The following is a 55,968-nucleotide window of genomic DNA, read 5'->3' as shown; positions in this document are numbered from 1 at the left end:
GGCGTCTTCGGTGCCGGTGCGGACAGCGCCGCGGTAGTGACCGACATCACATTGGATGCCGATCCGGAAGCGCGAACGCGCCAGTGGATCGAAAAGACGAGCCGATGGCGTTGAGGCGCGAACCGCATGTGCTTGTCGTCGGCGGCTCGGACTCCAGCGGCGGCGCCGGCATAGTCCGCGACATTGAGACGATCTCCGCCCTCGACTTGCGCACCTGCCTTGCCGTTACCACCGTGACGGTGCAGACGCATGAAGCCGTCGCGCAAATCCACAAGTTGCAACCCGGGCTGGTGGCCGATCAGATGCGTGCCGCGCTGCAAGCCAATGCGGTCGGGGCGATCAAAATCGGCATGCTCGCGACGGAGCAAACCATCGTCGCCGTCGCGGATGTGCTGCGCCAAAACCCACAGATACCGGCAGTCATCGACCCGGTGCTGGTCTCTTCTTCGGGTTGGCCGCTTCTGGACACAGGCGCTATCGGCGTCCTGAAGCATGAACTCATCCCGCTTTGCCGTCTCGTCACACCCAACCTCATCGAACTGGCTGTCCTTGCCGGCTCAGACCCGGCCATCGACGAGGACGGCGCATTGCAACAAGGTCAGAAATTGCTCACCGCCGGATTGCAGGCCCTGCTGATCAAGGGCGGCCACGCCGCGGGGTGTCGATCGACGGACATCCTGCTGCGCGCCGATCAAGAGCCCATCCGCTTCGATGCGCCGCGTCTTGGCGGATCGATGCGCGGGACGGGTTGCGCGCTGGCCAGCGCCATCGCCGCGCACCTGGCAAACGGAAGCCTGCTTGAAGACGGCGTGCGCAAAAGCAAGCTGTTGGTTTTCGAGAAGCTTCGGAAATCGATCTCTCGGGATTGAGGCGGTTGAGCTTGGCGGGGGCTTTTCTGGGCAGCAAGCTGGCGGCCGGTTCTTCGCCTTCCTTCGGAGAGTCTCTCAGACAGCACGCGAAGTAAATCGCCTTGTCGGGTCTTGTCTCAAGCGATGTCGTCGCGAATGCAGGCCTTCAAATGGCCATCGGACGTTGTTGCCCGCAACGGCGGGACGATGCCGGCGCAAGCGTCGAGGGCAACCGGGCAGCGGGTTCGGAAAACACACCCGGTCGGCGGATTTGCCGGGCTTGGAATGTCGCCCTTCAGCACCTGCCGGCCTTGCCTGGCCAGCGGGTCGAGCGACGGAATGGCCGAGAGCAGCGCGCGCGTATAGGGATGCTGCGGCCGGGCATAGAGCGCGGCAGCAGGCGCGACTTCCATGATGCGGCCGAGGTAGAGAACGATCACCGTGTCGCAGATATATTCGACGACGGCCAGGTCATGCGAAATGAACAGCATGGTCAGGCCGAGCCGGACCTGCAGGTCGCGCAAAAGATTGATGATCTGCGCCTGAATGGAGACATCGAGGGCAGAGACCGGCTCGTCGGCGACGATGAATTCGGGTTCGAGCGTAAGCGCCCGGGCGATGCCGATGCGCTGGCGCTGCCCGCCCGAAAATTCGTGGGCGTAGCGATCATAGGCATCGACTGGCAACTCAACAGCAGCAAGCGCCTTCTCAGCCTTCGCCCGCCGCTCGCGCCTGCTGCCGATGCCCTGAATATCGAGGCCTTCGGTCAGGATCTGACCGATGGTCATGCGCGGCGACAGGCTGGCGAACGGATCCTGGAAAATATACTGCATCTTGCGGCGCTGGCGAGCCAGAGGCCCGGCGCTCAGCTTGGTGATATCGACGCCGTCAAAGCTTATTTCGCCGGACGTCGGCTCGATGAGACGCAGCACCGAGCGGCCGATCGTGGTCTTGCCCGACCCGGATTCGCCGACGAGGCCGACCACCTGGCCGCGCGCGATGTCGAAGGAAATATCGTCCAGCGCCCTGACGACAGGACCGCGCGAGAACGCCGTCGGCGCAAAATGCTTGGTCAGGTTCCTGACTGAAAGGAAGGGAGCGTCCACTGTCAGAGTTCCTCCCAGCGCAAACAGCGGCTTTGCTGGGTCGTCGTCGCCGCGAACAATGGCGGTACAGCAGTGCGGCAGGCATCGACAGCCAGGGCGCAACGCGGCGCGAAAGAGCAGCCCTTGGGCAGCAAGGCAAGCGATGGAACATTGCCGGCGATGGTCGGCAGCGGCGTTCCTGCTGCCTTCAGCGTAGTAGCCTGGCCAAGCCGCGGGACCGAACGCATCAGCCCGGCGGTGTAGGGATGACGCGGACGGTTGAACACCTCGCTCACCGGACCCGATTCCACGATGCGCCCGGCATACATCACCGCGACCTGGTCGGCGATCTCGGCAACGACGCCGAGATTGTGCGTGACGAATAGAATGCCCATGCCGCGTTGCGCCTGCAGCGCGGCCAGCAGGTCGAGAATCTGGGCCTGGATGGTGACGTCGAGCGCGGTGGTCGGCTCGTCGGCGATCAGCAAGGTCGGATCGCACGACAAGGCCATGGCGATGGTGGCGCGCTGGCGCATCCCTCCCGACAGCTCATGCGGGTATTGCCGCGCCCGCCGATCAGGGTCGGGAATTCCGACCTGAGCCAGCAGCCGCACGGCCTCAGTGGCCGCATCCCGATGCGACCTTCCGAGATGGATGCGGATCGGCTCGGCGATCTGTTCGCCGATGCTGTAGACCGGATTGAGGCTGGTCATCGGCTCCTGGAACACCATGCCGATGTCGTTGCCGCGCACCTTGCGCAGCGACTCGGGATCAAGGCCGGTCAGTTCGGTGACCGTGCCGTCCCTGCGCCGCAGCGCGATCGAGCCCTCGGCAATGCGTCCGACCTTCTTCGGCAGCAGGCCGATGATCGACAGGCTGGTAACCGACTTGCCCGATCCCGACTCGCCGACCAGCGCAACCGTCTCGCCCGAACCTATCACCAGGTCGACGTCCTGCACGGCGGCGATGTCGCGTCCGGCGATACGGAACACCGCCCGCAGACCGGAAATCGAGAGGATCGGAGCGTCCACGGTCAGCGCAGCAAGCCGACGTCGCGAAGGATGATGTCGACCTTTGCGGCTTCCTCGTCGTTCAGGCTGCGTTGCGGCCGCGCCATGGTGTTGGAGGCGATGATGCCGAGGCTCCTCATCGCGGTCTTGAAGGCACCGACCCCGGCCGAGCCGGCGCTCGTCCTGCCGAGCGAGATCCAGACGATCTCGAACAGCTTCAACAGCCGCTCCTGCTCCAGGCGGGCCTCGGCGTGCTGACCCGCCTGCATCAGGTTCCACAGCCTGACGTAGCCGTGCGGGTCGACATTGGCGAGGCCCGGCACGACCCCATGCGCGCCCATGGCAAGCACGCTGTCGACCAGGATCTCGGACCCGGTCATGCCGAAAAAATTCGGGTCGTTGGCCATGTCCTTGAGCACATAACGCAGATTGCCGTCGTCACCGCTGGAATCCTTGATGCCGGCGATAACGCCCTCGCTGGCCAGGCCGACGGTGGTCTGGCGCTCCAGCTTGACATGGACGCAGACCGGGATGTCGTAGGCGATGATCGGGATGTCGACCGCATCCTTGATGTAGCGGAAGTGATCGCCGATCTCGGGCTGGCTGGTGCGGGCATAGAACGGCGCGGTGACCACGACTGCGTCAGCGCCGGCCGATCTGGCGATCAGGGCGTGGTTGACGACGCGATCGGTTGTCGGGTCGATGACCCCGGCGAAGATCGGAACGCGGCCATCGTTGACCTTGACCGCGTGCTCGATGATGGCCCGGCGGCCGGCCTCGTCATGGAAGACCACCTCGCTGGTCGAGCCGAGCACGAACAGGCCGTGAACGCCGCCGTCGAGCAGGTTTTCGATGGTCCGCGTGAACGATGCAAAATCGACACTGAGATCGGAATGGAGTGGGGTGACGACGGGTGGCACGACACCGGTAAACAGGGGCATTTTTTCAAAAACCTTCAGGTCAGTTGAGATCGGAACGAGGGTCGAATGCATCGCGCAGGCCATCGCCGATGAAGTTGATGGCCAGCACGGTGAGCACGAGTACGGCGCCGGGAAACATCCATTGCCAGGGGTATTGCTCGAGCACCACGGTGGAGCGGGCGAGATTGAGCATGTTGCCCCAACTGGCTTCGGGCGGTGCGATGCCGAGGCCGAGGAAGGAAAGGCCGGCTTCGAGCAGAATGGCATTGGCGATCTGCAGCGTGGCGTAGACGACAAGAATGTCGATGCAGTTCGGCAGGCCGTGGCGGAACAGGAGATGCGGCAGCCCCGCCCCCATGCCACGGGCGGCGACGACGAAGTCACGCTCGCGCAGCTCGAGCAGCCGGGCGCGCACCATGCGCGACAGCACCGGCCAGGAGAGCAGCGAGATCACCAGGATGGTCGGCGCGATGCCGGTGCCGGCGATCGAAGCGAGCACGAGCAGGAAGATCACCGGCGGCAGCGTCATGGCGAGGTCGACGAAGCGCATCACCGTGCCGTCGACAAGGCGCCCGCCGAAGCTGGCGACAGCGCCGACCAAGAAGCCGATGACGATCGAGATGGCGACCGAGCAGACGGCGACCAGCAGCGAGATCCGTCCGCCTTGCAGCAGCCGGGCCATGACGTCGCGGCCGACGCCGTCGCTGCCGAGCCAATGAATGGCGGACGGCCCCTTGTTGATCGCCCTGAGATCGATGGCGTTGGGGCTGAACGGCCACCACAGGGAATAGGTCGAGACCGCCAGCAGAATGGGGACGACGATAAGCAGACCGGCGCGCGCGGCACGATTTTCAAAGAACCGGCCGAGCGCGCGGCGAAGCGGTCCCTTGGTTTGCGGCCCGGCTGTCGGGTCGATTGTCGGATCTGGTGCGGTGATCGTCATCACGACACCTGGATGCGCGGGTCGACGACGGCATAGACGATATCGGTCAGGAGATTGACCAGAATGACGCAGATGCCGATTACCAGAGTGGCGCCCATGATCACCGGGTAGTCCCTTGTGCCGACGGCGTTGACCAGCAGCAGGCCCATGCCCGGCCAGTTGAACACGCTTTCGAGGAAGATGGCGCCGCCGATCGCTATGCCGACCGTCGACCCGATCAGGGTGATGACCGGTAAAAGCGCATTGCGGGTTGCATGCTTGATGATCACCCAGAATTCGCGCACGCCCTTGGCACGTGCGGTCCGCACATAGTCCTGGTTGAGCACTTCCAGCAGCGACGCGCGCATGTAGCGCATGATCAGCGCGGCGTGTCCGATGGACAGCAGGCAGGCGGGCAGGACCAGGTGCGCGAGCACGTCCGCTACAGAAAAAGGCGCGCCGGCGGTCTGCATGCCGCCTGATGGCGCCCAGCGCAGCAGCACCGAGAAAAAGTACAGTCCCAGAAGTGCCGTCAGAAACGCCGGGCTGGAGATGCCGACGAAGGAAACCACCGACAGCGCGATGTCGGGCAGCGTGTTACGCCGGACGGCGCTGAAGATGCCGGCGGAAATGCCGAGCACGATGGCGATGGCCAGGCCGGTGCCCATCAACAGCGCGGTCGGGCCGATGCGCTCCATGACCAGCGGCAGCACGGCAACGCCGCTGCGCTGGATCGAATAGCCGAAGTCGCCGCCGAGCGCAGCGCGAAGCCAGGCGAGGTATTGCACGGGAAGCGGCTGGTCGAGCCCAAGCCGGTCGCGCAGGACTTCGAGGTCGGAAGCCGTCATCGGGCTGGACGGATTGATATAGGCATCGATCGGATCGCCGGGCGCCAGCCGCAGAAGGATGAAGATGAGGACGCTCAGGGCGACCAGCATCAACAGTCCTGTAGCGCTGCGGCGGGCAATGAAACTCAGCATTGGCTGTCCGTGGCGATGGTGAGCGGAGCCGGCATCGTGCCGGCCCGTATCATTGGCGGGCCGGAATGGCCCGCCAGCCGTTTTACTGGATGTCCCAGCGTTCGGGGTGAGCCGCATAAGGACCGCCGCCCGGCGCCGGCGTCCAGACAAAGTCACGTAGCTTGTTGGAGGCTACGCCATAGCGGTTGGCCACCCATAACGTCGCCCAGGGCAGATCCTTGTTCATCACCTTGCAGACTTGCTGCCAGGATTGATCGATCTTGGCCGGATCGGTCTGGGCGAGCGCAGCGTCCAACGCGGCGCTGAGATCATCGAACTCGATGCGCATGGTGTTGAAGCCTGCCGGCGGAATCTGGGACTTGTTGAGACCCGGGCTGATGCCGGCCGGATTGGGACCGTTCTGCAGGCCGGCATAGACCATCGCAAACGCGTTCCAGTCCGGCGTGCCTTCCTTGTAGACGATACCGTTATAAGTCGGCGTATCGACGACGCGCGGCACCACATTGATCCCGACCTCGGCCAGCATCGACTGGATGGCAGACATCACGTTGGCGGCTTGCGGCGAGCCGTAATAGGTCAGCAAGGTGATCGGCTTGTCGCCGTTGATCTTGTCCCAGCCCGCCTCGGCAAGCAGAGCCTTGGCCTTGGCCGGATCATAGGCATATCGTTCGAGACCTTCGGGAAGCAGGTGCGGCGCGACGTAGCCGCAATTGGCCGGTTTGGCCGCGCCGCCATAGAGGCTCTCGATGATGGCATTGCGATCGATCGCGTACATGATCGCCTGGCGCACGCGAACATCCTTAAAGAGCTCAACCTTCTGGTTGAGGCCGATGTAGTTGACCACATAGGAGGCGCCCTCGATTACCTTGAAATTGCTGTCGCTCTTGAAGGTTACCGCATCGTCGGGCTCGACATAGGTGAACTGGATTTCGCCGGCGCGCAGCGCCGCAACGGCCGCCGCCGGGCTCTCGAAATACCTGTTGATGAGCACGTCGACCTTCGGCTTGCCGCCGCGATAGTCGTCATCCGCGGCCAGTTCGACATATTGGTCGCTGACATAGCGCTTGAACTTGAAGGGGCCGGTGCCGACCGGCGTGGTGGACCACCAGGTGCTCGTGGCCAGCGTTTCCGGCGGCATCGCGGCCAGGGCATGCTCCGGCAGGATCATCACCTGCGAGAGAATCGACAGGAAGGAGCCGTTGGGCTTCGACAATTTGACAACCACGGTGCGATCGTCCGGCGCGTCGACCGACGCGATGTCGCCAAGGCGCGCGGCAAACAGGCTGCCGGACGCCTTGTTCCTGGCGAGCTCAAGCGTGAATTTGACGTCCTTGGACGTGAACGGCCTGCCGTCGTGCCAGCTCTCCTGGGCAAGGTTGAACGTGTAGGTCAGCTTGTCGTCGCTGACCTTGTAGTCCTTGGCCAGATCGCCTTCGAGCTCGGTCAGTTCGGCGTTGTAGATGACCAGCGGTTCAAAATAGGTGCTGAGCCAGGTAAAGCCCCCGGTCGCAGCCAGCGGATTGAAGTTCTTGGGAAAGCCGCCGGGGCCGACATCGAAGCCTCCGGTGATGGTCTTGGCGCCCTGTGCCTGGACGCTGGTGGCAAGGCTAATGCCGCCGAGCAGCAGCCCGGTGATGGCCAGATGATGAGCTATGGTCTTGATGCGCATGGTTTTCCTCTTTTGGCATTGTCAGGTAGTCCGGCGTTGGGTCAGGTAATCCGGTTTTTGGCGATCACTTGCTGAATCCCCCTGTAGTGGTCGTCGAGGCGCTGACGCGCCCGGTCGACATCCTTGGCGGCGACGGCCTCGACGATCTCGTGATGGTCGCGCCAGGTCGCGAGCGGCGTCGGATTGTCGAGGCTGGTGAAATTCGAGGCCTTGTTGAACGCCACCCAGAAGATGTCGATCAGCGCGCTCAACATGTGATTGTTCTGGCAGCGGAACAGCAACTGGTGGAATTGCTGGTCCTCTTCGGCAAAGCTTTCCTGGCGCTCGGCGCGCCGCCGCATGCTTTCGGTCAGCTGGCGCAGCGCGGCGATCTCTTCGGCGCTGATCATCTCGATGGTTTTTGCGATCAGGCCGGTCTCAAGGACGCGGCGGATCTCGCGCAGTTCCTCGACGTCGCGCAGCGAATCCTGCAGGCCGTATGCCAGATTATCCAGCAACGGCTTGAACGAGAATTCCTTGACGAACACGCCGACGCCGCGACGCGTCTCCAGAATGCCGATCGACTCCAGCGCCTTGATCGCTTCGCGCACCGAGTTGCGGCCGACGCCGAGCCGCTGCGCCAGGAAGGTCTCCGGAGGCAAGGGGTCCCCCGCCTTGAGCTGGTTGCTCTGGATATATTTCCTCAGGCTCTCCTGCACGCTGACGTGAAGCAGCGGCGGTCGGGCCAGCGGTTCGATCGATTTTTGGTCCCGGTTCAACTTGGGTTCCGAGCTCAACTTGGGTTCCGGCATTTTTCTCCCAGCGCCGCTGCAATTGCGGCCGATGGCGCGTCGCAAAGCGGTCGATGCTTGTAGCATAGCGACTTGTAGGATATCCTGCAAGTAAGAGGATTCGTCACCTGAATGAAGATCGTCCTGGCCGGCTCAAGCCATTGGCACGCCGAAATGCATCTCGACGCTGCACGTTTTTGCGGCGCCGAGATTGCCGGCATCTGGGATGAGGACGCGCAGCATGCGCCCGCCTTCGCGACGCGCCAGCATTTGCCGTTCATCGCCGACTTTGCGAAAATCCTCTCCAGCCCGCCGGACGCGATCCTGCTGATGGGACACCCTTCGGCGGTGCCGGCGCGGGCGCGTGCCGTCATCGAAGCCGGCATACCGCTGATCCTGGAAAAGCCGGCGGCCAGCAGCACCGCAGCGTTGGCCGCGCTCAGCGAGTTGGCGAGGCAGCACCAGGCCTTTGTCAGCGTTCCCCTGCCCAACCGCTTTGGGCCGGCCGCCACTGCCTTTGAACGGCTGCGCAGCCAAGGCCGCGCCGGTGCGGTTGCGCATTGCCAGTTCCGGCTGGTCAATGGCCCGCCGCAGCGCTATGCCGCCGACGGCGTCGCCTGGGTGGTGGATCCGGCGATCGGTGGCGGCGGCGCGCTGAGGAACCTCGGCATACACGGCGTTGACGCCGCGCTCGGCCTGGCAACCGGCGCACTCAGGCTAAAAACCGTTTCGATCGAGAACCGCATTCACCGTGCCCCGGTCGAGGACCATGCGCTGCTTGTACTGGAAGACGCTGCCGGAGCATTGTTCGTCGTCGAGGCCGGATACACTTTTGCTTCGATGCGCCCCGGCGGCGATTTTGAATGGCGTATCGTTAGTGAGAATGCGACCGTCATCGACTATGGCGAGCGCGCCTTCTGTGCGACCCTCGACGATGGCGCTATCATCGAATTGCCGATCGAATTGCCGGCGACGCGCTACCGCCTGTGCATGAGCGACACGCTCGACCGGCTGGTTCGAAAAGCGCCGCCGGCGACTTCGATCGATGACTATGTTGCGGCGATGTCGCTGATCGACGCCGCGTATGAAAAGGCAGGACGATGATTGGAATAGGCATTATCGGAGCGGGCGATTTCGGCGCCGCCCATGCAAGGGCAATCAAGCAGGTGCAGGGCCTGCATCTCGTCGCATCGTGCCGTGGGAATAACGATGCCCTGGCCGCCTTCACCAGCGAACATGGTGGTCGCGGCTACACCGACTGGCGCAAGCTGCTCGACGACAAGGATGTCGACGCTGTCCTGATCGCCAGTCCTCACCATCTGCATGCCGAAATGGCGATCGGCGCGGCGAACGCCGGCAAGCACGTCATGCTGGAAAAACCGATGGCGCCGACGGCGGCGGCCTGCGATGCGATCAACGCCGCCGTGGCCGCCGCTGGCGTCAAGCTGATAGTCGCCCATCTCATGCATTTCGCGCTGCCTTGCATGGCGGCCAGGCAAATGCTTGAGCAAGGAACGCTCGGCCGGCCGCTCGTCGGATCGAGCTGGATCATCAAGCTGTGGATGGAGCACAATCGCCGCGACTGGCATCTGCGCAAGGCCACCGGCGGCGGCATGCTGTTGACGGCCGGCATCCATGCGCTCGACCGCCTCGTCTGGCTCATGGATGACGACGTCGTGTCGGTGAGCGCCATGCTTGGCGCCATGTCCCATGACCAGGAAGCCGACGACACCGCCCTGCTCGGACTGCGCTTCGCCGGCGGCGGGCTCGGCCAGATGCAGAGCGTCGGCTATCGCAATGGGGCGGCCGGCTACGCCATGGACCTGGTCTGCGAGCAGGCAACGCTGCGCATCGACATGGACCGCGGCACGATGCTTGGCCGCGACAAGGCCTGGACCGACCTGCCCGGCTCGTTCGAGCCGAACTGGATGCATGCCGCGCTGGTGCGCGAATGGAGCGCGATGCGCGATGCCATTGCCGACGACAAGCCGGTGCCGGTCCACGGCGCCTATGGCCGCAAGATCATCGCCATCATCGAGGCCGCCTTTGCGTCGAACGAAACGCGCCGCGAGCACGAGATCGCCGGTGCGCGCTGAGCTCGACGACCACCCGAGCCACTTGCCCGCACACGTGCCGCGCGGCGTCTGGGGCGCGGTGATGCTGGCCATTGACGATCGCGGGGCAATCGACTGGGAAACGACGGAGGAAACGATCGCCCGGCTCTGCGCATCAGGCGTCGACGGCATCTATTCCAATGGCACGGCCTGCGAATTCCACTGCCAGACCGAGCCCGAGTTCGACCGGCTTTGCGCCCTGATGGCCGCGATTGCCGGCCGCGCGCGCCTGCCCTTCCAGATCGGCATCAGCCAGTCCAATCCGCGCGTCGCACGCGAGCGGCTGATGCGGGTGTCGGCGCTTCGCCCGGCGGCGGTGCAATTCACCTTGCCCGACTGGTGGCCGCCCAGCGACGGCGAGGTCATGCGCTTCGTCGGCGGCCTGTGCGAGGCCGCGCCCGACATGCCGCTGGTGCTCTACAATCCACCGCATGCCAAGCGCCGCCTGACGCTCGAAGCCATCGCCAGGCTGCGTGCAGCGGTGCCGTCGCTGGTCGGCGCCAAGCTGCCGGGCGGCGACCCCGGCTGGTACGCCGACATGCGCCGCGAACTGCCGGGATTTTCGGTCTTCGTGCCCGGCCATACGCTGGCGGCGGGATTCGCCCAGGGAGCGCACGGCAGCTACTCCAACGTCGCCTGCCTTAACCCCAAGGGCGCGGTAATGTGGTGGCAGACGATCCGCACCGACGCGGCGGCCGCTGCCGAGGTCGAGACGCGCATCCAGGCCTTTCTCGCCACCCACGTACTGCCTTTTCGCGCTCGCTATGACGTCAGCGATGCGGCGCTCGACAAAGCGATGGCGGCGGCCGGCGGCTGGGCGCCGCTTGGCCCGCGACTGCTCTGGCCTTACAGCTCGGTCCCCGACGAGGCGATCGCGACGCTGGCCGAGGCCGCACGCATGACCTTTCCCGAATGGTGGCAGTGACCTCGGCTATCGCATGTGCCTGCCCCCTGATCCAAGGGGAACAACCATGGCCTGTTCCGGATTTGACGCCTGACAGACTCGTGGTCATGCTGGACCGATGACAAGAGGTGTACTGCTGGACCTCGCAGGCGTCATCTATGATGGCGAGACCGCCATACCAGGCGGGATCGACGCCGTCACGCGTTTGCGCCAGGCCGGCTTGGCCATACGCTTCATAAGCAATACCACGCGCTCGTCGAAACAGAGCGTTCTCGAACGTCTGCAGGCGATGGGACTCACCGTTACCAGGGCAGATGTTTTCACCCCGGCGCACGCTGCACGCGATTGGCTGCTTCGCAATGGCCGAGCGCCATATTTGCTGATTCACCCCGGCCTTGCGCCGGACTTTTGCGAACTGCCGGATCGCGACAAGCGCGCCGTCATCGTCGGCGATGTCGGAGACGCCTTCACCTATGCGGCGTTGAATGACGCGTTCCGCGAGCTGAGCGCCGGGGCCGAATTGCTGGCCCTTGCCACCAACCGGACGTTTCGGGATACCGACGGCGAGCTCAGCCTCGATGCCGGGCCATTCGTCGCGGCATTGGAATTTGCCTCGCTGAAACGCGCAACCGTTCTCGGCAAGCCGTCGTCGGAATTCTTTCTGTCGGCGCTGGCAAGCATGGACTGTCCGCCAGACCAGGCGATCATGGTCGGCGACGACGCCGAGGCCGACATAGCTGGCGCGCTGCGCGCCGGACTGTCGCGCGCCTTGCTGGTGCGGACAGGCAAATACCGGCAGGGCGACGAGAAACGGTTTGATCCGCGCCCGACCGCAACCGTCGCAGATCTCGCGGTGGCGACCGACTGGATCCTTGCGCGCCGGGACTGAACCGGCCGTACAGCGTGCGCTTCGCTCGAGATATCCGGGCTAGGTCGTCTGGCGCTCCATTTCCACCTCGGCCCCCAGACTTTCGATGTCGCGAAAGATCGAAGCGACAGCCAGCGTGCGCCCTTCGCGCTTGAAGCGGAGCAGGCAATCCCTGGCAACGATGTCGCCATCGATCGCGATCTCGTCCCATTGCACGGCATGGCCGACATAGTTGATGGGAACATCGTAGTGCTGGCTCCAGAAGAACGGCACGGCGACGAACTTCTGGCGATGGCCGAGCATGTTGAGGGCCGCGGTTTGCCCCTGCCGCTCGGCAACCACCCAATGCTCGACCCGAATATTTTCGCCACTGTGAGGATCCGGCCACCGCGCAATGTCGCCGGCCGCGAAGATGCCTGGTGCGCTCGTCTCCAAAAAGGCGTTTACGACGACACCGCAGTCAAGGGTGAGCCCCGCCGTTTCGGCAAGCCCTATCCGCGGTCGCACGCCGATGCCGGCGACGACGAGATCCGCCGCCAACGTATCGCCACCGCTGAGTTTCACCTCGCTGGCGTCGATGCTGCTCGCAGTGTCCTCGAGATGGAATACGACACCATTCTCCTCATGCAGGGCGCGGATGAAGTCGGCCATTTGCGGGCCCATGATCCGTTCCATGGGCCGTTTTTCCGGCGCCACGACATGAACTTCGATCGAGCGCGACCGCAGCGCCGCGGCAACCTCCAGGCCAATGAAACTGGCGCCAAGCACGACGGCGCGGCGCGCAGTCGTGGCTGGTTCGATGATCGCCTTGCAGTCTGCGAACGAGCGCAGCGTGTGAACATGTGGCTGGTCGGCGCCTTGTATGGTCAGGCGAACCGGTTCGGCTCCGGTCGCCAGGAGTAGCCTGTCGTAGGCAGTCCGGGCCCCGTCCGCGAGCACAACCTCGCCAGAACGCGTATCGATGCTGGCGACATCCGCATTGAGGCGCAGGTCGATGCCGTTCTTCGAATAGAAGCTTTCTCGGCGCAGCGGAATCCAATCCTCCGGTGCTTTGCCGGCGAGGTAGTCCTTGGAAAGATTGGGCCGATCAACCGGCGGCGCTTCGTCGTTGCTGAGCATGACAATGCTGCCTTGATAATGTTCGCGCCGCAGTGTTTCTGCCGCCGCGAAACCTGCGGCGCCGCCACCGACAATGACGATTTTTTCGGGAGCCTGGCTGGAACCGCCAGGGCGCGGCTTGGACACCGTCCGCTTGCGTTTCTCGCCCACGACTATCCGATCATCGCGTTGTTCCACCGACCAGCACGCGAGTGGACTGAAAGCAGGGGCGCGCAAGGCCTCGCCTGTACGCAAATCAAAACACGCGTGATGCCAGGGACACCGGACGGTGTCTTCCGCCACAAGACCGTCGACGAGCGGCCCGCCATAATGTGTGCATGTCGCGCCGATGGCGAAGATCTCGGCCCCGCGGCGCACCAGCAGCACCGGCTCATCGCCGCAATGGCCGAGAAGCTTTCCGCCGTCGGCAAGATCGGATAACGCGATACCCTCGACCAGATCCGGCCCGGTTGGTTTGGCATGATCTTCAGCCATTTTCCTCTCCCTTGGCGCGATCCAGAAGATCGCCTGTACGGCCGAGAAGCGGGAAATCGTCAGGTCACCAGTCTCGGAATACCTTCTGCTTGGCCAGCGCGCCTTCAGGTTCTCGGACACCGCTTGTGCCCAAACGTCCGGCCGCGTCATTTGTTGCCAGTTGCGCAGTACACGCCGTCGATTTCCTGGCGTTTGGATTTGTTGCCGAAGGAATGACGCCGTCGCGTAAACTTTTTCGCCGGACATGCGTTGTTCGTTCTCCAAGCCAAGGAGACAGCCATGCAGATGAAATCGGAAATCGCCGGCGAGGCCGCCAAGCAACGCCACATCCAGCGCGGCATCGACGCCAAGGACAAAACGAAGGGCAACGGCAAGCAACAAGGCGCCATGCAGGCCGGAGCACGCAAATATCCCGAGCCACCCTTTCCCGAGCAGCACCAGCCGAAGCCAGGGCATGAATGGGCGATAGAGCCGGCGCCGCTTTACGACGCGCCATTCTATATCGGATCAAAAAAGCTGGACGGCAAAGTGGCCGTCATCACCGGCGGCGATTCCGGCATCGGCCGAGCCGTGGCCGTGCTCTATGCGCGCGAAGGCGCCGATGTGGCGATCGTCTATCTGTGCGAGGACAAGGATGCTGAAGAAACGAAGAGGGCCGTCGAAGCCGAGGGCCGGCGCTGCACGCTGGTCAAGGCCAACGTCAGCGAACGCGACCACTGCCACAAGGCTGTGACTAGGGTGGTGAAGGAATTTGGCCGGATCGACGTGCTGGTCAACAACGCCGCTTTCCAGGTCCATTCCAGCGACTTCAGTGAGCTGACCGAGGAGCATTTCGACACGACGCTGAAGACCAACCTCTACGGCTATTTCCACATGGCGCAGGAGGCCGTTCCGCATATGAAGCCTGGTTCGGCGATCATCAACAGCGGCTCCATAACCGGCATCGAGGGCTCGAAGCAGCTGGTCGACTATTCGATGACCAAGGGCGGCATTCATGCCTTCACGCGCGCGCTGTCCGGAAACCTCATCGAAAAGGGAATTCGGGTGAACTGCGTGGCGCCAGGCCCGGTGTGGACCCCGCTCAACCCGTCGGACAAGCAAGCCGGCGACGTCTCGAAATTTGGCGCAGACACGCCGATGAAACGGCCGGCGCAACCGGAGGAAATCGCGCCGGCCTATGTGTTCCTCGCCTCGCCGCATTGTTCAAGCTACATCACCGGCGAGATATTGCCGATCATCGGCGGCTACTGAGAACGTGTCGCCCGCACTGCCTCGATCATCGTGGACCTCTCGCCTGTGGCGGAGGTAGCGGCGATCTTAGATATGAAATGGTCGACAGATGTATTTCATTGCCTTGGCGACGGACTATGACGGCACGCTGGCGCATGATGGGATCGTAGTCGAAAAGACGCTTGCAGCCCTCGAACGGTTCAAGAAAAGTGGCCGCAAGCTCATCCTCGTCACTGGCCGCGAACTGCCCGACCTCAAGCGGGTTTTTCCCGAACTCGGCGTGTTCGACAAGGTCGTCGCCGAAAATGGGGCGTTGATCTACACGCCTGCCAGCGAGGAAGAACGTGCGATCTCACCGGCACCGGCACCGAAATTTGTTGCCAGTTTGAAGAAACGCGGCGTCAAGCCGCTTTCAGTCGGACGGTCGATCGTCGCGACCTGGGAACCACACCAGGCAACAGTTCTTGAGGTCATCAAGGAACTCGGGCTGGAGCTGGAAATCATCTTCAACAAGGGCGCGGTGATGGTGCTGCCCACCGGCATCAACAAGGCAGCCGGGCTGGCAGCCGCACTTGAGGACCTCAAGCTGTCGCCACACAATGTGGTCGGTATTGGCGATGCTGAAAACGATCACGCGTTCCTGCGGGCCTGCGGCTGCAGCGTCGCTGTCGAGAACGCCCTTGCGGCGGTCAAGGATACAGCGGATCTTGTAACGCGCGGCGCACGTGGAAAGGGCGTCGAGGAACTGATCGAAAAGTTGGTAAAGCGTGATCGGGAATTTGTCCGAAAAGCCCGTGACGGCATCCTTCTCGGTTCGGTCGGCGGCGACGAAGTCTATCTGACGCCGACCGACACGGTTCTGATCGCCGGAAGCTCCGGCATCGGCAAATCCACCTTGGCCACCGCGCTGACGGAACGCTTCGTCGAGAACGGATTTCAATTCTGCGTTTTCGATCCGGAAGGCGACTATGATGGCCTCGAAGGCGCCGTCCGGGTAGGCGATGCCTCAAGCGAACCGACAAAGGAACAAGTGCTCGACCTGGTCGAAAAGCCCGACACCAATGTGGTCGTCAACGGGCTGGCGTTGCGGGTCAACGAGCGGCCAGGCTTCTTTGCCGACCTGCTCCCCGGTCTTGGCAATTTCCGCTACCGTACGGCGAGGCCGCATTGGCTGGTCATTGACGAGGCGCATCATCTTCTGCCCAAGAGGCGCGACGACACGCGCGCCATTCTGTCGTTGGAATTGCCGGGCACTGTCCTGATCACCGTTCATCCGGAAGCGATCTCGACCGACGCCCTGCGTCTGGTCACTGCCGTCATTGCGCTCGGTCCCAAGGCCAAGAATGTCATCAAGGCCTTTTGTCAGGAGACGGACACCAAGCCGCCAAAGGATATTCCCTCGCCAAAAGGCGAGCGTGTGCTCTTCTGGCGGCCGCAAGCCCGCAAGAAAATTGCCATGGTCAAAGCGATCGAGCCGCGCCAGTCGCTCAAGCGTCACAGCCGCAAATATGCAGAAGGTCAACTCGACGAGGCCGGCAGCTTCTATTTCAGAGGTCCCGACAACGCGATGAACCTCCGGGCCCACAACCTGATGATCTTCGCTCAGATTGCCGAGGGCATCGACGACAGAACCTGGGAGCATCACCTGCGCGCCGGCGACTATTCCGAATGGTTTCGCCGACAGATCAGGGACAAGGACCTGGCGCGCGAGACCGCCGAGGCGGAAAGGGACGAAATGCTCTCGGCGCAGGAAAGCCGCAAGCACGTTCTGGACGCAGTACGTCGCCGTTATACGGCTCCTGCCACTGCCCCGGAGGAATAGAGGGGAATAGGGTGCGAAAAGGATCGCCCACGCACCTCTTTCTCGGAGGCACGGGCCATGTTGGTTCTCTGCAGCCATGTCGCTTTTACAGCAGGGCGAAGCAGTGGCCGTTTGACCGCGTCATCCACGCCGAGTTGCCTTTCATCCATGGCGTTTTGACTGGTCAGGGTTCACTATATCCAATGGCAAAGAGGCGCAGGTCATAGGCCTCGGGATCGCGACGAAAGATCAACGCGCCCTTCCGTTGGGAATTCTGTGGGACATAGTCAAGCGTAGCGCTGCTATCCTCGACGACCTCATCGCCGTTGCGGAGCTCACCTTTGATCTCGACAGCAGCAACTGATTTCCCCGCCCTGTTTGCAGCGGCGAACTCGACCACGTAGCCCCCCTCGGTGACCGCGACGCCAAGCGGCAGCACAACGATCCGGGCGGTCCCATCGCGCGTGCTCACGCCATCGACGACAAGATAACCGAGCACGGCAAGCAGGACTACGGAGCTTATGCCCGCCACGACCCACTCCGTGACCGAAGTCCCGGGTTTGCGTGCCTTTGCTTTGTTGTCGGACTGCTGTTGCTTGTCGCCTTTTGCGGGGTTCCTTGTCACAGAATGAGCCTCGCAACCGCCGCCCCGAGCGCGCCAGGAAACGACAGAACCACGACTGCACTGAGTGTCTCCGAAAAGCCGGCGCCATCGGTCCTGCCGAAGGTCCACAAGATGTAGAGGTTCACAAGCATCACCAGGACATAGCCGACGATCGCATAGCGAAAGAAGATGCTGACGAATCCAGCGCCTGGCTCGGGACTGTGCGAGCCGCGGAATTCGAACTCATAGACGAAGGCGTGCATGAGAGCGAGGGTGACCACCACCAGGGCGATTTCCTGCCAGGGCTCCATCTTGTAGGCGATGAGGACGACCTCTTCCGTCGGTGCGATGTTCACCGATAGAAATAACGCTCCGACCACCATCAGGAACAGCTCTCCGGTGTAGCCGGGCTCGGGAATGTCCTCCTCCTCCAACAAACTCGGGCCGAGCTGAGCGCGTGCCAAGGACGCCCCGAGGCTGCCTGGGACAACCTGCACCGCAATTTTGCCAATCACCTCCCGCAGCGGCATTTCGGCGGTCACGATGCCGAAAATAAACAACACCGCCGTAGCCGCCACAGCGGCCACAAGTATCGCCACAAAAGCATCGGCGATGCGGTCGCGCAGCGCCACCGTGTCGCGAAAGCCTCCGTACTTGTGCAGCAGCACCAGCATTGGCAAAGTGACAGCGAGGAACAGGGCGAGCCGCAGTGGGTGAAGGTGAAAGCCCAGCGCCCAGGCCTCCATGGTCATCAGCACCGGGGCGGCGAAGATCAACGCTCCGGCAAAGGCACGGCCAAGACCAATCCAGAACTCACGCGGCGTTAGCGCATGCCTGACGATGATCTCGGTTGGCGCCACGTCCGCTCCTCAGAGATAGCCTGCGGGAACAATGTTTCCTGGACAATCTTGTTCCGGACCGCTGCATCTTCGCCACAGCCGAACGGCGCTGCGATGTTCAAAGCCAAGCCGAACCTGTTGGGAACTCGCGAGCCAGCTTTCCGTTCAACCTCTCGATCGAATGACAACCCAAAGCCACACAGCGTCTGGAGTGAAATCATGAAATCGCAGCTCGTCGCCGAAAGCGCCGGACAAAGGACGTTCGTTGTGGTGCTTGATCCCGGCGAGGAAGCGTTCGCGGCGCTCACATCTTTCGCTGTCGATCACGATATTGGCGGCGCCTCGCTGACCGCGCTCGGCGCCTTCGAAAAGGCGACTGTCGGCTGGTTCGACATCGAGGAAAAAACTTATCGGAGAATCCCGGTGCTGGAACAGTGCGAGGTGCTCAGCGCGATCGGCGACGTTGCGATCGGCGACGACGGCAGGCCCAGCCTTCATGTCCACGCGGTGCTCGGATTGCGCGACGGCAGCACGCGGGGCGGACATCTGCTCGATGGCATCGTTCGGCCGACACTCGAAGTCACTTTGGTGGAAACGCCTGGTCATCTGCGCCGCAGAAAGCGCCCGGAACTCGGCATCGCCTTGATCGATCTGGATGCCTGAAGCCAAGCGCGGATCAGGCTAGTGGTGAAAACCTGACGCTTGGTCCCCGAGGTTAGACAACCGCTTTGGGTGGGAAGCCGTAGTTCGTTTAGCCTCCTGAACGAGCAGAGAGCGCCATAATCGGACTTGCGCGGCCATCGCTATGGAGGTCGCGTCTTCGGACACGTTCCGGACGTATGGTGCCACATAGATCAGCACCCGTGTCGCGATAGCTCTGGCGTTATTCTCGACCATCACAGATGGATGAACTTCCGCTTGGAGATGCGGCGGAAGCACAGAAAGCCCGTCTCGACATAGGCCTCCAGTCTCGCCAGCAATCCATGACCTAAATTCGATATGGATGGGACGGGTGGTGGTAGCCAAGTCCGCCGAGCCTAACCCAGTCATGCTGATGATGACACGGACGCTGGTTAATCTGCTCTTCGATTCGCGAATGCCTATGGTAGTGATAGCCTCTCAACGCCGGTGCCGTAAGCTACTCGCTTACGCGTCGCTTTGAGGAAATCAGACATCAGTGTCGAACGAGATAGGTTTCCATCGTGCCGACGCCTCTCAGTTCCACAGTGCAGCGCGGTTCTAGCTCCCAAGAGTCGTGCAAAGCGCGTCTGGTTGCCTCCGAGATTTGCATGCGGTCGGCTACGCCCTGGGATTCGAGCCGGCTTGCGATGTTCACGGTTTCGCCCCAGACATCATAGACGAACCGATGTCGGCCGATCAGACCGGCGATCACCGGTCCGGTGTGTACGCCGATTCGGACGCGAAAACTATCGCTGCCCGACGCCAAGAGCCTCAACGAGTCCAGCATGGACTTTCCCAGCGCCACGGTCCTGTCGGCGTGATCGGCCGCCGGCTCCGGAAGACCACAAGCGGCCATATACGCGTCTCCGATTGTCTTGATCTTCTCCACGGAATGCTTCTCCGCCAGCGCGTCGAACATGCTGAACATCCGGTCGAGGCGCTTGATAAGGTCGGATGCCGGCAATTTCGCTGCGATAGGCGAGAATCCGACAATATCGGCAAAAAGGATGGTCACTTCCTCGAACCGGTCCGCAATGATCTCCTCGCCCCCTTGCAGCCGCGCAACGATTTGACCGGGCAGGACGGCATGTAGAAGCGAGTCGGCCCGCCGCTTTTCCGCCTCTATCCGCTGAAGATACTGGTGCTCGCGGTCGCGCCAACGCTTTTTCTCCAGACTGGAGTTGATCCGGGCGCGCAACAGGACCGGATTGAATGGTTTAAGCAAGTAGTCGTCGGCTCCCGCCTCGATGCAGCGGACCACGGCGTCGACTTCGTTCAGCCCCGAGATCATAATGACGGGGATGTGCCGCCACCGGCGCTCAGCTTTCAATCGCGAGAGCACCTCGATGCCGTTCATGTCCGGCATCAGTATGTCCAACAGAACAAGGTCGAATTCATATTCCGCAAGGCGGGTCAGCGCGGACAGGCCTGACTCGGCAGTGACTACCTGATGACCGTCGTGCAGCAAGCGGCGCGAGAGAAGATCGCGGTTACTGCCGATGTCGTCGACGACAAGTATTCTACCGCTGCGTCCTGAGAATGCATCGTGCTCCGTCTTGCCGAGCGCCCTTTCAAGCCCTGCTGCATCGATCTCTGCCTGATCCGTCGTCCACAGCGCTTCGTTGTCGCTGGCGCGCGATAGGCCGGCAATTGCATCGACATGCGCCAACAGCTCGGCCGCAGCCGCGAGCATCACCCTGACATCTTCGTCCAATGCGTGTTCGTGCAATTCTTCGGCTTCTTCAAGGATCATTTCGGAGTAGCCGATAATCGCGTTGAGTGGTGTTCGCAAATCGTGGCGCAGTTTCGCCTCGATCTCGCGCCCTGCATGGTCCGGACAGTCGGCTTTGCCATGGATCAAGCTGTCGATGAGGCTGTTCAATTGCCGGGCAGCGGCGCCGACCCTCTCAAGATCTGGAGTGATGTGCACCAGACTATGGTTCTGCACCTGTTCTAGCAGCAGTTCCTGAAATCCCGAGATTGCCCGTGCCGGTCCAGCAAGCCGCTGCGCCAGATGGGCGGCTATTGCGTGGCGTTGGAACTCGTTGGCAGTCATGTCTCCAATCCGCCGACTCGGCGGCTCACGGATTTGCGGCAAGCAATTGTTCGATTTTCTGGACAAGCCTCGGCAGGTCCACCGGCTTGCTGTCGTAGTCATCGCAGCCGGCCTCAAGCGCCAATTCCCGATCGCTGGTCATAGCATGCGCAGAAAGCGCGATTATAGGGATCCCCGAGGTGGCCGGATCAGCCTTGATCCGCCGTGTCGCCTCCCATCCGTCCATCACGGGCAGGCTCATATCCATAAGGATCAGATCCGGTCTTTCCGAAATGGTTAGTTCCACGCCGGATTGTCCGTTTTCCGCAATAAGCACTTCGAACCCACGCCGCGACAACCGCCGCGAGAGCATGTCGCGATTCATTTCGTTGTCTTCCACCAGAAGGATTCTCGTCATCTTCGGCCTCTTCTAACGATGGGTCAACGAACTGAGATGCCGGGCCAACCTACTCGGCCGCGGAAATCTGGCGTTCGAGCGCCTTGACCAATTGAGACCTGCTGTTCGCGCCCTTGGTCACAACGGCAACCGCCCTATCGCGGAGCCATTCGAGCTCGTTCATCGACAGATCTTTCGAGGTAACTACGACCACCGGAATGTTCTGCAGTTCGGGCGTCTGCTGCATCTCACTCAATGTCTGAAACCCGTCCATTTCGGGCATCAGCAGATCAAGCACCACCAGGCGCGGCAACAACCGTTTCATCAGGCCAAGTCCGCGCGCGCCGTCGCTTGCCTCGTGAACCCGCCAATCCTTCTTGATCAGGATACGCCGAAGGAAATCGCGGGAGGCTTGGTCGTCATCAATTACAAGCACATCGCGGTTGCCACCGCCGCAAGCCTCAATTGTTTGAATCAGCTTCTCGGTGTCGATCGGCTTCGTCAGGTATTCAACCGCCCCGAGTGAGAGGCCGAGTTCGCGATCTGCAAGTATCGTCGCAAGGATCACAGGAATCTCGCAAAGCTCCCTATCGTTCTTCAGAGATCGCAGCACTGACCAGCCGTCCTGATGCGGCATGATGATGTCGAGAATGATCGCCGCGGGGCGATGCGCTCGAGCAGAGGCTATTCCTTCCTCGCCGCTTGCTGCTTCGAACGATGCCAATCCCGCCTCCGCCAAGGCCCTGGCGATGACGGTTCGGGCGGCTGGTTCATCATCTATGATCAGAACCGCCTTGTCTCGTGGCGACAACGGCACAGCTTCGGAGGGGTGTTGCTCGCCAGATTCTTTTTTGAACTCGGCTGGAATCTCCATTGTGAAGGTCGAGCCTTTTCCGAGTTCGCTCTCGACCTTTACAACGCCTCCGATCATTCGGCTAAAACTCCGGGTTATGCTGAGGCCAAGCCCCGTTCCGCCATAGTTGCGAGTGGTGGATGCGTCCGCCTGCGTGAAAGCGTCGAAGAGCCGTTCCTGCTGCTCCGGCGTCATCCCGATCCCGGTGTCGGACACTTTGAATATCAGCCAATCGCCCCTTGGTCGTCTGTCGCGACGCACCGTGAGTGTTACACGACCCCCTTCGGTAAACTTGGCGGCGTTGCTGAGCAGGTTAAACAGGTTCTGACGCAACTTCGTCTGATCCGAATGCATTTTCCCGAGGTCGTCGTCGAGGTCCAGTACGAAACCGTTTCGGTTTTTCGCCATCAGAGGCGCGACTGTGGCCTGGACGTCGCGCATCAAATCGGCGACGACGAACGTTTCCAAGAAAATTTCCATCTTGTTCGCCTCGATCTTTGACAAGTCGAGGATGTCGTTGATGAGCGCCAGGAGATGGCGACCAGCCGCGGCGATCTTCTCCAGTTCCGGAACGAATTCCACCATGTGCTGGTCGCTCGCATCTTCGATCAGCATCTCGCTGTAGCCAATAATCGCGTTCAGCGGCGTACGCAGTTCGTGGCTGACGGATGCGACGAAGCGGCTCTTGGCTTCATTCGTCGATTCAGCACGGCTCTTGGCGCGCTCGAGTTCGTCTTGTCTCTGTTTCAATTCCGTGATGTCGGTGTAAACGGCGACCGCGCCGCCGTCAGGCGTTTTTCGCCTGCTTACGCGAACCCATCTGTCGCCGAAGCGATCCTCACAGACGAAGCCCGCCGGGTCCTTGTGGATGTGTAACCGCTGGGCAATCCACTCCTCCGGCGACGCGCCCGCAAGGTCGACTTGCCCGCCCGCCAGGCGTTGCTCCAAGATTTCTTGAAAGCTTTGCCCAGGAAGAGAAGCTCGCGCATGGTCAGGGAAGAATTCGCAAAATTTGCTGTTGGCCAGGATGACCCTGTCCTGCGGATCGAATAGGACAAATCCGTCAGAAATTGCCTCAAGCGCCGCTGCGATCGTCCGTCTTTGCTGCTCCGCCTCGTCTTCCAGTCGTTTCTTTTCAATCGCGCCCGCGCGAAAAAGTCGAAGCGTCCGCGACATTGCGCCGAGTTCGTCGCCTCCCTCAATCGGTATTTCAATATCGTAGCGTCCTTGCGTCAGTTCGCCGATGACCCGGTTCAGCCGCCGTAACGGGCCAATGATCGAGCGAAGAACAAGGATTGTAAGAAGCGACCCAATCAACAGCACGATGACCACCAGAATGGCAGCGGTAGTCGCGGTTTTCTGGGCTAGCCTTACAGCCTCGTTGCGAGCAGCTTCTGCCTCGGCGCTCACTTCCTCGACAAGTTCGTTAAGGGCGGCATCGACATTCGTGCTGTGGGTTCGCGCCTCCGCCAGGAGAGCGTTTCCAATGATGCGGTTATCCTGAGTATAGCTGTCCGCCGCCTCTAGTGCCCTTTTGACATAGTCATCGATCTCGACACGGATTTCCCTCACTGCATCGGGGGATGATTTCGAAAGGCCGTCCAGTTGGTTCAGCAGTCGCTCACGCGCCTGCTCGGCATTCCGCTGGGAGTTCATTAGCAAGCTGACCGACAAATCGGTGAGCCAGTATCGCAATTCGCCGAAGGTCACGTGCGCCGCAGCCGCATTCGCCGCGAGATCGAACAATGCCTTAGTGTCTGCGGTGCGGTCGGCACTGCGATAAAGCGCCTGCGTGAGAAGGATGGAAGATACGATGAGACTAATGAGGCCGGCCGCTGTCAGTGCAGCTACGCGGGCCGCGATCGGCAGACTGGCAAGGCGACGTCCCAGGGATTTCGACGGCGCCGGTATGGCTTCCACCTCGTGGGGTGTCTGTTCCAGGACGCTCATTTGAACAAGACGATGCTGATTGCGCCCCCCAAATCGCCGGCTTTTCCGCCCTCCTTGGGATATCCAGTTATGTCGATCTCGCCCTTCGGCTCGCCGTGGCAGGAAAGGCACGACTCCGTATAGTATTCGGGCAGGAGCATTCGAAATGCCGGGCGTCCCTCCACCTCGGTCACATCCGTGTAGGCTTCGCCCTTTGCTCTCTTCGGATCTGAAAAGACGCTTACGATGATGCTGGCTTCCCAAGCGTCCGGAAGAGATTTGCGGTTGCGCACGAGTTGCTCGGGCGCTGTCACGCGCACCAGAGCTTCGTTGCCAACCTTGGCAGCGAATTTCTCATTCAACAGACGCGCGAAAACGGCCGGCACGAAGCCCTTGAACCCGATCCCAGCGCGGTTGATGTCATCTTGCTGCTCGTCCACCACCTCCCGCATAGCCCCAATCTGGGCCTCAAGCAGACGCCGGTCGCGATTGGTCAATTCGCCGGAAAACGGGTTCTGGCCGGTGTTTTTTGAGTAAACGGCGATGGCCTCCCTCGCAAACCGCTCGCTGTCGAGGTGCTTGTCGCCAAGTGCTGGATCGTTGATTAGTGTCTGATAGTTGGAGACAACGCTTCGCCCCGCGCGAAGCAATTCCGCAAGTCGGATTCCCATCGCGACATCTTCAGTATCTCCCGCTCCCATGGCAGCCGACGCGAGGAAAGCGCAACCGACAAGAGCAACGCCAATGCTTCTCCGCGTCAAGGTTGACAGGGCGAACATCTCTCCATCCCGTCGAAGGAAGCCAAACAAAAAGTATAGCACAACGCAGGCCGATTGCGTAGCGACAAACGCCCATGCGCAAGCGGTGAGAGAAGGAACGAAGCATCCGCCGCCGCTCCGAAGCGGCCCTGGCCCGCAAACCCGCTTTTGCCGAACGTCTCTTGACCACCCTGGGTGGAGCACCGAGAGGTTAGCGGCGGATTTGTCAAGCTTGCCGTTAAAATATAGCTTGCTAAAGCTAGAAAATTAGCTTTGAAATATATATTCGTTGTGTTCGAGCGCAACCTCACGCACCGTAAACTTAGCATAGCAATTGTTTGTAGAAGAAGATGATGGTTCTGGCCTTATGTTGTCGGCCGGCACAACCTATGCATGTCATCTTGATCGCTTGATGAACCATCATCGCTGAAAGGAAACAGAATTCTGTTACGAAAAACAATCAGCATTTCAACCCTCGCCGGCGCGGTTGCAGTCGCTGCCGCCGCGGTGCGCCCAGCCGGACGAGACCGATAAGTTCGGAATTGAGACGAGTCAGACGCTACGTAACCGGTCCTTCTCGCGGTGAATACCGCCAGTGCCGTTCCGTGCCGTGTGTTCGAGCCGATGATTAAGATGACTTCGATGTGGACGAGTTTTCATAGTGGCACCATTGGCTACATTCGCGGATGGTTCCGCCTTCGCGCCGAGCGAAAAGCTATGTGGATGATAACGGACGGGTTGAGCCGGTCACCGGATGACATTCTTAACGACATTGGTATCTCGCGCGACGAAATCACGTGCGCTTTGTCAAAGCGTCCCAATTCGAGTTCCGAGTCGGGTCGGAATGCGGCCGGCCCATGATTTGTCCAGCCCACAGTATCTGCCATGTCGCATGCCAAGGTCTCATTGTCCCCGCGGCGGCGAGTCGAACCGACCCCGAGTGATCACGGCGCTGGCCGATCGGTTACCTGCTCGCAGATCGTGATTCAGTGGCTCGTCGCTCCACGACTGCGCAACAATGACAGCATTCACCCCCTGTGCGGACGTTGAAGCGCGATGTCAGGAAGGTCGTTAACGGGTCAAGGCTTCCCTTCAATTTCTCCGACAGAAGGGCAGAGAAGGGTCGAAATCGGTATTTCGTTTTGGGTATCAAGCGTCAGATTTTCACCACTTGGTCCGCTGAATTGCGATCCGGGCCGATTATCCCTTTTGTTTGTTTTGCTTGGCATCCGCGGGCGCCTCGGGTGCGGTCTCCCAGCCGAACACGCTGCGGCCGCCGAGCAGATGCGACTGATCGAACTCTCCGGCAACGATTTCCTTCAGACTGGGGCCGGTGACATAGCGTTCGACCTGCCGCGACTGCTCGTCGAGCCGCTTCAAGGCGCCGAGTTCTTCGTCGCGACCGAGCCTGGCCTTGTGGACGGCCGACTTCAGCACGCCGATCGTCTCGTCATAGACCTTCAGCGGCACGGGGAATGGATGCCTGTCCTTGCCGCCATGTGCCAGCGAGAAGCGCCCGGGATCGGAAAACCGGCATGGCGCGCCATGCAAGACCTCGGCGACCAGCGCCAGCGCCCGCACCGTGCGCGCACCGACGCCGGGCACCAGGAGAAGCTCGGAGAAATCGGCGGGGCCACGCTCGGCAGCCGCAGCCATGTTGCCATGAAGACGACGCATGACGACATCGCTTTCGCGAACGTCGTGGTGCGCCGGCATGACCAGGTGCGGCAGCATTGGCTGATCGGGCTCCGGTGCGACAGCCACATCACGTTCGAGCGCGGCGAACTCCCTCAGAATGCGATCCGGTCCGAGATCCTGCAGGAGATTCAACTGGCCCTTGCGCGAGGCGTCGGCGCGGCGGTCGGTCAGGTTGACGATCTCGCCCTGGTTGGCGCCTTCGATGGCGGCATGCGGCTGGTCGACGAAACTCTTCAGGCCTTCGGACAGCCAGTGATAGCGGCGCGCCACCTTGCTGTCGCCGTTCATGCCCTGCTGCACCACGACCCAGTCGCCGTCATCGGTGACGATAAAGCCATGCAGATAAAGGTCGAAGCCGTCCTGGACGGCGGCGCTGTCAACCTTGGCGACGAGCCGGCTGGCCGTTGCCAGGCCTGTTCCATCGAAGCCGACGCGCTCGCCGATGACGGCAAGCTCATGCGGGGTCTTGCGCGAATGCGCGCCGCGGCCGCCGCACACGTGAATACCGAGTTCGCCGGAGAGCGGAGCCAAGCCACGTTTGAGGGCGCCGATGACGCTGGTCGTGATGCCGGAGGAATGCCAGTCCATTCCCATGACCGCGCCAAACGACTGGAACCAGAAGGGATGCGCCAGCCGGCGCAGCAGTTCCTCGCGACCGTAGTGGTGAATGATCGCCTCGCACATGACGGCTCCAAGCCGCGTCATACGGTCGCCGAGCCATTTCGGCACGCGTCCGCCATGAAGTGGAAGGTCTGCGCTTCCCGATCGTTGTGCCAAATTTTTCTGCCTGTTCCGACCTATGCCTTGCGCTCAACAGATAGTATAGAAAGCGGCGTGAAGAAGCGATGATGCCGGTCCGTTTGGATTACAAACTGATCGCAATTCAATTCAGCTGGGCCATTCGGGTCCCATCGGCGGCGTTGCCGGTTACCGGTCGGCCGGATTTCCGACCGCCGGATCGCGCCGCCTTGAATATCCTCCGACACGCGGCAGATCGTCATTAAACTCCACCCACGACAGCTTCATATCCCAATAGGCATGAGCCTGCGGCGCAAAGCGTTCGGGGTGGTCGAAGAAGCCGATCGTCAGATAAAGTTCCTCGGGAAGCCCTTGGTCGAGATAGGCTATGGATGTCCCGCAATCGGCGCAGAAGGTGCGGAGCACGCCTCGGGTCCTTGAGAATTTTTTTGGCGCGCCGGTGAGCAATCTGAATTGGGCCGGCCGATAGCCGACCCAGACGGTCAACGGGCTGCCTATCGCCTTGCGGCAATCGTCATCGTGATCGGAGCAAATCCAGAACGGCTCACCATGCATCTCAGCACTTATCGAACCGCAAAAACAGGAGCCGGTCTCGATTCTGGTCATCGAACTATCGCTTCTGATCGAGGCGACCGTTGCGGGTGCAGGGTCCGCAGGGTGATCGAATAGCGGTGCGCGGCAACCGGCGGGATGCTGTGCTCCCATTCGGTGCGCGCCGGACCCGTCATCAGGTAAGCCGACCTTGGCTCGAGGGTGACGGTCTGGCGAGCCCGTCTCGTGCCGTTCTTCCGGCGGAGCCTAAAGCTGCATGGCGCAAGAAGAGAAACGCCGGCCACGGCATCGAAATGCGGCTTGTCGCGATGCCAGCCGATACCCGCGCCGGGTCGGTACTCATTGATCAAGACCTGCACAAAAGCCTCGGCGGGCAGCCGCGCAAATGCCGCCACCTTGTCCCTTAGCGGCATCAGGAAAGCAGGGATCGCCGGCGCCTCGACCACCTTGCGTTGGTCAAAATCGTAGCGCAGGCCAAAACCGGCGACGCGCCGGTTTGCGAGATGGCCATGAAAGTCGAAAGGCTGGAAGGCGAGACTTTTGAGCTGCCGCACCAGTTCGGCCTCTTCCTCCGCTGTGATCAGCTCCGGCTGGTAGCAAAATCCTTCCGGCAGGTCGTCACGTGCGTGAAAGTCGGGCGCGAGAAAGTCAGGCGCGCGAAACAGGTCGCCTTGGCCAGCGGGTTGCGGCTGCCTGGTTTTGAGCGATGGCATCAACCCTAATTGGTGAAGCCGGCCCGTGGCGGCAAGGCTTTGGAGGCCGGCCGGATCATTGCCTCCACATGCGCGAGATGGAACCCGGATTGCCGGGGCGGGTTATTGCCCAGGCGCGTCGAGTGTTGGGAAATGCCTTCAACTGTTATCCAAAGCATCAATTACGACCCGGCAACGAGGACCCTCTCCGTATGGTTTGTCCCAAGCGGAAATCGCTACGATTTCAACGACGTGCCGCCGCAAACTTATGCGGCATTCCGCAAGGCCTGGTCAAAAGGCCGGTTTTTCAACGCCTTCATTCGCGACCGGTACAGCTACCATCTGGTCGAACAGAGCCCGTCGGGATGAAACCCGGTGCCTTGTCGTCAAAAATTCATCCGGAAAGGGAACGCATGCCCTCGCACAATCCAGTCGGCCGGCCGATCCCTCACTGCGCCGGCGGCGTACCGGGTTGATCGCCGCCGGTGGTCGTCTTCGGCGTCGGGTCCTTGTCGACTTCGGGATTTTGATCGACGGTGTTGGTGTTGCTCTGGGTCGGCTCAGTGCTGCTGGTGCTGCCCTGTGTCGGCTCGGCCTCGTTGCTGCAACCCGCCAGAGCCAGAGTCGCCACCAGCGCCGACAAAAACGACAGTCTCCTCATGGATAATCCCGTCATGGCCAACCGCTCCCTTGCTGCTCGACAACGACGGGTGGTGAATTTGGTTGCAGCGGAATGGCTTGTCTGTTGGCCCAAGACCCTTCTGATCATCGCAGAGCAGGCGCCAAAGGAACAAATCTCGGCGCCGCCACGTTGCATTTCCTGTGCAACGCTTGTGACAGTGAGGCTATCGTCTTGGCGCCGAGAGCAAATTGGAAGGGTTTTCTGAAAATCGGAGAACTCAGCTGCCCGGTGGCGCTCTATACGGCTGCCTCAACCTCCGAGCGGATCGCCTTCCACACAGTAAACCGAGCCACCGGCCATAGGGTGCATCGCGCCTTCGTAGACAGCGATAGCGGCAAGCCGGTCGAGAAGGACGACCAGGTCAAAGGCTTTGAGATCGGCTCGGGTGAGTACGTCGTGCTCGAACCCGATGAGGTCGCAGCCGCTGTCCCCGAGAGCGACAAGACGCTGTCGGTCTCGGTCTTCATCGGCTGTGCCGATGTCGACGATGTGTATTTCGACAAGCCTTATTACCTGGCCCCGTCTGACAAACACGCGGAGGAAGCGTTTGGGCTGATCCGCGAAGGCATGCGCAGGAAGAAGGTCGCCGCCATCGCCCAGGCCGTCCTGTTCCGGCGCGTCCGGACCCTGCTCGTCCGCGCCTATGACGAAGGCCTGGTCGCAACGACGCTGAATTTCGACTACGAGGTGCGCTCGGCGGAGGAGGCTTTCGACAGCATCCCCGACTTGAAGATCGAGGGCGAGATGCTCGAACTGGCCGAGCACATTATCAAGACCAAGAAAGGCAAATTCGATCCGACCAAATTCGACGACCGTTATGAGGCGGCGCTGGCCGAGCTTGTGAAGGCAAAGCTCGAAGGCAAGAAGATCGCCGTTCCGAAGCCGGCCAAGCGGGAGAAGGTCGTCGATCTTATGGATGCGCTGCGCCAGAGTGCCGGCGTTGGCGGCAAGCAGCCTTCGACAAGAAAGCCCGCGGCAAAGTCAAAGCCAGCGCGCCATGCCAAGGCGAAGCAGACAGCGCCGCGTCGGAAGGCCGGCTGACCGATGGCGCTCGAGACCTACCGCAAGAAGCGCAATTTTTCCGTTACCCCGGAGCCGCAGGGCCGCAGGGCGCCGAGGACCGGCAACAGCTTCGTCATACAGAAGCACGATGCCACCCGGCTCCATTATGATTTTCGTCTCGAAATGGACGGCGTCCTGAAGAGCTGGGCCGTCACAAAAGGGCCGAGCCTGATCCCCGGCGAGAAGCGTCTTGCCGTCCATGTCGAGGACCATCCTCTGGAATATGGCAACTTCGAAGGCACAATCCCGAAGGGCGAGTATGGCGGCGGCACCGTCCTCCTTTGGGACAGAGGCACCTGGACGCCGATCGGCGACGCGCATCGCGGCTATGCGAAAGGCCATCTCGATTTCGAACTTCACGGCGAGAAGCTTGGCGGCCGCTGGCATCTTGTGCGGATGGCCGGAAAGCCCCGGGAGAAGCGCGAGAACTGGCTGCTGATCAAAGGCGACGACGACGCCGCGCGCACCGAACGTGATCCCGACATTCTGGACGAGCGGCCGGAATCCGTCGCGACCGGCCGCAAGATCGACGACGTCGCCGGCGAAGAGCCCGGCTGGTCGTCCAAGACAGGCCGCATTCGCAGGCGCCGCGGCGGCAGCACCAGGCCAGCTCCAGCGGAAGTGGCCCCCGCCACTGTCAGCGTTCCCGAACCGTCAAAGATAAAGGGCGCCAAGAAGGCGGCGCTTCCCGATTTCGTCGAGCCGACGCTGGCGACCCTGGTCTCGTCAGCGCCGTCGGGCGAGCGCTGGCTGCACGAGATCAAATTCGACGGCTACCGGCTACAGGCCAGGATCGAAGCCGGCCGCGTCAAACTGTTGACGCGGAGCGGTCTCGACTGGACGAAGAAATTCGGCAAGGCGGTCGTTTCGGCGCTGGCCGATATCCCTGTCGGGACGGCACTGATCGACGGTGAACTCGTGGTCGAGACGACAGCCGGCGCATCGGATTTTTCCGCGCTGCAAGCCGATCTCAGCGAGGGCCGCAGTGATCGCTTTCACCTCTACGTCTTCGACCTGCTTCATCTCGACGGCTACGATCTGCGCGACGTTGCCTTAATCAAGCGCAAGGAATTGCTGGAAAAAATCATCGGCAGTAACAGCGGCATCATCAGCTATAGCGGCCATTTTGAGGAGGACGGCGCCCTGGTGCTGCGACATGCCTGTCGGCTGAGCCTGGAAGGCATCGTCTCCAAGCTTCGCGATGCGCCCTACCGCGCCGGCCGCAGCAAGAACTGGGTGAAGTCGAAATGTTCGGCGCGGCAGGAATTTGTCGTGGCCGGCTTTATCCCCTCGACAACCTCGCGCAAGGCGATCGGTTCGCTTGTCCTGGGTGTCTATGACCACGGCAAGCTTCATCATGTCGGGCGCGTCGGCACCGGCTACACAGCGGCGGTCGCCGAGAGCCTGTTCAAGAAGCTCGAGCGGATGCGCGTTCCGTCGAGCCCGTTCGACGAGCGTCTGAGCGCCGAGGAGGCTCGGCAAGTCCGCTATGTCAGGCCGGATCTCGTCGCCGAAGTCGAGTTCCGGGCGTGGACCGCCGACGGCAATCTGCGCCACGCCTCGTTCCGCGGATTGCGCGAAGACAAGCCGGCGAAGGAGATCGTGCGCGAGACGCCGAAGACGAGCAAGGCAGCGCCCCAACCTCAGCGCCGGACCGTCAAGCTTACTCATCCCGACCGCCTTTACTGGCCGGACGAGGGCGTGACCAAGGAAGGTCTCGCCGACTATTATGCCGAGGTCTGGCGCTATGCGTCGCCCTACATCGTCGGCCGAGCGCTGGCGCTGGTGCGATGTCCCAACGGGATTTCGGGCGAGCAATTCTTCCAGAAGCATGCCTGGAAGGGGCTCAACCCGAACATCGTGCTGGTCCACGACCCCAAGGATCCGCCCGACGAGCGGCTGATCAGCATCAATGATCTCGACGGGCTCATCGGTCTGGTCCAGTCGGCGGCGCTGGAGATCCACCCCTGGGGCTCGACGGTGAGCGATTGGGAGCGTCCGGATACGATCATCATGGATCTCGACCCCGGCGAGGGCGTGAGCTGGGAGGCAGTGATCGAAGGCGCCGTCGAGACCCGCGACCGGCTGAAGGATGCAGGGCTTGTCCCCTTCATCAAGACCTCCGGCGGCAAGGGTCTGCACGTCGTGGCGCCGTTGAAGCCGAAAGCCGAATGGCCAGAAGTAAAAGCCTTTACCAAGGCGATTGCCGACTCGATGGCCGCCGACAGTCCCAACCGCTACGTCTCGACCATCACCAAATCGAAACGACGCGGGAAAATCCTTGTCGATTATCTGCGCAACCAGCGTGGTGCGACCGCGGTCGCAGCCTATTCGACAAGAGCACGACCGGGTGCAGCGGTGTCGATGCCGCTTGCCTGGGACGAACTCGGCCCCAGCATCGGACCGGCCTATTTTACCGTCGAGAACACGCCAACGCGGCTTGCCTCGCTGTCGTCGGATCCCTGGCAGGATTTCCACGCGGCCGCAGCGCCAATCGAAGACCGCGCAAAGCGGCGCAAGAAAGCGGCTTGAGACGGCACTGCGAAGCGCATGCATCGGAATAGTCAGGCGATTTGCTCGAACGTGCATTGCTCCGGAGCCCTGTCCGGCCGCCAGCGCAGGAACTTGGTGCCGTGGCGGAAACGGTCGCCGGTGACGTGATCGAAGCGTACTTCGACCACCAGTTCGGGCCGGACCGGCTCCCATTCGCCGCTGCGCTCGGTGCTCCAGCGGCTCGGCCCGCCCGGCGCCTTTCCGGTGAAGCCGGGTGGCTCGCGCATGGCTTGGAGCCTGCGGGTAAGCTCGGCCCTGTCATCCTTGGCAATGGTCGAGGTGAACCCGACGTGATCGAGCTTGCCGGCCTGGTTGTACAGACCCAGCAACAGAGAGCCGACCTGCGGGCTGTTGCTGAGATAGCGAAAGCCGCCGACCACGCAATCGGCCGACCGCAACCGCTTTACCTTGACCATCGCGCGTACCCCCGGTTGGTACGGACCGTCCAGCCGCTTGGCGACCACGCCGTCTGTCGCCCCATGTCCGGCATCCCCTAACCAGGAGCGGGCTTCCTTCACATCGCGCGTGCAGTGCGAAAGCACGATGTTCCTGCGATTTGCCGAAGCGACGAAAGCCTCAAGGATCGCTCGCCGTTTTTTCAGGGTCCGCGCCAACCAGACGGTTCCGTGCTCATCGCAGAGCATGTCGAACAGGACGATGCGAGCCGGGGTTTCGGCGGACAGCTTGCGGATCCTGCTCTCGGCGGGATGAAGCCGCATCTGGAGTGCGTCGAACGAAAACTTGCCGTCGACCGAGATGACTATTTCACCGTCGACGACAAAACGGCGCGACGGCAGTTCCTTCAGTGTCGCGACGAGTTCGGGAAAATACCGTCCGAGCGGCTTGCCTGACTTTGCGCGCAACTCCACCGCATCATCCTGCCGGAATGCCAGGCAGCGAAAACCATCCCATTTGCGTTCGTATTGCCATCCGTCTCCTTCGGGAATCGCATCGGCCGCCTTTGCCTCCATCGGAGGCGTATCGAGCGGCAGGAGGAAATCGCTGGATCGGCGGGTGCTGTCGAAAGCAGGATCGCGGGGTATGACCTTCATTGTGCTGCCTTTGTCCCCCAGCCCAGCCTGCTCCCAGGCGCTTATTTCCGCTTTCCGGCCTCCGAGCCGATGCTCTTGCGCAGCGCATCCATGATGTTGATCACGTTGCTGGCCGGTTGCTCGGCCATGGCCTTCGCCTTGGCCGGACCCTTCTTGCCCTTCTTCTTCGAGGCAATGATCTCCAGCAGCCGCGCCTGGACGGGATCTCCAGTCATGGCGGGATCCCACTGCCTGGTTCGCTCATCGATAAGGGTCGAAACCATATCCATCAGTTTCGGGTCGGGTTTGACGTCGTCGATCTTGCCGAAATAAACCTCGGGGTCGCGAACCTCGTCGCCATAGCGCAGTGTCCACAGCACGATGCCCTTGCCTCGTGGTTCAAGCATGACGGCGCGTTCGCGGCGGTACATGACCAATCGCGATATTCCGACCGTCCCCGTCGATTGCATCGCGTCGCGAATGACCGAGAATGCCTCCTCCCCAACCGGGTCGTCAGGGGTGAGATAGTGCGGCTTGTCGTACCAGATCCAGCCGATGCTGTCGGCATCGACAAACATGTCGATATCGATGGTGCGCGTGCTCTCGAGCGCAACCGCTTCGATCTCGTCGTCCTCGAGCAGGACGTACTCGTCCTCGCCGCGCTGGTAGCCCTTCACCTCGTCGTCTTCAGCAACGGGCTTGCCGCTGACGGCATCGACATATTGGCTGACCACCCGATGCCCGCTCTTGCGATTGAGCGTATGGAACCGGACCTTCTCGCTCTCGGTGGTAGCGGGCGTCATCGCCACCGGACAGGTCACCAGCGAAAGCTTCAGATAGCCTTTCCAGAAAGGACGTGGCGCCATCGAGCACCCCCGGCAGGAGTAAAACAGTCGAACGCAGCAGGGCGATCGATTGTTCCAGCAGCTTTTTTGCGAACCGGGGGCCAATCGCATGGTTCGGCAATTTTTGCCAAGGGTTGATGAAACAATTTGCCCGCAATCGCCGTTTCCCCAGCAAGCTGAATTTGGGCGAGGAGGAGGCCTGAGCAGCACCACGCCAGGGTTTCGGCCTTGGAGGTGAAGACCATGGGCTTTGACGCCTTGAGGTTCAAAGATCGAACGGATGCGGGGCGCCAGCTTGCCGCCGATTTGGCCAGGTTCGCGGCAACCGATCCACTGGTGCTGGCGCTGCCGCGCGGCGGCGTGCCGGTTGGCTTCGAAGTGGCGAAGGCACTCGGTGCCCGGCTCGACGTGCTGCTTGTGCGCAAGATCGGCGCGCCGGGCCATTCCGAATATGGCATCGGCGCGGTCGTCGACGGGGAAAATCCGCAGCTCGTCCTCAACGAGGAGGCGATGGCTTTGGTCCGGCCGTCAGACGAGTACGTCGAAGCAGAGAAGCGGCGGCAACTGCTGGAAATCGAACGTCGCAGAACCCTCTATCTCGGAAGCCGGCCTGCGGCTTCGGTCCTGGGCCGGACCGTCATCGTCGTCGATGACGGCATTGCGACCGGAGGCACGGTCAGAGTGGTGCTCAAGGCGCTAAGAAAGGATCGCGCCGCGCATGTCGTCCTGGCCGTCCCGGTCGCACCCCGGGACACGCTGGACCTCATCAAAGCCGATGTGGACCAAGTGGTCTGTCTCGCCACGCCTGAGCCGTTTGTTGCGGTGAGCCGGTATTATGAGGATTTCGAGCAGACCACCGACGCGGAGGTGATCCGGCTGCTGCGTGAGGCGGAGCAGTTTGAGAGCAAATCGTCGACGCGATCTGCCGAAGGAGCACGCCACGGCTAGCAAGGACCGACAACCGATGGAGATCGTCGAGCGCGGCGATATTTCTGCGCGAACTTAAAATGACCAAATCGCGCCATCCGATAGAACCGCTCTTCAGTGGCGAATGGGCCTGAGCCATACGGCCCCTCCCCTTGCGCTCGCAGCCAACCTGAAGCGCGGCCCCGGTCAGGCCGCGCCACCGCGCGCCAGCGGCGGTTGAGCCGTCAATCGCGCAAACGATTGGCAGCGTGATCCTGGCGCTGCTCAGTCGCGATCTGCCTGGAATCCAGACCGCGTTGCTTCGTGTGCTGAGCCTTGTCGCGGTTGGACAGGACTTTGTTTTCCTCGAGCTTGTCCTTTGGGGTGGTGGTCATGGCGCCTGCACCGGAACCCTTTCCCCGCGCACCCGCTCCGATGTGCTTCTTGCTACCTTTTGCCATGGGCTTGCTCCAATTCTTAGTGGTCGGGACGGTTCTTGTGATGAACGCTCTCCTGATTTTCTCCGCGAAGGATGTTGCGATCGTCAGGGTCAACGAGGTCGGGTGTCTTGGACCTGATTTCCGACCCCTTGCGCAGCGCTTCACGTTCCGCTGCTGATCGCTTCAGGTCGGCCTCTGCGTCAAAATCCTTGCCGGCGCCCTTCGTGTTTTCCCGCTTTTCAATGATGCGCAATTGCTGCTCATGGGTTCTGCGTCCAGCCATTGGTTTCCTCCAAGGTGCCTTGCGGTCGATTTTTTGAGGCCCAGATCGCTGGCGGAACCGTCGACTTCCGGTGATTGTAGTTGGCCACGGTCCTTGCCGCCAATCGTGCGCCACCACGATCTGAGCCTGTCCTTATGGCGATAATGGCAGGGCGGCGGGATCGTTCCGAGATGGCGGCCGAATAAACCGTCTATTCGCTCATCTGCTCCGGGCTGCTCATCCGCATCTGCCATGATCCGTCGGTCTTTCTCCCCGCGGTGTTCCGATGGAACATCAGAGCATCTCCGTCGTTCGGCGACTGATCGCCTAGGTCCACGTCTGACGCCCCGCCGCAGCGAGCGCGTAAAGCTGCAAGAGGATGGACCGCACGATCAAGGACGCCACGGTCAAACGCTTTTACTACGAGAGCCACGATCAGCTCAGGTAACACCTCGCCGACTTCGTTGCCGCCTACAACTTCGCTCGCAGACTCAAGACCCTCAAGCGCGATCCAACGGACTCGCGAAAAGGTTACGCCGCCCTGCGCCGAACTGGAACTCGGTTCGGGCTTGAGCAGCTCGTATCGATCAAGGGATCAAAAACCCGCACATCTGGCGAAGTCCTGGATGATTTCGGCACATTCTTTCGAGCGCACGATGCGATGAAGGGCTGATCGGAACTTTGCTTCCGCATTCGGCAGCCGAGGTTGGTTGGAACATGTCGCCCCGAGTCGAACGCATTCACAGCGATGAGCGTCTCCCGGCCGAGGTCGACGTCGTCATCGTCGGCGGCGGCATCCTCGGCTCTACGGCGGCCTATTTCCTGGCGAAGCGTGGCCTCTCTGTGGCTCTGCTCGAGAAGGGCCACGTCGCCTGTGAACAATCGAGCCGAAACTGGGGTTGGTGCCGCCAGCAGAACCGCGATCGGCGCGAATTGCCGCTCTCGGTGATCTCCATGCGACTGTGGGACGAGCTGACGCGCGATATCAATCGGGACCTTGGATTTCGACGCTGCGGTCTCGTCTATGCCACTCACGACGAGGCTGTGCTCGCCAGCTGGGAAAGGTGGCGTGAGGTCGCCAGGGAGTACGAGGTCGACACCCGCATGCTGAGCCGGGCGGAGGTGGCCGAGCGCGTCCCCGAAGCGCGCGACAAATGGGTCGGCGGGACCTATTCGGACCGGGATGGTAAGGCCGAACCTGCGCTCGCCGCGCCGGCTATCGCCGATGGGGCCAGAGCTCTGGGCGCCACCATCCACCAGGAATGCGCCGCGCGGGCGCTCGACTTGGCCAATGGCAAGATTGCGGGCGTGCACACGGAGAAGGGCTACATCAGAACCAGCGCGGTGCTGTGCGCCGCTGGCGCCTGGTCCTCGCGCTTCCTTAGGCCGCTCGGGATCAGTTTCCCCCAAGCGAGCATCCGGCAGACCGCGCTGCGTTCCACCCCGACAATCAACATAGGCGAGGCGGTCTCCACACCCTACTGCACGATCACGCGCCGACTGGACGGCAGCTATACGCTTGCGATCAGCGGCAAGGCGAACCTCGAAATCACGCCCCAGGCTATCCGGTATAGCCGGGAATTCATGCCGCAATTCTTGCGTCGCCTGAAGAACGTCAGGCTCGGCATCGGCCAATCGTTCCTTTCGGGGCCGGATTCAATGCCGGCGCTGCTGACCAGCGACGATCGGATCTTCGAACAGAATCGGGTGCTGGATCCTCCACCCTTAAAATGGCTGGTAAGCCAAGTGGTGGAGAGTGTCCGGAAGACCTTCCCCCAACTCGGCGATATAGAGATCGATAGTGCCTGGGGCGGCTTCGTCGATTGCACGCCGGACGCAGTGCCTGTGGTGTCGCAGGTGGACGGGGTGAAAGGCCTCGTCCTCGCGGCGGGCTGCTCGGGCCACGGCTTCGGTTTGGGCCCGGGGCTTGGCTATCTGGCCGCAGAGCTTGTCGTAAACGACACGCCTTGCGTCGATCCTACACCGTTCCGCCTGTCGCGTCTGGTCGACGGCTCGAAGCTGGACATCGCCGCTATCTGAAGATCAGCCGGAAGTCAGGCCTGACGCGCACCAAGCGAAGTCAAAGTGTCAGCAGACGGGTGAGCGGAATCCCCACGTTCCCTCGCACTCAAGTCTCCGGGTGCATGAGCGCAACGTGGTAGGAGTTGCACCAGAATCCGCTCGGGAGAGCGCCGCGCTCATCGCGCTCGTCGTTGGCGCAGTTGGAACCGTCGCGGAGTTCATTCTAGCGTTTTCCGCTTCTGCCGGTAAGGCGAATTGCTCGGCCCATACGCCGCGCCAGCGGCCGGGATGTTTGCCGCAACCTACACACGTGGCAGCGCAAACTGAACGCCGTGGCCCTGCACTACGGCATCATGCGGGAGACCGGTTTGTACGGCGCTGGGGTGTCGTCGACAACGTCTTAACCAACCTGTGGGTGCTCGCCCCCTGCGCGGGGCACTCACGGCTTTATCTCACCCAGCTCTTCCACAGGCGGAGCGGCCCCGCACCTCGTCCACGCCGAAGGGGTCAATCTCGGCGCCGCTTCTTACAAGCGCCCTCGCCCTGCTTCTCCCGGTTGTCCTTGGCCTGGGGCGGTCATTGGCCCGGGACAACACACTGGAGGCACCATGCCCAACACCGCCGAGATCCTTGTCGACACATTTCGACGGCCGTGCGTTACAGGATTCCGCTCAAGCTTCTGGTGATCAAGAACAACATGCTCAACCAGATCGCCTGGGAGCAAATGATGTTCCTTGGCAACCTGCGTTTGCCGCGGAAGGCCCGGTGATCATAGAGGCGGTCGGCGACGCATATGAACCTATGCTGCCGCCGCGCATGCCGAACGAGTATCGCAAGAACATGCGCACAGCCTTGCGGGAAACGCCGGGCCGCAAGGAGATCGAAGCAAACTCGCTAGGGAGCCGCTGAAGACGATGATGGGCTGAGCTCCCTGGCCGGTCAGTCCTTGGTGTAGGCGCCTGGCTGGCGGCCGCTCTTCGGAGCCTTGGCGTCCTTGGAACGCTCGGCGATCGACGGACCGGCGCCGGATGTCTTTTCGGTCGCTGCGCTGGGCGTAGACCGCCTGGGCGGGTCCTGCCCTTCGGATTGATGGGTTTTGTCCTCCACCTCGTCCCTTGACCGGGTCAGGCCCATGCCGCCGGCAGGCTTCTTGTTGCCGGCTGCCTCCTGCGAGAATTGATCCGACGCGTCGGCATCTTTCTTTGCCGGGTACTTTGTCGCGCCATGTTCGTAACGGGTCTCGTTTTTGTTCATAGCATTTCTCCGGTTTCACGGATTGTGGCTAAACACTCCTGTTGCGGTACCGCCGCCAGCGCTCCCGGCGGCGCATATGCGATGCGTGCAGCGCCCGGCCGGCGCGGCTGCCGATTTTCGGCGACGCTCAGGCGTCCTGCGCCGGTCAGGCGTCCTGCCATGGCGCGTGCAGGATGTCGGCGCCCGGCTGCTCGTCGAACAGAACCGCGCAGCCGCGCGCCCACGCCACCGGCGACAGTGCGTTGGCCACGATTTCGTCCGGCGAGATGAAATCACCGGTCAGCACCCGCAACTCTTCGACGGCTTTGGCCATCGACACCAATCGCCCTGCGGCGCGGTCGGTGGTGCAGGCGTCGATGACGGAAACGAGATCGATCATTTGGAACTGGCCCATCATAGGCCTCCGCAAACAGCATCCCTTCGCAGCTATGAACGTCGCAACGATCTACAATGTTCCCGGCCGGCCGAACGCATACGCACTAAACCTGGTCTATCGCATCTCTGAGCTTGCTCAGGAATGCCACCAGAGCATCCTCCGGCCGATCGGCCTCCTCGGTCAGCATGTCGATGCCCCAGCGTCCGAGAACCGCTTCCTGGACGACGCTCGGTTGCGGCATGAAGACGAATGATTTCGGACGATTCTTTTCATAACCGGACCGGCGCCAGGTTTCCCAAAGCCGATACAGCAACAGACGGATGTTCATGTCGGACATGCTGTAGCCGATGAACAGGACAGTGCGCCCCAGTGCGTCGGCGCGAAACTTCACATCCAACGGCGACTCGAACGACAGCCGCTCGAAATAGTCGGACTCCGCCAGGACGAGAGACGCGTCGTCGTCGAAATCGCCGTGGTATTTGATGATCTGGGTAACCTCGCCGTTCACCTTGGGGATATCCTTGGCATTGGCCACTTTCACGAACGCGCGGTCGTGGACTTCGAACGCAACCTCAAGGTTTCGATCATAGTTGGTGGTGTAGATGATTGGAAAATCGAGTGACACGATCAGCTTGTGGATCGCCGATCCCTTGACTTTTTCCCGCGAGACGCTCCATTCGCGATCCATCCAGCTGCGCAAGGGGCCGAGACTGCCATGCTTCAGCCGGTAATATTCGGCAAGAGCCTGGTAACTGGACTCAGGCCTGTCGACCACGTCTCGATCGAGGCCGAGTTCATCCACCATATGCTCGATGAGCTTCTCCCAGGATGGCAGGCCGACGCTCATCGACACCCCCGCCCCAACGAACAAGATCGCTCGTCGCTCTTTCACGGATTGAGCCAGTTGCTCAAGTGCAGACGGCATGGCCAACTCACCAGGCGATGATCCAACACAACTGCGAACGGCGCCCTCTGTTCCGGAGAAGCCGGATCACCGCCAAACCTGTTCAGAAACCGGGTCTGTTCAGAAACCGGGTCTGTTCGGGAAAATCGGGTGTGTTCAGCAAATGCGGCGCAGACTGGAACCGCTGAGCCAGATCGAAGTTTGGTGTCAGGGGAGAGACCATGATGGCCGTCCGACGACATCAGACCAAAGCGAGAGGCGATATTCAGGCCGGGGCGACACAGGACAAGACCCCGGGGTTCGACCCTGCCGCGGCACCTGAAAAGACCGACGCCGAAGCGGCCGGTATGCCAAATCCTGTCGCCGAGGCTCGTCCACGGCGACAGCCTGAGTTCACGAATGAAGCAAGCTTCGGCGATGCGATGCGGCCGGCAGCAAGCGAGCCTGGTCTTCAGCCTGGCAAGAACTGGCCGGTGCTGGTGATTGCCGCAGTCGTTCTCGTAGCGGCCGCGGCCTTCGTGCTGGCAGCCATGCTGCGCTAGTTCCTCTGCACAGAGGATTTGGTTCTTTGACTGACGGCCGCTGACGACCGGTCTGCAACCGCCAATCTCCAACGTCTGCGATTAGCCGTAAGCCACCCACGCCTTCGTCATCCTAGGTCGAAGCAAGGAGCGAAGCGACGCGGCGCAGAACCTAGGATCCATGCCGTGACATCCGCCGAAGAATGCAGCGGAGCAGAACCGAATGCTACCATCCGGTCCCGCGAAAAAGCTCGAACCACTCCGGATTGGTCTTCTCAATCAACTCTATCTTCCACTGGCGCGGCCAGCGCTTCGGCGACTTCTCGCGCTGGATGGCATCACGAATGTCGAAATATTCTTCGTACCAGACCAGACGCTGCACGCCGTAGCGGCTGGTGAAGCGCGAGCCCTGGCCGGATCTGTGCTCCGGCATACGGCGTCCGAGATCGTTGGTGACACCGATGTAGATCGTGCCGCGCTTCTGGCTCGCGGTCATATAGGCATAGCCGGTCATGGTGGAAGGGTAACTGCCACCGTTGCGGATACAAGTGCCATTCAGAGCCGCTGCATTCTTCGGCTGATGTCACGGAATGGATCCTAGGTTCTTCGCCGCGTCGCTTCGCTCCTTGCTTCGACCTAGGATGACGAAGTGGAGGGATGCTCCGGCTAATCTCGAAAGTGCGCGCTGCCCTGAGATCGGCCCGTTTGCGGGGAGTGTCTATGTTCGCTGCCGATCGGCCCGCTAGCGAGGTACGTTTCCGGGCACAGATATACGTGAGCCATCCCCCGTAACTTCCGTAAGGATCTGGCCGGATCCCCGCGCCGCCATGTCACGCCCAAAAGTATAGTTCAGTTCGGTGAGCGCCGTGATGAACCTGGCCGATCTCGCCGAAGATCGAGCCGATGTTGCCGCATGACGGCAGGTAGATGCCGAACAGCGCCGAGGCCATCACGTCGATGGCACCCAAACAAAATCAACTCACCAATTCACAAGCCACTCATGATCATTTTCCCGACTGCCAAAAGGCTCGGGTAATAGCCGCTGTACTTGGGCAGGCTGCCGGGCATGTCCAGCACACGACGGTGATAGAATATATCCATCCGAACCGGCGGCAGCCGGGCCCCGGGCTCGAAATTGCTGGCCGGGATGAACATCGTCTTGAACGGCCCAAAGCCCGCAACCTCCACAACCGGCTTGCCGCAGGTCCGGCAGGCCCCGCGATTGAAGTTCGGCGGCGGACGGTATTTCTTGAATGAAATATTGCCGGCGTTTTTCAGCACGACACCCTTGGCGCGAACGGCAGCCACGTCCGCAAACGGTTTGCCGTTGAACGCCTGGCAAATCAGGCAGTGGCACCGGAATCTACCCTTCGGGGCAGTACGCACCTCGAACGAGCAAGCGCCGCATTCGCAGGAGCCGTGCAGTGGCAACAATGGGTCGGTCGTCATGTGCTGATGCTCCTGAGCTCGATTTGATGACGGCATGCTGGTCACCGGAGCATCATGTTGAAGATGGTATCGATTGGCTGTCTGAAGGGCGCGCGCAGAAGGTTGGAGAGGTTCCAACGGCCCCGCTCATAGATTCCTTTGATTTTTGCGATTGCGCTCATGGTCCACTCCGATGTAGACAGGAGAAACTTACGCCCTTGATGTAGCCCCTTAAGTAGCCACTGTCAACAATGTATTCACAAGAAACTTTGAGGTGCCATGCAGGACGTACCCAGCCGCCCCTATCACCACGGTGATCTCCGCCGTGCCGTTATCGAGACGGCGTGGGATATGCTTCGGGAGGAGAAGGGCTGGCAGTTCACGCTGCGGGAAGTCGCCCGCCGGGCTGGAGTAAGCCACGCGGCACCGTACAAGCACTTCCCCGATAAGGCCGCGCTGCTTGCGGAGATCGCTATGATTGGGTTCGACCGGCTGCGCGTGTCCCTATCAGCAGCGAAGTCTGAAGCGCCGAAAACTCTGCGCGAGGAAGTTACTCCGATAGCTCGAGCCTACGTCGCGTTCGGAACGGACAACCCGGCTCTCTACCGCCTGATGTTTAGCGCGGAGGAGGGAAAAGCGGTGGGAATGCATCTCAATGAGCGGGCGCTGGCGGTATTCGACGTTCTCCTCGAAATCCTCCGGCGCGGCCAGGCCGCGGGGAGCATTCGCAAGCGGCCGATAGAAGGTCAGGCGGCAGCCGCCTGGGGGCTCATCCACGGCATGACCATGCTTGCGATCGATGGACTCCTGGTGCCCGAGAAGGTGGGATCGGCCCCCTTGGATGCGGCCTTGAGCACACTGTTGGAAGGGCTGGCGAACCCAGCAACATGACATTAACTGGCGCCATCCCGTCCGCCCTACGATCCCCCTACCGTATCTGTGCCCCTTAATGTTCAGGGGCCTTATTCGTAGCCGAGGGCCAGGTCATTGTGAACATCTGTCGCAGCGATAGCAGCCTGGCCGAAGGCGACTGCGATCTGGTTCAGAGCCTTGACCAGGTCGCCGATGGCATACACCCCCTCGACCGAAGTCCGCTGATGCTTGTCGACGATGACATAGCCCTCGTCGCAGCATTTGACGCCCATTGCCAGCGCAAGGTCGGAACGCACCTGGCATCCCATCGCCGGATAGATGACGTCGAAATGGCGCACCTCGCCGTCCTTGAGGATGGTCTGGTAGCCGCTGTCGGTGGGAACAAACTTTTTGAATGCGTCGCAAATAGCAATGTTCTCTTCCATGGCCACGCGCCGTGTGCTGGCGGAAAAATCGGGAAGATAGCGTGCGAGCATTGTGACATGCTGCGTATACTGCTTGAGGAACAGGGCCTCTCGCAGCACCTGCGCCTCGTGACCGATGACCGCGACCTGACGATCTATGACTTCGTAGCCGTCACAAACCGGGCAAAGGCGTACGCTGCCTTTGGCGATGGCCTCGCGCAGACGCGGAATTGCAGGCACGACATCGACGATACCTGTCGCCAGGAATACCTTGCGGGCGACGATCCGCCCGCCGTTGGTTTCGGCGCCGAACCCGCCTACGGTCGGCTCGACCGATGACGCGTGATCCTGGATCAGTGTCGCTCCGAACTTGGCGGCCTGGGAACGAAGCCGCTGCAGAAGATCGGGGCCGCTGATGCCTTCCGGAAATCCCGGACAGTTGCGGCTTTCCGCAATCAGGCTCGCGCGCGGTTCACCCGCGTCGACCACGACGACCCGATGACGGAACCTGCCGAGATAGGTAGCAGCCGCCAGCCCCGCCGGTCCACCGCCAACAATGAGAACATCCGCTTCGGTCGCGGACGAGGCTGAATGTCGGCGTTTGCGCACGGGTTGATCCATCCGCGCCGAACGCATTCATGGCAAAGATGTTCCAGCGCCGAAATCCAAGCGACGACATCTGTCGCGGCAAGGCGTCACCACTCGATCGTCGGCCGCGCGATCATCAGCCAGAAAATCCCGAGGACGGCAGCAAAGGCGGGAAAGCCGAAGGCGAACCACAGCCGGAAAAGCCTGATATACCGGGCCGGCAGCGGGGTCCCCGTTTTGGCGGATTCGGACGCCAGATTGCGCATTTCCATCTGCATCCATACCACCGGTAGCCAGAACACACCGGTGACGATATAGAGCGCGATGGACAGCACGATCCAGCCTTCGGAGAGCGAGTAGCCCGCCAGCCAGGCGAGCGCGACGCCGGTTATCGGCTGCGCCACGACGGCAGTTGCCGTGAAGAGAAAGTCGGCGACCACCACGATGCGCGCCACTGCCGCAATTGTTGCCGCGTTGCCGGTCCTGTGGGCGAGAAGCATGAAGAAGGCGATGCCGGCCCCGGTGCCAAGCAGCACGCTGGCACCGATGACGTGCAGGAACTTCAGCACGAAATAGAGCATCAGCGCTCCTCCAGGATCGCCAAGGCAACGAAGTGAAGGACGATGATCGGCAAGACCTTCAGGAATGGCCCAAGTGGTTCGTTCCACAGGTCCGGGCGCAGGAACGTGCCAACGGCCAGATAGAACAGCGACAGCGCGATGCCGGCGTAGAGACCTTTTCGCGCCGTTGGCCGCCAGGCTATGAGTGCGCCGACGACGATGTCGGCAAGAGCGCCGGCGATCACGGCAGGCGCCGACAACATGCCAGCCCCCGTGCTTTGCATGAGGTCGATGCCGTTGCCGTAGCCAGTGGTAAGCGACACAATCCCTGTCGTGATCCAGAAGAACGGCAGCACGACGTAGATTGCCGGCTTGATAACATAAAGCCCGGCAAACCATTTTTCCTGCACCGTCGCAGGATTGAGCGCGAGGAACTGCGCCAGGCTTTGTGGCTGTATGCCGGTCAGGGAAATCCAGTCCGAGGGATCTCCGAGCGCCCCCCGTGCGATCTCCCTGGCGGCATTGGTGCGCATTGGGGGCCGCCAGCCGAGCATCGCGGCAAAATCGCCGAGGCGATAGAGAAGCCGCGCACCCCAGCCCGGCAAGACCAGCCTGGCTGCAGGAGCCCAGCCGAGCCAGCGGCGGAAAGTACCGACGATCTCATCCATGGTCAGATGTTCGGGACCGGCGAGTTCCAGCGCCAGACGAGACGGGCTGCCGGGATTGAGAAAGAAGAGCACCGTCGAGACTACATCCTCGAGCTGCACGACCTGTAGCCGGCCGGTATCTGGCATTGACGGCAGGACCGGCAGCGAGGCCAAGCCGCGAAACAATGCACTGGCCCCAAACACGGGCCGGCCGAGCACCACCGAAGGGCGAAGGATTATCCAGTCCAGGTCAAGCGCCATCAGCGCCTGATCGCCGGCATATTTCGTCGCCGAGAACGACGAAGGCTGTGCCCGATCCACTCCCATTGCCGAGAAGTGGATCACCTTGGCAACGCCGGCCCGCGCGCAGGCGAGAAAAAGAGCCGCCGCCGCATCGCGATGGACTTGCCCGGTCTTTTCGCGCGGGCTGTCCTGCAGAACGCCGGCACAGTTCACCACGGCATCGACGCCAGTCAGATACGGCAGCCAATCTTCAGGGCGTAGCGCGGCTGCCATATCCAGCACCAATGTCTGGTAATCACGGGCGGCATTTGCCCGAGGGCTACGCGCGATGCCGACCACCTCATGTCCTTCGGAGACGAGGCGGGCGCAGATCGAAGCGCCGATCAAGCCGGTGGCTCCAACAACGAGAATTCTCATCGGACCCCGATCTCCGGCAGCCACGAGATCGTCGCCGTTCTATTCGGCGCGTATCTCTTCCATATCATCGATGTTTTTCCGGCGCTGCGAAAGCACACGTCTTTCGGCGAGTTGCTCAGGGTTGCTGATGGCCGCATGACCACGGTCTCTAACGCGATGGGGCGGAATCCTCATTCATGTACTCATGAATGAGACCAAGGATTTGCGAGCGGACCAACTCGCGAGCCTCGGGCTGAACGAACGGCATCAAGAGTTCGACCCGTTCCTCGACGCTCTCGGGAAGATCCGCAGCAGGATCGACGAGGTCGTTGCCGTGCGCGTAGAGATTCTCCGTCAATTTCTTATCAAGGTCGGAAAAAATGCCCATTGATCTGCTCCAAACCAGCTTCTCTGCTTAATAGAAGGTTGACGAAAATGTTCCCCGGATGATCGATCACAACAGCTGCTTCTCCGGCCGAAGCGCTGGGACTGGTCCAGCTCCACTTGTCCGGGCGGCAAGGAATTCAGGCAGTATCTTAATGTGGGAGAATTAGAGAGACATTTGCGCGAGGTGCGAAAAAGCAACGCCAATACAGCTGATTAGTGACGACGTAGGTACTCTCGCAGATGTGGTATTGGCCGTCCGGCGATTCCTGCACACGGTCCCGTGGGATGTTGAAATTATGCGGCAAGTAAGTGTACCCACCGTCTATCCTGGACCGTACCGACGACCGAGGTATGGCGCGGCAATCAGAGCCACCGCAACACTTGAATTTCGTCAGTGGGTCAATCCTGTCCTCGTACCAATCATGGGCGCTGGCGGCAGTTGCGGTGGCGATACACATCGTGAAGACGAGGCTTCGCATGGCGTTCCCCCAGGTATTTGGCAGGCGCTGCTCGTTTGAGCGTCATATATATTAGCGTTCCATTAAAAACACCATTGGCCTCCGACCGACTGACGCAGTTCCAGCAAGCGACGCTCGCGCTGAATGACCGCATTGGGTCAACCCTGCCAACAACCGGGAGTTGTCTCATTCGTTTCCGTGTCGGCCAGGACGCGGTGAGAATGCGTTGGATTGAGGGCTAAATGCGCGCTCCCGATTATTGCGGTAGGCGATTGCTGCAGGTCCGTTTGCAGCCCCACATTGAAATCCCGTCACACTTGTAACTCTCACCTCTCCGGCTGCCCGAGATAGCGTCTTTTTATCGAAACCGTGGAAACGGCGAATTCGACCGCAGGACCGGAAATGACGATGTTTGCAGCAAAAGAGAAAGCCACTTCGTTGCTCGGGCAGGCGGTCGGTTTTGCCCGCTGGCTCGGGCTCGCCGCCGCACCGACCTTTGCACTGATGGCCTGGATTTCTACTGTCGGCTCGAGCATGACCATGTGCTCTGCCGCCCCGCCTTTCATGCCGATCAACGACATGGCCCTGATGTACCTGCTGATGAGCCTCTTTCACGTATCGCCGTGGCTGAAGCTCTTTTCCGCCCGTTCGCAGCACTGCAACACTTCCGTCGCCCAAACCCAAGGAGACTGACAATGCAACACGCTGTTGTTTCACGCGATAACTGGCTGACCGCCCGCCGGGACCTCCTGCGAGCGGAGAAGGAACTCACGCAGCTTCGCGACAAGGTCGCACGCGAGCGGCTCGCCTTGCCCTGGGTGCGTATCGACAAGGAATACGTGTTTGACACGCCGGATGGTCCGCGTGCGCTCGCCGATCTCTTCGACGGCCGCTCGCAACTTCTCGTGCAACATTTCATGTTCGCACCGGGATGGAAGGAAGGCTGCCCGAGTTGCTCGTTCATGGCTGATCACACCGACGGCATGAACAAGCATCTGGCGCATCACGATGTAACCATGATCGCCGTCTCGCGCGCGCCGCTTGCCGATATTGAGCGCTACCGCAGACGTATGGGCTGGCAGTTCCGATGGGTGTCCTCGAACGGCAGTCCGTTCAACTACGATTTCCGGGTCAGTTTCACGCCCGAAGAGGTCGCCACCGGGCACATCGACTACAACTACGGCGAATGGCGGGAAACCGGCGAGGAATGGCCTGGTCTGAGCGCCTTCTACAAGGATGAGGCTGGCACCGTCTTTCACACGTACACCACCTTCGGCCGCGGTGTAGAGGTGATGATGGGCACCTACGCCATGCTCGACCTGATGCCAAAGGGGCGCAACGAAGCTGAGGGAATGGACTGGGTGCGCCGCCACGACCGCTACGCGTAGGCCCGCGAATGAGCCCGGACGGAAAACGAGAAATATATCCGTCGCATCTACAAGCCGCTGCCCTGGAGCCATCAGCCTGGCTCCTCACGAATTTCCGATATCGCCGCCCTTGGGCCGGCGGGCCGACCAAACACTTCGGCGCTTGCGGCTTCGAGCTCGCTCAGAGACCTGGAGAGGGTCGCGCCCCAGACGACATGGACGGCCAGCATCAGAACATTTCGGTAGAAGGGGTGCCGCCAGGCTGGCGCGAGGATATGGGCAGCGGGAATCCATCCGAGATAGCTGAGCGCCCACACGCCCAGGCCATAAAGGATGCCGTTGCCACGGCGCGTGGGCAGAAGCGCGAAAATCGAGCCGGTCAGGGCTCCAAAGCCGAAATGGGCAAGCAGCGTGCTGGTTCGCGCGCCCTGCTCGTCACCGGCGGTGGCAACGCGCTCGACGATCTCGCGCGGTGGCAAAGGATAACGGTCCCGGTTGTCAAGCAACGGATGAAGGCGCCGCATGGCGATGGTCATCGCCAGCGTGGCCGCAAATCCCGCCAGAGCTCCTGATACGATCCGCTGCAACACCTCCTCCCACGATGATACTGCCAAACGGCAGTCTGGCGCGATTGTTCCGGACTGCCGCTGCGCGCGAGATCGTGGACGGCCACTAGCTGCAAGGAAACGCGACGAGACTGGCCGAGGGACAATGCAGGAAAAAGTGATGTTGCCGCCGGCGGGCTACTGCTTAGTCGGCGCAGCGGCGGAGTCGGCGATCGCTTGGCTTGCCAGTTCCGCCTTGATGTCGCGCGCCAGTTGCAGATGCTCGAGCACCGTCGGCAAAGTCTCGGAGGCGAAATGCTGAAGGCCGGCGTCCTGTCCAGATCCTATCTCCCATTCAAGCAGCTGCACCGTCTTCTGGTGATCGGTGATCTGCCCGCTGATATAGGCCATATCAAATTTCGCCCCGTCGAGCTTTTCAAGCGCGGCCCGCTGCCGCTCGTGCTCCTCGTCGAGCCCTTCCGGCAGCGGGATCTTATTGGTCTCAGCGAGAGATTTCAGTCTCGCGTTCGCCGCCGAGTGGTCGTCGACCATCCGGCCGGCAAATGCGGTGACGGCGGAGTTGCCGGACTTTTTCGCGAGCTTGCCGAATTCGACCTCGGCTGCGCCGCCGGCGGCGGCGAGCTGCGCGAACAGCCGGTCCTGGTAGTTGGTCTGATGAGGCGCCGGCCGTCCCGGCGCCTCCATCCTGGTATCCGGAGCCATGCCGGCCGGGTTTCCGATCTGGGCCAAAAGCGGCGATACCGAGAGAGGCGATGCGGAAAGCACCACCAATCCCAACACAGTTGCAAAAACACGCATGAGAACCTCCTTCGAAGATGCGCCGGGATCGGTCGGCCTGCCGCGGTCAAAGCGCGAGCATATAGGCAACGAGGTCGTTCTTTTCGTCCTGGGTGAGCTTGGTGCCGAGCACCAGGTTGAAAAACTCGACCGTATCGGCGAGCGTCATCAGACGGCCGTCATGCAGATAGGGCGGCGTGTCCCTTATGCCGCGCAGCGTAAACGTCTTGATCGGCCCGTCCGGCAATTCCACCATGTCGTTGAAGGTCTGCCCCGGCTTATAGAAGCGCTCCAGCTTCAGATCGTGCATGTTGTTGTCCATGAACGACGTTTGCGGGACATGGCATTGTGCGCAGCGGCCCTTGCCCATGAACACGCGCTCGCCTGCCAGTTCCTGCTCGCTGGCCAAGGCGGGGTCGAGCCGTCCGAACGGGTCGAGCTTCGGCGCCGGCGGAAAATCGATGATGTTCTGCATCTGCGCCATCATCGCCACCTGGTTTGTGCGATCGGGCAGGTTGACGCCCTTCCTGGTAGCGCTGACATGATCGCCGTTGAAGTATGCGGTGCGCTGCTCGAATTCGGTAAAATCCTCGACCGAGCGCAGCGACCGTTTCGACCCATGGATCTGCTGGTTGAACAGACCGCGCAGGCTAGTCGTGTCGAGACGGAAGCGCGCGGCCTGCGGCCTGACATCGGGCGTCAGATGAAAGGCAGCATTGGTGTTGAAGTTGGCATGGCAATCGAGGCAGGTTACGCCCAGACTCTGCGCCGCCACCTTGCGGTCCTCGGTCTGATTGAATTCCTCCTGCGGGAACGGCGTCAGGAGTAGCCGCAGCCCTTCCATCTGAACCGGCGTGATGATGCCATTCATGATTTCATAGTAGTTGCGGATCGTCAGCAACTCGCCCCGGGAAACATCGCCCAGTTCCGGATGGGTAGTCAGGAATATCGGTGACGGGAACTCTGGCGTAAGGTGATCGGGAAGATCGAAATCGACGTCGAAGCGTCGGAGATCGCGCCCCTCCTGCCGGCCGATCTCACGAATTTCCTGTTCCGGAAAAACCTGTCCTCCGGTCGCCTGTTTGACATGGGGCAGCGGCAGAAGACCATTGGGCAGCAGGTTGCGGTCACGTATCTCGCCAGGGCTCATCTCCGACAGGCCCTGCCAGGTCTGGCCATTCGCCAGCTTGACCCGGACGCCGTCCTGGACAGGTTTTGTCCCGCCCGACATCATTGTGCCTGACATGGGGCGATCCGACAGGTCGTACCGCTCCTCCAGCAAAGCCCGCTGGCGCGCCATGACGCGCGGCTTCTGCGCTTCGTCATCAGCCTTGACGGCGGAAAATGGACGAGCGGGCAATGGTCGGTAGGTTGTATCGGGCGGCAGTGGATCCGACAGTGCGCTGAGGCTGGCGGCAACAACGACAAGAGCGCATGGAATGCCTGCATTCAACACTCTGCGCATTTTTCCCTCCATGGCTGAAGTGCTCCGAACCGCGCTGCGCGTGATTTGTTCCCGCCGCGAGCGGCGCAACCGGGATCGACCGTTCGTTGTATGCGGACAGTGCCGGCGCCCAGACTAGCGAGGCTCGCCTGGCGACTCCCGTTTGCCCCGCTTTGCCAGCGCCAGGCCGCCGATCAGCATCAACGCACCCCAAACCAGGAACCCGATGTCCCAGTAGATCCACTGGTCCTGCGGAACGGTTTCGTTGACATGGTGGATGCCGAGAAGCTGGTGATTGATCAACCCTTCGACCAGGTTGAATATCCCGAAGCCCATGAGCATCGTCCCAAGCAACATCTTTCCCGACCACCAGAGATGAGATTTGTGAGCGGTGCGCCAGAGCACGGCCAAACCAAGCACGACGAAGATGTATGTGCCGGCGTGGAACAGGCCATCGAGAAGCGTGTTGAACCTAAGGTTCTCAACACTGTCGGAGGGATAGCCGGCGCTGGTCACCATATGATGCCACTGGAGCAACTGGTGCAGCACGATTCCATCGAAGAACCCGCCCAGGCCAAGCCCCAGCAGAATACCTGCGGACGCTGGAAAGCGGCGATGCTGCGAAGCCGTGGTCTCCATCCCCCTTCTCCTTTAGCGGCCTAACTTCGGGCCAGGCCATGTGTTCCCTGCCCTACCTGCCCCTTGAACACGCGTGCCTCAGGTCGCAACCACGGCGCAACAATCAAGCGCCAGCTCACCGCCTAAACGACTCCGGCGATTGCAACACGCCTTGCTTGCGACAGGCTGCATCGCCGGCACGAGACTCCGGGCCTTAGGAGATCACTGAAATCGACATCGGCGCGGATCGTCGACTGAATGCTTGGCGCCGGCTGGACGCGCGGCGACATCAAGCGCTCGCTACGACGGCTGATCGCTGCTGACTAGCTGACAATATGAGGCGATGGCGGTCACACGCCAAACTACTCGTGAGTGAGTTGACCGACCACGAGCATGTCGATTCGGATGCGCCGGACTGGCTTGTGCGCAAGTAGGTCCCAATCAGGCGGGGCTACTTCTGAATGGCGCCGAAGATCGACCCCACTAGTCATCTTTCTTCAAATCTTCAGCTTCGTCCTTCAGCCGCTGCCAGTCTGCGCCGTGCTTGCGAAGCAATGCCCGCGCTTGTTTGGGCGTCACGTCTGTCACTTCCGCGAGGTGCTCAACTTCTAGTTCTGCACCCTTCTTAACTCGGCTCGCGTCGCTCGTCCTCTTGACCGCCATCTGTTTGCGTCCTCCTTGGCCCAGGTCAGTGGCAACGAATGTTGAGCGTTGTGGTTCCGTAACCTGTGGAACTAACTGCCGGCCATGTAGTTCTACCGCCGAAGGAGATCTCAATGCTTCGATTCTTAATCAGTCTTGGCGCGCTGTACGCGGCATTTCAAATTGGCCGTGAGTTCGGCCGCACCGAAGCGGAGGTCATCCAGATTCCACCCGACGATCGTCGTCCGACGCCTGGAAACGGGAGAGAGTTCGGCGAGCGGACCTAAGGATTCTGGTAGCCCGCTAAAGCTCGCGCTATCTACGCGACGTTGGCGCGAGCAAAACCAGTTACTCCAACTAAACTGCGCCTTGAGACGGCCACGGAAAATTAGAGAGCGCCAGGTGCAGTGTGCCTAGTACGACTTCTTGGTCTTCCAATTCCTCTTCGGTTTCGGTGCCGGTGCCCCAGGAAGAGCCGTTTCAGTCCTCAGTCGTTGTTCCCGGAGCCGAGCCGTCTTTGCATCTCGTGCCGCGCGCTCGACCTCGATCAATTCCCGTGCAGCATCCGACGTGCGTTCCTTTCTGTCTTGTTTTTCTTTATCGGTGAATGCTTGTCTTTCCCGCATTGTACTCCCCGATCTTACAGCACAGGGCTTTGTTGCCGCACCGAACTATTGTCGCCAGATCGGGTTCCACCCTGACAGCAAAAAAACAGCCGCCTCGTTCGGCACGGGGCTACATCCACTCCAAAGCGCTGGCCGTTCCTGTAGAACGCTTCAACCACTTTGCCGTTGTTTAGGGCTCCTGCAGGAGGCTGGGCATGAGAATACTCCTTCAGCTTGTCGGTGTTCGCCACGGCACCCCCGCGCCCTGTGCCCACGCCAGGGCCTGCTCGGTCTACTCAGCCAAGCCTCTCAACCGTCTCCCCGAATTCCAGGTCGGAAGAATGGACGAGCGTCCGCAACGGGGAGCGACCACGGCTGAGTTCTGGAGGAACCAGTTCCAGAACCTACCCCGTCCCCAGCCGTGCCTGCTTGCCACGTGGTGAGTTCGCCTTTGGACTTGGCCCGTCGTTCAGGAACAACAACGCCCAAGCCAAGTTTGGTGGTCCAGGAGGTAACGACAATGCGCATACTGAGAACATTCTTTGGATACTTGTGGCGCTCGAACAGCAAGTCGGCGCCCGACCTTGCGCCGCCCGTCGACGCAATCGTTCGGCTGCTGAAAGAAAAGCAAAAACTCGCTACAAAGAAAGGACTTGGCCGACCAGATCAGACTGCGGGCGGCTGACCGCGCAAGGCCCCGCGCAGACTGAAGACCCCGAGGGAAGCCGCTGCGGTCACCGAAATCCTGCGGTTGCGGGCGGCCTCGAGCGTGCCGGGCGCTTACCTTCTGCGCCGTGAATATTGGAGGGCGCGGAAACGCCGATGCTGCGACGCCGTGGTCGCCATCCCTCTCTCCTTTGGCACCCCAACTTCGGGCCCGGCCATGTTTTCCCTGCCCTACCTGCGCCTTGGATACGCGTGGCTCAGGTCGCAACCACGGCGCAACAATTAGGCGAGCTCACCGCCTAAACGACTCCGTCGTTTGCAACACGCCTTGCTCGCGACCGGCTGCATTGCCGGCACGAGACTCCAGGCCTTGGGAGATCACTGAAATCGGCATCGGCGCGAAGTTGCTTGCCTAAATCCGGCGGACGGCAAGTGCGACATCTGCGGAGAACGGCGGCACATCAAGCTTCAGCCAGCCATCCGAATTCGCCTGCCATTCCGCTGTTTGCCTGCCGGCCGCGGTGTCCCAGGCGATCACGCGATAGGTGCCGCGAGCCAACCCGGGCAACTCCAGGACGGCAGGAATGGGCGCAGTGCCGGCACGCAGCATGCCGTTTCGCCCGATCGTGTCGCTGCGAACCAGCCAGACCACTGCCTGGGAATCGTCGCCGCAGGCGACCGGCGCGATGTCTGGACCGGAAACCCGCATCTTGTCGCCGAGATGGACACGCCGGAACGAAACCCAATCTATCAGAGGCAGGAAGTCGGCCAGCGAACGCTGCGCCCGCCGCATTCCGGGGGTGAGCACGTGCGGGGAGCGGTTCGGCCACCGCATGCCGCCACCGGCACCCCCCGCCGCCAGGTGAGCCCATTGCAAATGGCGGAAGTATTCATCGTCGAAAGGTTCGGGGAGCGTGATCTTCTTGTCTTTGAACGAGTGGATCGGGCCGTGCTCGGAATCGAGAAAAGGGCGGCCGTCAAGAATTTCACCAAGCGCCTCTCCGACGATTCGCGCCATGCCAAGCGCCGGCGCCACCGTGTCACTGGGGTCGTCAATTGTGCCCTCCTCGTAGAGATGGAGGGAGGCGAAATCGAGGTCGGGGTGGCGGAAGATCGGTGCGGCCAGCGGCATTTGCGGCCGCCAGCGAAGCTCAGGTCCGAATAGCGAAACGGTCTGCGGGTGAGAGCGGCCGTAAAGTGACGTTTCCAGGCGGCGCACAAAATCGCTGAGATCATGGATGAAGGCGCCGAAGCCGTCCGCGCTGCCCTGAGCCTGCTCGGGATGGATTTCGTTCCAGAGGTCCCATGCGAAGAGGGCTCCGCTGCCGCTCCATCTGCGAACCACGAATTCCAGCCTCGCCTTGTCGCGCGGCGGGTATCGGGGCAGACCAGGAATCGGGACGGGTGGTCCAGCACGCCTCCGTTGTGGTGGTTGTAGGGATGGTGGCGCCAGTGCAGCCACTGCCAGAACGTATCAAAGGGGGTGAGCAGGATTCTCAAGCCCTGTTTTTCGCAAAGACGGAAGAGGTCGTCCCACAGTTCCACCATCGCCGGCACGAAGCGGCCCTGCGGCTTCTCGAAGTAGCGGTGGCGAACCTGGGCATATTCCAGCATCAGCCTAAGACAGGTGACGCCGCTTTCCTTCAGCCAACGGAGATGATCTTCCACGCCGGCCATATCGGCGCGCCGGAACAGACCATTGAGTTCGGGCCAGCTTACCGCATCATTCTGCCCGATCGGCGTCCATGCCTCGCCGTCCTCGGTGACGAAATACGAACCGGCTACCTTGATCCAAGGCAGGCCCGCAGCCGATCTCGGCGCGGAGTCTTCCACTTCGCCGACCAGCGGTGTCGCCAATCTGATATCGTTCAAGGCATGCTCGAATTCGTCCGCGGAGCAGTATAACTGCCGCGGTGGCAAAATGTTTCGC

General features: G+C 61.5%; 57 protein-coding genes and 1 pseudogene (1 of these 58 cut by a window edge). 20 read left to right on the top strand and 38 right to left on the bottom strand.

What is annotated here, in order from left to right:
• Both AC0L3H_RS01550 and AC0L3H_RS01545 read left to right on the top strand, forming a co-directional pair.
• Positions 1-114: the final stretch of a thiamine phosphate synthase gene (locus tag AC0L3H_RS01550; RefSeq protein WP_473584242.1), read on the top strand. It extends 492 nt beyond the left edge of the window; the window shows 114 of its 606 coding nt (coding positions 493-606); its start codon lies beyond the left edge, outside the window; the stop codon is at positions 112-114.
• The gene (locus tag AC0L3H_RS01545; RefSeq protein ID WP_473584241.1) at positions 105-869 is read left to right on the top strand and encodes a hydroxymethylpyrimidine/phosphomethylpyrimidine kinase; all 765 of its coding nucleotides are present in this window, start codon (positions 105-107) and stop codon (positions 867-869) included. Before AC0L3H_RS01550 ends, AC0L3H_RS01545 begins: the two co-directional genes overlap by 10 nt.
• A gap of 116 nt (positions 870-985) precedes the next feature.
• Here the strand turns inward: AC0L3H_RS01545 and AC0L3H_RS01540 are convergent, their stop codons facing one another.
• The 7 genes from AC0L3H_RS01540 to AC0L3H_RS01510 all read right to left on the bottom strand — a co-directional run bounded on the left by AC0L3H_RS01540 (position 986) and on the right by AC0L3H_RS01510 (position 8,225).
• Positions 986-1,954 (bottom strand): ABC transporter ATP-binding protein, encoded by a 969-nt coding sequence (locus AC0L3H_RS01540; RefSeq protein WP_473584240.1) that lies wholly within the window; start codon positions 1,952-1,954, stop codon positions 986-988.
• A gap of 2 nt (positions 1,955-1,956) precedes the next feature.
• Entirely contained in the window at positions 1,957-2,964 is a 1,008-nt protein-coding gene (locus AC0L3H_RS01535; RefSeq protein WP_473584239.1) for an ABC transporter ATP-binding protein, read from the bottom strand.
• Positions 2,965-2,966: 2 nt separating this feature from the next.
• Entirely contained in the window at positions 2,967-3,884 is a 918-nt protein-coding gene (locus tag AC0L3H_RS01530) for a dihydrodipicolinate synthase family protein (protein WP_473584238.1), read from the bottom strand.
• Positions 3,885-3,903: 19 nt separating this feature from the next.
• Entirely contained in the window at positions 3,904-4,806 is a 903-nt protein-coding gene (locus tag AC0L3H_RS01525; RefSeq protein ID WP_473584237.1) for an ABC transporter permease, read from the bottom strand.
• A complete protein-coding gene (locus AC0L3H_RS01520; protein ID WP_473584236.1) occupies positions 4,806-5,765 on the bottom strand; it encodes an ABC transporter permease in 960 nt (319 codons plus the stop codon). Before AC0L3H_RS01520 ends, AC0L3H_RS01525 begins: the two co-directional genes overlap by 1 nt.
• An 82-nt stretch (positions 5,766-5,847) precedes the next feature.
• Complete coding sequence (locus tag AC0L3H_RS01515) at positions 5,848-7,434, bottom strand: ABC transporter substrate-binding protein (RefSeq protein ID WP_473584235.1); 1,587 nt, start codon at positions 7,432-7,434, stop codon at positions 5,848-5,850.
• Between the two features lie 41 nt (positions 7,435-7,475).
• Positions 7,476-8,225: a FadR/GntR family transcriptional regulator gene (locus AC0L3H_RS01510; protein WP_473584234.1), complete on the bottom strand. Its 750-nt coding sequence runs from the start codon at positions 8,223-8,225 to the stop codon at positions 7,476-7,478.
• A gap of 111 nt (positions 8,226-8,336) precedes the next feature.
• On the opposite strand from AC0L3H_RS01510, the gene AC0L3H_RS01505 reads away from it, so the two are divergent.
• The 4 genes from AC0L3H_RS01505 to AC0L3H_RS01490 all read left to right on the top strand — a co-directional run bounded on the left by AC0L3H_RS01505 (position 8,337) and on the right by AC0L3H_RS01490 (position 12,111).
• A complete protein-coding gene (locus tag AC0L3H_RS01505; RefSeq protein WP_473584233.1) occupies positions 8,337-9,308 on the top strand; it encodes a Gfo/Idh/MocA family protein in 972 nt (323 codons plus the stop codon).
• The gene (locus tag AC0L3H_RS01500; protein WP_473584232.1) at positions 9,305-10,300 is read left to right on the top strand and encodes a Gfo/Idh/MocA family protein; all 996 of its coding nucleotides are present in this window, start codon (positions 9,305-9,307) and stop codon (positions 10,298-10,300) included. Before AC0L3H_RS01505 ends, AC0L3H_RS01500 begins: the two co-directional genes overlap by 4 nt.
• Entirely contained in the window at positions 10,290-11,243 is a 954-nt protein-coding gene (locus AC0L3H_RS01495; protein ID WP_473584231.1) for a dihydrodipicolinate synthase family protein, read from the top strand. Before AC0L3H_RS01500 ends, AC0L3H_RS01495 begins: the two co-directional genes overlap by 11 nt.
• Positions 11,244-11,340: 97 nt before the next feature.
• Positions 11,341-12,111, top strand: coding sequence for a TIGR01458 family HAD-type hydrolase (locus AC0L3H_RS01490; RefSeq protein WP_473584230.1), 771 nt, complete (start codon positions 11,341-11,343; stop codon positions 12,109-12,111).
• A gap of 39 nt (positions 12,112-12,150) precedes the next feature.
• Here the strand turns inward: AC0L3H_RS01490 and AC0L3H_RS01485 are convergent, their stop codons facing one another.
• Positions 12,151-13,683, bottom strand: coding sequence for an FAD-dependent oxidoreductase (locus AC0L3H_RS01485; protein WP_473584229.1), 1,533 nt, complete (start codon positions 13,681-13,683; stop codon positions 12,151-12,153).
• A 279-nt stretch (positions 13,684-13,962) separates the two neighbouring features.
• Here AC0L3H_RS01485 and AC0L3H_RS01480 point away from each other — a divergent pair, with 279 nt between their 5' ends.
• The gene (locus AC0L3H_RS01480; RefSeq protein WP_473584228.1) at positions 13,963-14,934 is read left to right on the top strand and encodes an SDR family oxidoreductase; all 972 of its coding nucleotides are present in this window, start codon (positions 13,963-13,965) and stop codon (positions 14,932-14,934) included.
• Between the two features lie 88 nt (positions 14,935-15,022).
• Positions 15,023-16,735: an HAD family hydrolase gene (locus AC0L3H_RS01475; protein WP_473584227.1), complete on the top strand. Its 1,713-nt coding sequence runs from the start codon at positions 15,023-15,025 to the stop codon at positions 16,733-16,735.
• 163 nt (positions 16,736-16,898) lie between these two features.
• On the opposite strand, the gene AC0L3H_RS01470 is transcribed toward AC0L3H_RS01475, so the two are convergent.
• Both AC0L3H_RS01470 and AC0L3H_RS01465 read right to left on the bottom strand, forming a co-directional pair.
• Positions 16,899-17,339: a TIGR02588 family protein gene (locus AC0L3H_RS01470; protein ID WP_473584226.1), complete on the bottom strand. Its 441-nt coding sequence runs from the start codon at positions 17,337-17,339 to the stop codon at positions 16,899-16,901.
• The gene (locus AC0L3H_RS01465) at positions 17,336-18,094 is read right to left on the bottom strand and encodes a TIGR02587 family membrane protein (RefSeq protein ID WP_473584225.1); all 759 of its coding nucleotides are present in this window, start codon (positions 18,092-18,094) and stop codon (positions 17,336-17,338) included. Before AC0L3H_RS01465 ends, AC0L3H_RS01470 begins: the two co-directional genes overlap by 4 nt.
• Before the next feature lie 282 nt (positions 18,095-18,376).
• Between AC0L3H_RS01465 and AC0L3H_RS01460 the strand changes: the two genes are divergently transcribed.
• Positions 18,377-18,820, top strand: coding sequence for a PPC domain-containing DNA-binding protein (locus AC0L3H_RS01460; protein ID WP_473584224.1), 444 nt, complete (start codon positions 18,377-18,379; stop codon positions 18,818-18,820).
• A gap of 511 nt (positions 18,821-19,331) precedes the next feature.
• Here AC0L3H_RS01460 and AC0L3H_RS01455 read toward each other — a convergent pair.
• From AC0L3H_RS01455 to AC0L3H_RS01425, 7 genes are all read right to left on the bottom strand, one after another.
• Positions 19,332-20,894: an adenylate/guanylate cyclase domain-containing protein gene (locus AC0L3H_RS01455; protein ID WP_023801351.1), complete on the bottom strand. Its 1,563-nt coding sequence runs from the start codon at positions 20,892-20,894 to the stop codon at positions 19,332-19,334.
• Between the two features lie 25 nt (positions 20,895-20,919).
• A complete protein-coding gene (locus tag AC0L3H_RS01450; protein ID WP_031255744.1) occupies positions 20,920-21,291 on the bottom strand; it encodes a response regulator in 372 nt (123 codons plus the stop codon).
• 49 nt (positions 21,292-21,340) lie between these two features.
• Positions 21,341-24,073 carry a hybrid sensor histidine kinase/response regulator gene (locus AC0L3H_RS01445; protein WP_473584223.1) on the bottom strand — a complete coding sequence of 911 codons (2,733 nt, stop codon included), beginning with the start codon at positions 24,071-24,073 and terminating at the stop codon, positions 21,341-21,343.
• A complete protein-coding gene (locus tag AC0L3H_RS01440) occupies positions 24,070-24,831 on the bottom strand; it encodes a Tll0287-like domain-containing protein (protein ID WP_473491560.1) in 762 nt (253 codons plus the stop codon). Before AC0L3H_RS01440 ends, AC0L3H_RS01445 begins: the two co-directional genes overlap by 4 nt.
• A gap of 1,179 nt (positions 24,832-26,010) precedes the next feature.
• Entirely contained in the window at positions 26,011-27,285 is a 1,275-nt protein-coding gene (locus tag AC0L3H_RS01435) for a DUF763 domain-containing protein (RefSeq protein ID WP_473491559.1), read from the bottom strand.
• A gap of 150 nt (positions 27,286-27,435) precedes the next feature.
• Complete coding sequence (locus tag AC0L3H_RS01430; protein WP_473584222.1) at positions 27,436-27,873, bottom strand: GFA family protein; 438 nt, start codon at positions 27,871-27,873, stop codon at positions 27,436-27,438.
• Positions 27,870-28,532 (bottom strand): alpha-ketoglutarate-dependent dioxygenase AlkB, encoded by a 663-nt coding sequence (locus AC0L3H_RS01425; RefSeq protein WP_473584221.1) that lies wholly within the window; start codon positions 28,530-28,532, stop codon positions 27,870-27,872. The genes AC0L3H_RS01430 and AC0L3H_RS01425 overlap by 4 nt, the downstream gene beginning before the upstream one ends.
• Before the next feature lie 12 nt (positions 28,533-28,544).
• Here AC0L3H_RS01425 and AC0L3H_RS01420 point away from each other — a divergent pair, with 12 nt between their 5' ends.
• A complete protein-coding gene (locus AC0L3H_RS01420; RefSeq protein WP_473584319.1) occupies positions 28,545-28,880 on the top strand; it encodes a KTSC domain-containing protein in 336 nt (111 codons plus the stop codon).
• 79 nt (positions 28,881-28,959) lie between these two features.
• On the opposite strand, the gene AC0L3H_RS01415 is transcribed toward AC0L3H_RS01420, so the two are convergent.
• Positions 28,960-29,187, bottom strand: coding sequence for a lipoprotein (locus AC0L3H_RS01415; protein WP_245268702.1), 228 nt, complete (start codon positions 29,185-29,187; stop codon positions 28,960-28,962).
• Positions 29,188-29,364: 177 nt separating this feature from the next.
• On the opposite strand from AC0L3H_RS01415, the gene ku (AC0L3H_RS01410) reads away from it, so the two are divergent.
• The gene (ku, locus tag AC0L3H_RS01410; protein ID WP_473584220.1) at positions 29,365-30,234 is read left to right on the top strand and encodes a non-homologous end joining protein Ku; all 870 of its coding nucleotides are present in this window, start codon (positions 29,365-29,367) and stop codon (positions 30,232-30,234) included.
• A 3-nt stretch (positions 30,235-30,237) separates the two neighbouring features.
• Positions 30,238-32,787, top strand: a complete 2,550-nt coding sequence (gene ligD, locus AC0L3H_RS01405) for a DNA ligase D (RefSeq protein ID WP_473584219.1) — start codon at positions 30,238-30,240, stop codon at positions 32,785-32,787.
• Positions 32,788-32,819: 32 nt separating this feature from the next.
• Here ligD and AC0L3H_RS01400 read toward each other — a convergent pair whose 3' ends face one another.
• Positions 32,820-33,860, bottom strand: coding sequence for an ATP-dependent DNA ligase (locus AC0L3H_RS01400; protein ID WP_473584218.1), 1,041 nt, complete (start codon positions 33,858-33,860; stop codon positions 32,820-32,822).
• A 41-nt stretch (positions 33,861-33,901) separates the two neighbouring features.
• Positions 33,902-34,705, bottom strand: coding sequence for a non-homologous end joining protein Ku (ku, locus tag AC0L3H_RS01395; RefSeq protein WP_473584217.1), 804 nt, complete (start codon positions 34,703-34,705; stop codon positions 33,902-33,904).
• 222 nt (positions 34,706-34,927) lie between these two features.
• Between ku (AC0L3H_RS01395) and AC0L3H_RS01390 the strand changes: the two genes are divergently transcribed.
• The gene (locus AC0L3H_RS01390) at positions 34,928-35,632 is read left to right on the top strand and encodes a phosphoribosyltransferase (RefSeq protein WP_473584216.1); all 705 of its coding nucleotides are present in this window, start codon (positions 34,928-34,930) and stop codon (positions 35,630-35,632) included.
• Positions 35,633-35,835: 203 nt separating this feature from the next.
• Here AC0L3H_RS01390 and AC0L3H_RS01385 read toward each other — a convergent pair whose 3' ends face one another.
• Positions 35,836-36,051 (bottom strand): hypothetical protein, encoded by a 216-nt coding sequence (locus AC0L3H_RS01385; protein ID WP_027154083.1) that lies wholly within the window; start codon positions 36,049-36,051, stop codon positions 35,836-35,838.
• Positions 36,052-36,067: 16 nt separating this feature from the next.
• Complete coding sequence (locus AC0L3H_RS01380) at positions 36,068-36,313, bottom strand: hypothetical protein (protein WP_027154084.1); 246 nt, start codon at positions 36,311-36,313, stop codon at positions 36,068-36,070.
• Positions 36,314-37,009: 696 nt separating this feature from the next.
• On the opposite strand from AC0L3H_RS01380, the gene AC0L3H_RS01375 reads away from it, so the two are divergent.
• Positions 37,010-38,332 (top strand): NAD(P)/FAD-dependent oxidoreductase, encoded by a 1,323-nt coding sequence (locus AC0L3H_RS01375; protein ID WP_473509773.1) that lies wholly within the window; start codon positions 37,010-37,012, stop codon positions 38,330-38,332.
• Positions 38,333-38,957: 625 nt separating this feature from the next.
• Positions 38,958-39,240, top strand: a pseudogene (locus tag AC0L3H_RS01370) (pyruvate oxidase); the annotation flags it as partial.
• Between the two features lie 13 nt (positions 39,241-39,253).
• Here the strand turns inward: AC0L3H_RS01370 and AC0L3H_RS01365 are convergent.
• From AC0L3H_RS01365 to AC0L3H_RS01355, 3 genes are all read right to left on the bottom strand, one after another.
• Positions 39,254-39,568: a hypothetical protein gene (locus AC0L3H_RS01365; protein WP_091590276.1), complete on the bottom strand. Its 315-nt coding sequence runs from the start codon at positions 39,566-39,568 to the stop codon at positions 39,254-39,256.
• Positions 39,569-39,713: 145 nt separating this feature from the next.
• Positions 39,714-39,962 carry a hypothetical protein gene (locus tag AC0L3H_RS01360; protein ID WP_023801331.1) on the bottom strand — a complete coding sequence of 83 codons (249 nt, stop codon included), beginning with the start codon at positions 39,960-39,962 and terminating at the stop codon, positions 39,714-39,716.
• Positions 39,963-40,047: 85 nt separating this feature from the next.
• Positions 40,048-40,869: an SIR2 family NAD-dependent protein deacylase gene (locus AC0L3H_RS01355; RefSeq protein WP_473519930.1), complete on the bottom strand. Its 822-nt coding sequence runs from the start codon at positions 40,867-40,869 to the stop codon at positions 40,048-40,050.
• A 203-nt stretch (positions 40,870-41,072) separates the two neighbouring features.
• Here AC0L3H_RS01355 and AC0L3H_RS01350 point away from each other — a divergent pair, with 203 nt between their 5' ends.
• Positions 41,073-41,390: a hypothetical protein gene (locus AC0L3H_RS01350; RefSeq protein WP_473584215.1), complete on the top strand. Its 318-nt coding sequence runs from the start codon at positions 41,073-41,075 to the stop codon at positions 41,388-41,390.
• Positions 41,391-41,595: 205 nt separating this feature from the next.
• Here AC0L3H_RS01350 and AC0L3H_RS01345 read toward each other — a convergent pair whose 3' ends face one another.
• The 3 genes from AC0L3H_RS01345 to AC0L3H_RS01335 all read right to left on the bottom strand — a co-directional run bounded on the left by AC0L3H_RS01345 (position 41,596) and on the right by AC0L3H_RS01335 (position 42,818).
• On the bottom strand, positions 41,596-41,883 hold the full coding sequence (locus AC0L3H_RS01345; RefSeq protein WP_473584214.1) for a GIY-YIG nuclease family protein: 288 nt from the start codon (positions 41,881-41,883) through the stop codon (positions 41,596-41,598).
• 316 nt (positions 41,884-42,199) lie between these two features.
• Positions 42,200-42,337: a hypothetical protein gene (locus AC0L3H_RS01340; protein WP_473584213.1), complete on the bottom strand. Its 138-nt coding sequence runs from the start codon at positions 42,335-42,337 to the stop codon at positions 42,200-42,202.
• 19 nt (positions 42,338-42,356) lie between these two features.
• Positions 42,357-42,818: a GFA family protein gene (locus AC0L3H_RS01335; RefSeq protein WP_091590273.1), complete on the bottom strand. Its 462-nt coding sequence runs from the start codon at positions 42,816-42,818 to the stop codon at positions 42,357-42,359.
• A gap of 258 nt (positions 42,819-43,076) precedes the next feature.
• Here AC0L3H_RS01335 and AC0L3H_RS01330 point away from each other — a divergent pair, with 258 nt between their 5' ends.
• A complete protein-coding gene (locus AC0L3H_RS01330; protein WP_473584212.1) occupies positions 43,077-43,688 on the top strand; it encodes a TetR/AcrR family transcriptional regulator in 612 nt (203 codons plus the stop codon).
• Positions 43,689-43,759: 71 nt separating this feature from the next.
• On the opposite strand, the gene AC0L3H_RS01325 is transcribed toward AC0L3H_RS01330, so the two are convergent.
• The 4 genes from AC0L3H_RS01325 to AC0L3H_RS01310 form a co-directional block, all read right to left on the bottom strand.
• Positions 43,760-44,710: an NAD(P)/FAD-dependent oxidoreductase gene (locus AC0L3H_RS01325; RefSeq protein ID WP_473584211.1), complete on the bottom strand. Its 951-nt coding sequence runs from the start codon at positions 44,708-44,710 to the stop codon at positions 43,760-43,762.
• 59 nt (positions 44,711-44,769) lie between these two features.
• Complete coding sequence (locus AC0L3H_RS01320) at positions 44,770-45,243, bottom strand: DUF2269 family protein (protein WP_473584210.1); 474 nt, start codon at positions 45,241-45,243, stop codon at positions 44,770-44,772.
• Complete coding sequence (locus AC0L3H_RS01315; RefSeq protein ID WP_473584209.1) at positions 45,243-46,529, bottom strand: SDR family oxidoreductase; 1,287 nt, start codon at positions 46,527-46,529, stop codon at positions 45,243-45,245. Before AC0L3H_RS01315 ends, AC0L3H_RS01320 begins: the two co-directional genes overlap by 1 nt.
• Before the next feature lie 148 nt (positions 46,530-46,677).
• Positions 46,678-46,896 (bottom strand): hypothetical protein, encoded by a 219-nt coding sequence (locus AC0L3H_RS01310; protein WP_473491534.1) that lies wholly within the window; start codon positions 46,894-46,896, stop codon positions 46,678-46,680.
• A gap of 859 nt (positions 46,897-47,755) precedes the next feature.
• Here AC0L3H_RS01310 and AC0L3H_RS01305 point away from each other — a divergent pair.
• On the top strand, positions 47,756-48,046 hold the full coding sequence (locus tag AC0L3H_RS01305; RefSeq protein WP_473491532.1) for a hypothetical protein: 291 nt from the start codon (positions 47,756-47,758) through the stop codon (positions 48,044-48,046).
• A 2-nt stretch (positions 48,047-48,048) separates the two neighbouring features.
• Positions 48,049-48,741, top strand: a complete 693-nt coding sequence (locus AC0L3H_RS01300; protein WP_473584208.1) for a DUF899 domain-containing protein — start codon at positions 48,049-48,051, stop codon at positions 48,739-48,741.
• Positions 48,742-48,812: 71 nt separating this feature from the next.
• Here the strand turns inward: AC0L3H_RS01300 and AC0L3H_RS01295 are convergent, their stop codons facing one another.
• The 6 genes from AC0L3H_RS01295 to AC0L3H_RS01270 all read right to left on the bottom strand — a co-directional run bounded on the left by AC0L3H_RS01295 (position 48,813) and on the right by AC0L3H_RS01270 (position 55,383).
• Entirely contained in the window at positions 48,813-49,307 is a 495-nt protein-coding gene (locus AC0L3H_RS01295; RefSeq protein ID WP_473491530.1) for a hypothetical protein, read from the bottom strand.
• Between the two features lie 156 nt (positions 49,308-49,463).
• On the bottom strand, positions 49,464-50,084 hold the full coding sequence (locus AC0L3H_RS01290; RefSeq protein WP_473584207.1) for a DUF4142 domain-containing protein: 621 nt from the start codon (positions 50,082-50,084) through the stop codon (positions 49,464-49,466).
• Between the two features lie 46 nt (positions 50,085-50,130).
• Complete coding sequence (locus tag AC0L3H_RS01285) at positions 50,131-51,528, bottom strand: cytochrome B6 (protein WP_473491526.1); 1,398 nt, start codon at positions 51,526-51,528, stop codon at positions 50,131-50,133.
• 114 nt (positions 51,529-51,642) lie between these two features.
• Positions 51,643-52,146: a DUF2243 domain-containing protein gene (locus tag AC0L3H_RS01280; protein WP_473491525.1), complete on the bottom strand. Its 504-nt coding sequence runs from the start codon at positions 52,144-52,146 to the stop codon at positions 51,643-51,645.
• Between the two features lie 462 nt (positions 52,147-52,608).
• Positions 52,609-52,788 (bottom strand): hypothetical protein, encoded by a 180-nt coding sequence (locus tag AC0L3H_RS01275; protein WP_473584206.1) that lies wholly within the window; start codon positions 52,786-52,788, stop codon positions 52,609-52,611.
• A gap of 1,662 nt (positions 52,789-54,450) precedes the next feature.
• Entirely contained in the window at positions 54,451-55,383 is a 933-nt protein-coding gene (locus tag AC0L3H_RS01270) for a glycoside hydrolase 5 family protein (protein WP_473584205.1), read from the bottom strand.
• 59 nt (positions 55,384-55,442) lie between these two features.
• On the opposite strand from AC0L3H_RS01270, the gene AC0L3H_RS01265 reads away from it, so the two are divergent.
• Positions 55,443-55,943 (top strand): hypothetical protein, encoded by a 501-nt coding sequence (locus AC0L3H_RS01265; RefSeq protein WP_473584204.1) that lies wholly within the window; start codon positions 55,443-55,445, stop codon positions 55,941-55,943.
• Positions 55,944-55,968 lie beyond the last annotated feature (25 nt).

It is taken from the genome of Mesorhizobium sp. WSM4816 (assembly GCF_055811535.1).
The sequence above is the reverse complement of the archived record's forward strand: the minus strand, read 5'-3'. Positions and strand labels throughout refer to the sequence as shown.

Coding starts and splice junctions, on each gene's coding strand:
- AC0L3H_RS01545 (WP_473584241.1), top strand. CDS start 105: ATGGCGTTGAGGCGCGAACCGCATGTGCTTGTCGTCGGCGGCTCGGAC.
- AC0L3H_RS01530 (WP_473584238.1), bottom strand. CDS start 3,884: ATGCCCCTGTTTACCGGTGTCGTGCCACCCGTCGTCACCCCACTCCAT.
- AC0L3H_RS01525 (WP_473584237.1), bottom strand. CDS start 4,806: ATGACGATCACCGCACCAGATCCGACAATCGACCCGACAGCCGGGCCG.
- AC0L3H_RS01520 (WP_473584236.1), bottom strand. CDS start 5,765: ATGCTGAGTTTCATTGCCCGCCGCAGCGCTACAGGACTGTTGATGCTG.
- AC0L3H_RS01515 (WP_473584235.1), bottom strand. CDS start 7,434: ATGCGCATCAAGACCATAGCTCATCATCTGGCCATCACCGGGCTGCTG.
- AC0L3H_RS01510 (WP_473584234.1), bottom strand. CDS start 8,225: ATGCCGGAACCCAAGTTGAGCTCGGAACCCAAGTTGAACCGGGACCAA.
- AC0L3H_RS01505 (WP_473584233.1), top strand. CDS start 8,337: ATGAAGATCGTCCTGGCCGGCTCAAGCCATTGGCACGCCGAAATGCAT.
- AC0L3H_RS01500 (WP_473584232.1), top strand. CDS start 9,305: ATGATTGGAATAGGCATTATCGGAGCGGGCGATTTCGGCGCCGCCCAT.
- AC0L3H_RS01490 (WP_473584230.1), top strand. CDS start 11,341: ATGACAAGAGGTGTACTGCTGGACCTCGCAGGCGTCATCTATGATGGC.
- AC0L3H_RS01485 (WP_473584229.1), bottom strand. CDS start 13,683: ATGGCTGAAGATCATGCCAAACCAACCGGGCCGGATCTGGTCGAGGGT.
- AC0L3H_RS01480 (WP_473584228.1), top strand. CDS start 13,963: ATGCAGATGAAATCGGAAATCGCCGGCGAGGCCGCCAAGCAACGCCAC.
- AC0L3H_RS01475 (WP_473584227.1), top strand. CDS start 15,023: ATGTATTTCATTGCCTTGGCGACGGACTATGACGGCACGCTGGCGCAT.
- AC0L3H_RS01460 (WP_473584224.1), top strand. CDS start 18,377: ATGAAATCGCAGCTCGTCGCCGAAAGCGCCGGACAAAGGACGTTCGTT.
- AC0L3H_RS01455 (WP_023801351.1), bottom strand. CDS start 20,894: ATGACTGCCAACGAGTTCCAACGCCACGCAATAGCCGCCCATCTGGCG.
- AC0L3H_RS01450 (WP_031255744.1), bottom strand. CDS start 21,291: ATGACGAGAATCCTTCTGGTGGAAGACAACGAAATGAATCGCGACATG.
- AC0L3H_RS01445 (WP_473584223.1), bottom strand. CDS start 24,073: ATGAGCGTCCTGGAACAGACACCCCACGAGGTGGAAGCCATACCGGCG.
- AC0L3H_RS01440 (WP_473491560.1), bottom strand. CDS start 24,831: ATGTTCGCCCTGTCAACCTTGACGCGGAGAAGCATTGGCGTTGCTCTT.
- AC0L3H_RS01430 (WP_473584222.1), bottom strand. CDS start 27,873: ATGACCAGAATCGAGACCGGCTCCTGTTTTTGCGGTTCGATAAGTGCT.
- AC0L3H_RS01425 (WP_473584221.1), bottom strand. CDS start 28,532: ATGCCATCGCTCAAAACCAGGCAGCCGCAACCCGCTGGCCAAGGCGAC.
- AC0L3H_RS01415 (WP_245268702.1), bottom strand. CDS start 29,187: ATGACGGGATTATCCATGAGGAGACTGTCGTTTTTGTCGGCGCTGGTG.
- ligD (WP_473584219.1), top strand. CDS start 30,238: ATGGCGCTCGAGACCTACCGCAAGAAGCGCAATTTTTCCGTTACCCCG.
- AC0L3H_RS01400 (WP_473584218.1), bottom strand. CDS start 33,860: ATGAAGGTCATACCCCGCGATCCTGCTTTCGACAGCACCCGCCGATCC.
- ku (WP_473584217.1), bottom strand. CDS start 34,705: ATGGCGCCACGTCCTTTCTGGAAAGGCTATCTGAAGCTTTCGCTGGTG.
- AC0L3H_RS01390 (WP_473584216.1), top strand. CDS start 34,928: ATGGGCTTTGACGCCTTGAGGTTCAAAGATCGAACGGATGCGGGGCGC.
- AC0L3H_RS01385 (WP_027154083.1), bottom strand. CDS start 36,051: ATGGCAAAAGGTAGCAAGAAGCACATCGGAGCGGGTGCGCGGGGAAAG.
- AC0L3H_RS01380 (WP_027154084.1), bottom strand. CDS start 36,313: ATGGCTGGACGCAGAACCCATGAGCAGCAATTGCGCATCATTGAAAAG.
- AC0L3H_RS01375 (WP_473509773.1), top strand. CDS start 37,010: ATGTCGCCCCGAGTCGAACGCATTCACAGCGATGAGCGTCTCCCGGCC.
- AC0L3H_RS01365 (WP_091590276.1), bottom strand. CDS start 39,568: ATGAACAAAAACGAGACCCGTTACGAACATGGCGCGACAAAGTACCCG.
- AC0L3H_RS01360 (WP_023801331.1), bottom strand. CDS start 39,962: ATGGGCCAGTTCCAAATGATCGATCTCGTTTCCGTCATCGACGCCTGC.
- AC0L3H_RS01355 (WP_473519930.1), bottom strand. CDS start 40,869: ATGCCGTCTGCACTTGAGCAACTGGCTCAATCCGTGAAAGAGCGACGA.
- AC0L3H_RS01350 (WP_473584215.1), top strand. CDS start 41,073: ATGGCCGTCCGACGACATCAGACCAAAGCGAGAGGCGATATTCAGGCC.
- AC0L3H_RS01345 (WP_473584214.1), bottom strand. CDS start 41,883: ATGACCGGCTATGCCTATATGACCGCGAGCCAGAAGCGCGGCACGATC.
- AC0L3H_RS01335 (WP_091590273.1), bottom strand. CDS start 42,818: ATGACGACCGACCCATTGTTGCCACTGCACGGCTCCTGCGAATGCGGC.
- AC0L3H_RS01330 (WP_473584212.1), top strand. CDS start 43,077: ATGCAGGACGTACCCAGCCGCCCCTATCACCACGGTGATCTCCGCCGT.
- AC0L3H_RS01325 (WP_473584211.1), bottom strand. CDS start 44,710: ATGCGTTCGGCGCGGATGGATCAACCCGTGCGCAAACGCCGACATTCA.
- AC0L3H_RS01320 (WP_473584210.1), bottom strand. CDS start 45,243: ATGCTCTATTTCGTGCTGAAGTTCCTGCACGTCATCGGTGCCAGCGTG.
- AC0L3H_RS01315 (WP_473584209.1), bottom strand. CDS start 46,529: ATGAGAATTCTCGTTGTTGGAGCCACCGGCTTGATCGGCGCTTCGATC.
- AC0L3H_RS01310 (WP_473491534.1), bottom strand. CDS start 46,896: ATGGGCATTTTTTCCGACCTTGATAAGAAATTGACGGAGAATCTCTAC.
- AC0L3H_RS01305 (WP_473491532.1), top strand. CDS start 47,756: ATGACGATGTTTGCAGCAAAAGAGAAAGCCACTTCGTTGCTCGGGCAG.
- AC0L3H_RS01300 (WP_473584208.1), top strand. CDS start 48,049: ATGCAACACGCTGTTGTTTCACGCGATAACTGGCTGACCGCCCGCCGG.
- AC0L3H_RS01290 (WP_473584207.1), bottom strand. CDS start 50,084: ATGCGTGTTTTTGCAACTGTGTTGGGATTGGTGGTGCTTTCCGCATCG.
- AC0L3H_RS01285 (WP_473491526.1), bottom strand. CDS start 51,528: ATGCGCAGAGTGTTGAATGCAGGCATTCCATGCGCTCTTGTCGTTGTT.
- AC0L3H_RS01280 (WP_473491525.1), bottom strand. CDS start 52,146: ATGGAGACCACGGCTTCGCAGCATCGCCGCTTTCCAGCGTCCGCAGGT.
- AC0L3H_RS01275 (WP_473584206.1), bottom strand. CDS start 52,788: ATGGCGGTCAAGAGGACGAGCGACGCGAGCCGAGTTAAGAAGGGTGCA.